General features: G+C 41.5%; 48 protein-coding genes (1 of these 48 running past the window's edge). 28 read left to right on the forward strand and 20 right to left on the reverse strand.

Annotated elements, in window-relative coordinates; translation table 11 throughout:
• Nucleotides 1–207: 207 nt before the first annotated feature.
• Nucleotides 208–2100 carry an ArnT family glycosyltransferase gene (locus ACE1B6_RS24795; RefSeq protein ID WP_413259959.1) on the reverse strand — a complete coding sequence of 631 codons (1893 nt, stop codon included), beginning with the start codon at nucleotides 2098–2100 and terminating at the stop codon, nucleotides 208–210.
• Nucleotides 2101–2386: 286 nt separating this feature from the next.
• Entirely contained in the window at nucleotides 2387–2962 is a 576-nt protein-coding gene (locus ACE1B6_RS24800) for a hypothetical protein (protein ID WP_413259960.1), read from the reverse strand.
• A gap of 202 nt (nucleotides 2963–3164) precedes the next feature.
• On the opposite strand from ACE1B6_RS24800, the gene ACE1B6_RS24805 reads away from it, so the two are divergent.
• The 8 genes from ACE1B6_RS24805 to ACE1B6_RS24840 all read left to right on the forward strand — a co-directional run bounded on the left by ACE1B6_RS24805 (nucleotide 3165) and on the right by ACE1B6_RS24840 (nucleotide 16444).
• Nucleotides 3165–3500, forward strand: coding sequence for a DUF565 domain-containing protein (locus tag ACE1B6_RS24805; protein ID WP_413259961.1), 336 nt, complete (start codon nucleotides 3165–3167; stop codon nucleotides 3498–3500).
• Nucleotides 3501–3504: 4 nt separating this feature from the next.
• On the forward strand, nucleotides 3505–4575 hold the full coding sequence (locus tag ACE1B6_RS24810; protein WP_413259962.1) for a glycerate kinase: 1071 nt from the start codon (nucleotides 3505–3507) through the stop codon (nucleotides 4573–4575).
• A gap of 271 nt (nucleotides 4576–4846) precedes the next feature.
• Nucleotides 4847–5335, forward strand: a complete 489-nt coding sequence (locus ACE1B6_RS24815; RefSeq protein ID WP_413259963.1) for a sensor histidine kinase — start codon at nucleotides 4847–4849, stop codon at nucleotides 5333–5335.
• Between the two features lie 141 nt (nucleotides 5336–5476).
• Nucleotides 5477–7915 (forward strand): ATP-binding protein, encoded by a 2439-nt coding sequence (locus ACE1B6_RS24820; protein ID WP_413259964.1) that lies wholly within the window; start codon nucleotides 5477–5479, stop codon nucleotides 7913–7915.
• Between the two features lie 147 nt (nucleotides 7916–8062).
• Entirely contained in the window at nucleotides 8063–11713 is a 3651-nt protein-coding gene (locus ACE1B6_RS24825) for a PAS domain S-box protein (protein ID WP_413259965.1), read from the forward strand.
• 105 nt (nucleotides 11714–11818) lie between these two features.
• A complete protein-coding gene (locus ACE1B6_RS24830) occupies nucleotides 11819–15109 on the forward strand; it encodes a PAS domain-containing protein (protein ID WP_413259966.1) in 3291 nt (1096 codons plus the stop codon).
• Between the two features lie 369 nt (nucleotides 15110–15478).
• The gene (locus ACE1B6_RS24835; RefSeq protein ID WP_413259967.1) at nucleotides 15479–15973 is read left to right on the forward strand and encodes a DUF1269 domain-containing protein; all 495 of its coding nucleotides are present in this window, start codon (nucleotides 15479–15481) and stop codon (nucleotides 15971–15973) included.
• 105 nt (nucleotides 15974–16078) lie between these two features.
• Nucleotides 16079–16444 (forward strand): hypothetical protein, encoded by a 366-nt coding sequence (locus tag ACE1B6_RS24840; protein WP_413259968.1) that lies wholly within the window; start codon nucleotides 16079–16081, stop codon nucleotides 16442–16444.
• 61 nt (nucleotides 16445–16505) lie between these two features.
• Here ACE1B6_RS24840 and ACE1B6_RS24845 read toward each other — a convergent pair whose 3' ends face one another.
• From ACE1B6_RS24845 to ACE1B6_RS24855, 3 genes are all read right to left on the reverse strand, one after another.
• Nucleotides 16506–17957 carry a protein adenylyltransferase SelO gene (locus tag ACE1B6_RS24845; RefSeq protein ID WP_413259969.1) on the reverse strand — a complete coding sequence of 484 codons (1452 nt, stop codon included), beginning with the start codon at nucleotides 17955–17957 and terminating at the stop codon, nucleotides 16506–16508.
• 125 nt (nucleotides 17958–18082) lie between these two features.
• On the reverse strand, nucleotides 18083–18532 hold the full coding sequence (locus ACE1B6_RS24850; protein ID WP_413259970.1) for a hypothetical protein: 450 nt from the start codon (nucleotides 18530–18532) through the stop codon (nucleotides 18083–18085).
• Nucleotides 18533–18589: 57 nt separating this feature from the next.
• Nucleotides 18590–20863 carry a RelA/SpoT family protein gene (locus ACE1B6_RS24855; protein ID WP_413259971.1) on the reverse strand — a complete coding sequence of 758 codons (2274 nt, stop codon included), beginning with the start codon at nucleotides 20861–20863 and terminating at the stop codon, nucleotides 18590–18592.
• Between the two features lie 275 nt (nucleotides 20864–21138).
• Here ACE1B6_RS24855 and patD point away from each other — a divergent pair, with 275 nt between their 5' ends.
• The 3 genes from patD to ACE1B6_RS24870 all read left to right on the forward strand — a co-directional run bounded on the left by patD (nucleotide 21139) and on the right by ACE1B6_RS24870 (nucleotide 24097).
• Entirely contained in the window at nucleotides 21139–21543 is a 405-nt protein-coding gene (gene patD, locus ACE1B6_RS24860) for a heterocyst frequency control protein PatD (RefSeq protein ID WP_413259972.1), read from the forward strand.
• Between the two features lie 230 nt (nucleotides 21544–21773).
• Nucleotides 21774–22337: a zf-TFIIB domain-containing protein gene (locus ACE1B6_RS24865; RefSeq protein ID WP_413259973.1), complete on the forward strand. Its 564-nt coding sequence runs from the start codon at nucleotides 21774–21776 to the stop codon at nucleotides 22335–22337.
• 86 nt (nucleotides 22338–22423) lie between these two features.
• Nucleotides 22424–24097, forward strand: coding sequence for a dipeptide ABC transporter ATP-binding protein (locus ACE1B6_RS24870; RefSeq protein WP_413259974.1), 1674 nt, complete (start codon nucleotides 22424–22426; stop codon nucleotides 24095–24097).
• Between the two features lie 267 nt (nucleotides 24098–24364).
• Here the strand turns inward: ACE1B6_RS24870 and ACE1B6_RS24875 are convergent, their stop codons facing one another.
• On the reverse strand, nucleotides 24365–25378 hold the full coding sequence (locus ACE1B6_RS24875; protein WP_413260042.1) for a type I glyceraldehyde-3-phosphate dehydrogenase: 1014 nt from the start codon (nucleotides 25376–25378) through the stop codon (nucleotides 24365–24367).
• 91 nt (nucleotides 25379–25469) lie between these two features.
• Complete coding sequence (nadD, locus tag ACE1B6_RS24880; protein WP_413259975.1) at nucleotides 25470–26123, reverse strand: nicotinate (nicotinamide) nucleotide adenylyltransferase; 654 nt, start codon at nucleotides 26121–26123, stop codon at nucleotides 25470–25472.
• A gap of 271 nt (nucleotides 26124–26394) precedes the next feature.
• On the opposite strand from nadD, the gene murC reads away from it, so the two are divergent.
• From murC to ACE1B6_RS24895, 3 genes are all read left to right on the forward strand, one after another.
• Nucleotides 26395–27927 (forward strand): UDP-N-acetylmuramate--L-alanine ligase, encoded by a 1533-nt coding sequence (gene murC, locus ACE1B6_RS24885; protein WP_413259976.1) that lies wholly within the window; start codon nucleotides 26395–26397, stop codon nucleotides 27925–27927.
• A gap of 57 nt (nucleotides 27928–27984) precedes the next feature.
• Nucleotides 27985–28977: a UDP-N-acetylmuramate dehydrogenase gene (gene murB / locus ACE1B6_RS24890; protein WP_459563096.1), complete on the forward strand. Its 993-nt coding sequence runs from the start codon at nucleotides 27985–27987 to the stop codon at nucleotides 28975–28977.
• 206 nt (nucleotides 28978–29183) lie between these two features.
• Nucleotides 29184–29528 carry a YbaB/EbfC family nucleoid-associated protein gene (locus ACE1B6_RS24895; RefSeq protein ID WP_413259978.1) on the forward strand — a complete coding sequence of 115 codons (345 nt, stop codon included), beginning with the start codon at nucleotides 29184–29186 and terminating at the stop codon, nucleotides 29526–29528.
• Nucleotides 29529–29711: 183 nt separating this feature from the next.
• Here ACE1B6_RS24895 and ACE1B6_RS24900 read toward each other — a convergent pair whose 3' ends face one another.
• Complete coding sequence (locus ACE1B6_RS24900) at nucleotides 29712–30242, reverse strand: orange carotenoid protein N-terminal domain-containing protein (RefSeq protein WP_413259979.1); 531 nt, start codon at nucleotides 30240–30242, stop codon at nucleotides 29712–29714.
• 220 nt (nucleotides 30243–30462) lie between these two features.
• Here ACE1B6_RS24900 and ACE1B6_RS24905 point away from each other — a divergent pair, with 220 nt between their 5' ends.
• The gene (locus tag ACE1B6_RS24905) at nucleotides 30463–30834 is read left to right on the forward strand and encodes a hypothetical protein (RefSeq protein ID WP_413259980.1); all 372 of its coding nucleotides are present in this window, start codon (nucleotides 30463–30465) and stop codon (nucleotides 30832–30834) included.
• 150 nt (nucleotides 30835–30984) lie between these two features.
• On the opposite strand, the gene crtB is transcribed toward ACE1B6_RS24905, so the two are convergent.
• The 5 genes from crtB to ACE1B6_RS24930 all read right to left on the reverse strand — a co-directional run bounded on the left by crtB (nucleotide 30985) and on the right by ACE1B6_RS24930 (nucleotide 34651).
• Entirely contained in the window at nucleotides 30985–31914 is a 930-nt protein-coding gene (gene crtB, locus ACE1B6_RS24910; RefSeq protein ID WP_413259981.1) for a 15-cis-phytoene synthase CrtB, read from the reverse strand.
• On the reverse strand, nucleotides 31898–33340 hold the full coding sequence (gene pds, locus ACE1B6_RS24915) for a 15-cis-phytoene desaturase (RefSeq protein ID WP_413259982.1): 1443 nt from the start codon (nucleotides 33338–33340) through the stop codon (nucleotides 31898–31900). The genes crtB and pds overlap by 17 nt, the downstream gene beginning before the upstream one ends.
• A 155-nt stretch (nucleotides 33341–33495) precedes the next feature.
• Nucleotides 33496–33921 carry a DUF29 family protein gene (locus ACE1B6_RS24920; protein WP_413260043.1) on the reverse strand — a complete coding sequence of 142 codons (426 nt, stop codon included), beginning with the start codon at nucleotides 33919–33921 and terminating at the stop codon, nucleotides 33496–33498.
• Nucleotides 33922–33980: 59 nt separating this feature from the next.
• Nucleotides 33981–34322 carry a DUF5615 family PIN-like protein gene (locus ACE1B6_RS24925; protein ID WP_413259983.1) on the reverse strand — a complete coding sequence of 114 codons (342 nt, stop codon included), beginning with the start codon at nucleotides 34320–34322 and terminating at the stop codon, nucleotides 33981–33983.
• Nucleotides 34323–34324: 2 nt separating this feature from the next.
• Complete coding sequence (locus ACE1B6_RS24930; RefSeq protein WP_413259984.1) at nucleotides 34325–34651, reverse strand: DUF433 domain-containing protein; 327 nt, start codon at nucleotides 34649–34651, stop codon at nucleotides 34325–34327.
• 115 nt (nucleotides 34652–34766) lie between these two features.
• Between ACE1B6_RS24930 and ACE1B6_RS24935 the strand changes: the two genes are divergently transcribed.
• From ACE1B6_RS24935 to ACE1B6_RS24945, 3 genes are read left to right on the forward strand one after another with little or no spacing between them, the layout of a single operon-like run.
• The gene (locus ACE1B6_RS24935) at nucleotides 34767–34994 is read left to right on the forward strand and encodes a type II toxin-antitoxin system HicB family antitoxin (RefSeq protein ID WP_413259985.1); all 228 of its coding nucleotides are present in this window, start codon (nucleotides 34767–34769) and stop codon (nucleotides 34992–34994) included.
• Nucleotides 34987–35214 carry a type II toxin-antitoxin system HicA family toxin gene (locus ACE1B6_RS24940; protein ID WP_413259986.1) on the forward strand — a complete coding sequence of 76 codons (228 nt, stop codon included), beginning with the start codon at nucleotides 34987–34989 and terminating at the stop codon, nucleotides 35212–35214. The genes ACE1B6_RS24935 and ACE1B6_RS24940 overlap by 8 nt, the downstream gene beginning before the upstream one ends.
• Nucleotides 35215–35220: 6 nt before the next feature.
• Nucleotides 35221–35379 carry a hypothetical protein gene (locus ACE1B6_RS24945; RefSeq protein ID WP_413259987.1) on the forward strand — a complete coding sequence of 53 codons (159 nt, stop codon included), beginning with the start codon at nucleotides 35221–35223 and terminating at the stop codon, nucleotides 35377–35379.
• 5 nt (nucleotides 35380–35384) lie between these two features.
• On the opposite strand, the gene ACE1B6_RS24950 is transcribed toward ACE1B6_RS24945, so the two are convergent.
• Together ACE1B6_RS24950 and ACE1B6_RS24955 are read right to left on the reverse strand one after the other, a co-directional pair.
• The gene (locus ACE1B6_RS24950; RefSeq protein WP_413259988.1) at nucleotides 35385–35507 is read right to left on the reverse strand and encodes a hypothetical protein; all 123 of its coding nucleotides are present in this window, start codon (nucleotides 35505–35507) and stop codon (nucleotides 35385–35387) included.
• Between the two features lie 41 nt (nucleotides 35508–35548).
• Nucleotides 35549–36478, reverse strand: a complete 930-nt coding sequence (locus ACE1B6_RS24955; protein WP_413259989.1) for an Rpn family recombination-promoting nuclease/putative transposase — start codon at nucleotides 36476–36478, stop codon at nucleotides 35549–35551.
• A gap of 232 nt (nucleotides 36479–36710) precedes the next feature.
• Between ACE1B6_RS24955 and dnaK the strand changes: the two genes are divergently transcribed.
• The 5 genes from dnaK (at nucleotide 36711) to ACE1B6_RS24980 (ending at nucleotide 43480) form a co-directional block, all read left to right on the forward strand.
• On the forward strand, nucleotides 36711–38828 hold the full coding sequence (gene dnaK / locus ACE1B6_RS24960; protein WP_413259990.1) for a molecular chaperone DnaK: 2118 nt from the start codon (nucleotides 36711–36713) through the stop codon (nucleotides 38826–38828).
• A gap of 119 nt (nucleotides 38829–38947) precedes the next feature.
• Nucleotides 38948–39943, forward strand: coding sequence for a DnaJ C-terminal domain-containing protein (locus tag ACE1B6_RS24965; RefSeq protein WP_413259991.1), 996 nt, complete (start codon nucleotides 38948–38950; stop codon nucleotides 39941–39943).
• Between the two features lie 66 nt (nucleotides 39944–40009).
• On the forward strand, nucleotides 40010–40492 hold the full coding sequence (sufU, locus tag ACE1B6_RS24970) for a Fe-S cluster assembly sulfur transfer protein SufU (RefSeq protein ID WP_413259992.1): 483 nt from the start codon (nucleotides 40010–40012) through the stop codon (nucleotides 40490–40492).
• A 66-nt stretch (nucleotides 40493–40558) separates the two neighbouring features.
• The gene (locus tag ACE1B6_RS24975) at nucleotides 40559–41074 is read left to right on the forward strand and encodes a Ycf51 family protein (protein WP_413259993.1); all 516 of its coding nucleotides are present in this window, start codon (nucleotides 40559–40561) and stop codon (nucleotides 41072–41074) included.
• A 294-nt stretch (nucleotides 41075–41368) separates the two neighbouring features.
• Nucleotides 41369–43480, forward strand: coding sequence for a mechanosensitive ion channel family protein (locus tag ACE1B6_RS24980; RefSeq protein WP_413259994.1), 2112 nt, complete (start codon nucleotides 41369–41371; stop codon nucleotides 43478–43480).
• A gap of 4 nt (nucleotides 43481–43484) precedes the next feature.
• Here the strand turns inward: ACE1B6_RS24980 and ACE1B6_RS24985 are convergent, their stop codons facing one another.
• Nucleotides 43485–43655 (reverse strand): hypothetical protein, encoded by a 171-nt coding sequence (locus tag ACE1B6_RS24985; RefSeq protein WP_413259995.1) that lies wholly within the window; start codon nucleotides 43653–43655, stop codon nucleotides 43485–43487.
• Nucleotides 43656–43666: 11 nt separating this feature from the next.
• Nucleotides 43667–45673 (reverse strand): histidine phosphatase family protein, encoded by a 2007-nt coding sequence (locus ACE1B6_RS24990; protein ID WP_413259996.1) that lies wholly within the window; start codon nucleotides 45671–45673, stop codon nucleotides 43667–43669.
• Nucleotides 45674–46231: 558 nt separating this feature from the next.
• Between ACE1B6_RS24990 and cysK the strand changes: the two genes are divergently transcribed.
• The gene (gene cysK, locus ACE1B6_RS24995) at nucleotides 46232–47191 is read left to right on the forward strand and encodes a cysteine synthase A (RefSeq protein WP_413259997.1); all 960 of its coding nucleotides are present in this window, start codon (nucleotides 46232–46234) and stop codon (nucleotides 47189–47191) included.
• A 119-nt stretch (nucleotides 47192–47310) separates the two neighbouring features.
• Here cysK and ACE1B6_RS25000 read toward each other — a convergent pair whose 3' ends face one another.
• From ACE1B6_RS25000 to ACE1B6_RS25010, 3 genes are all read right to left on the reverse strand, one after another.
• Nucleotides 47311–48540 carry an acetate kinase gene (locus ACE1B6_RS25000; protein WP_413259998.1) on the reverse strand — a complete coding sequence of 410 codons (1230 nt, stop codon included), beginning with the start codon at nucleotides 48538–48540 and terminating at the stop codon, nucleotides 47311–47313.
• Nucleotides 48541–48597: 57 nt separating this feature from the next.
• Nucleotides 48598–48969, reverse strand: coding sequence for a cyclic nucleotide-binding domain-containing protein (locus ACE1B6_RS25005; protein ID WP_413259999.1), 372 nt, complete (start codon nucleotides 48967–48969; stop codon nucleotides 48598–48600).
• 277 nt (nucleotides 48970–49246) lie between these two features.
• Nucleotides 49247–49885, reverse strand: coding sequence for a histidine phosphatase family protein (locus ACE1B6_RS25010; RefSeq protein ID WP_413260000.1), 639 nt, complete (start codon nucleotides 49883–49885; stop codon nucleotides 49247–49249).
• 549 nt (nucleotides 49886–50434) lie between these two features.
• On the opposite strand from ACE1B6_RS25010, the gene ACE1B6_RS25015 reads away from it, so the two are divergent.
• The 4 genes from ACE1B6_RS25015 to ACE1B6_RS25030 form a co-directional block, all read left to right on the forward strand.
• Complete coding sequence (locus ACE1B6_RS25015) at nucleotides 50435–52873, forward strand: phosphoketolase family protein (protein WP_413260001.1); 2439 nt, start codon at nucleotides 50435–50437, stop codon at nucleotides 52871–52873.
• 135 nt (nucleotides 52874–53008) lie between these two features.
• Nucleotides 53009–54190: a transaldolase gene (locus ACE1B6_RS25020; RefSeq protein ID WP_413260002.1), complete on the forward strand. Its 1182-nt coding sequence runs from the start codon at nucleotides 53009–53011 to the stop codon at nucleotides 54188–54190.
• Between the two features lie 230 nt (nucleotides 54191–54420).
• Nucleotides 54421–56952, forward strand: a complete 2532-nt coding sequence (locus tag ACE1B6_RS25025) for a glycogen/starch/alpha-glucan phosphorylase (RefSeq protein ID WP_413260003.1) — start codon at nucleotides 54421–54423, stop codon at nucleotides 56950–56952.
• Nucleotides 56953–57060: 108 nt separating this feature from the next.
• On the forward strand, nucleotides 57061–57671 hold the 5' portion of the coding sequence (locus ACE1B6_RS25030) for a histidine phosphatase family protein (RefSeq protein WP_413260004.1). Its footprint extends 34 nt past the window's final position; only the first 611 of its 645 coding nucleotides appear in the window; the start codon lies at nucleotides 57061–57063; its stop codon lies off the right edge, out of view.

Consider the following 57671-nt stretch of genomic DNA (forward strand, 5'->3'; position numbering starts at 1 on the left):
GGGGACTAGGGACTAGGGACTGGGGACTAGGGCCTGGGGACTGGGAGAGTTTTGAGTTTTGCGTTGTAGGGGCGGGTTTAGCAGATAACTCTATGTTCACAGCAGAACAGGTAACCACAAAACCCGCCCTAACAGACGGTCCCCACCTCCCCACCTCCCCAGTCCCCAGTCCCCAGTCCCCAGTCCCCAGTCCCCAGTCCCCAGTCCCTAACCCCCAGAAACCTTTACCCGAATTAACTTGTAAGCTTTAGTTTTAGCTAATACTTGATGAGGAGTAACTTCCAGCAATTCGCGATCGATATGAGTGGATTGACTGAGAATTAAAACTGAAGTGCGATTTGGGTTAGCAGCAGCGGTTTTTCTCATGTAATTAAAGGTTTCATTAAAACCTTCAAAATAATCAACTTTTCGTTGCGTGTAAAACACCACACTCGGCTTTTTAAAGCCAATCATAAACAACTCTTCCCCAGGTTTTTCTACTTGTCTCACCACAGCAGATAATTCTCGTAACGGCATTTGTCTTGCGCCATCTAAAAGAAAAGAAGCTGGGGTCAGCATAAAAACTAAGAAAGCGACAAAAGCGAGAAAATTGGCAACTACTAAGAAAGGTAAACGGCGACGATTTTGGAGTAAAAAAACTAAGGCGATCGCCGTAACTCCCCAAATCAAAAAACCTCTGACTGCTAACCCAGACTTTTCTAACAACTGTTGCAAATCAGGTATTGCGGGATCGTATCCCAATAAACCGGGAAGATAGAGCAGTAACCCAGCAATAGCAATACATAAAACTACATTGAAAATGCCACTCCAAAATAAACCTTTATTAGTTTTAAACTTCTCTTTATCCGTAAGTAGGAACTTTTCCGAAACTACAAAATGTATTTGTTCGCTAAACAACAGCGCCACCAAAATCGCCGCTGCTGGAATTAACGGAATTACGTAGCTGGGTAACTTAGTAACCGCGATCGTAAAAAAGCCAAAAATCCCGAAAAACCAAGCCAAAGCAAATAAACCAAGTTGACTAGAACGCGGAGAATTTCGCCATCTTTTTACTTGCCAAAACCGCAACTTTGCGATCGCCAAAGGCAAATAAATCGACCAAGGGAAAAACCCCAGCAACACCACCAAAAAGTAAAAATACCAAGGTGCAGAATGACGATTAACTACTTGAGTAAAGCGTTCAACATTGTGATAACCAAAAAACGCATCAATGAAAGCATTCCCATTGCGTAAATAACACAAGATATACCAAGGAAGAGCGATCGCACTAAAAATCAAACTACCCCAAACCGGGCGCATCTCGCGCCAAACTTCCCGCCAATTACCCAAATAAATTACAAAACCAGCAATAATTATTACTGGCAAAACAATTCCCACAGGCCCTTTAGTTAACACCGCCAAAGCACTTAAAACATAAAAAGCTATATACCAAGGCGAAATATTTAAAAAGAAACTTCTCTGACTTTCCCCAGAATTACCTTCATCTTTGCTCGCATAACCAATAAAAAAGCACAACAAAGATGTACCGATACAACCACTGAGCAACATATCAGAAACACCCGTTCTCGCCCAAGCAATTGTAATCGGATTTAACGCAATTAAAGCCGCACCAATCCAAGCACTAAGGTATCGGGTACTGGTTACTGGGTACTGGGTACTGGGAGTTAGGGAAGAACTCCCCTGCTCCCCTGCTCCCCTGCTCCCCTGCGGGCTGGGAAAACCAAACCGTTGTAGAGTGTAAAAACCGAGAGCCGTCAAAGCTAGTGCAGCTAAGGCAGAAGGGAGTCTTACCGCCCACTCATTCACGCCGATCGTTTGGTAAGCGATCGCCATCAACCAGTAAACTAAAGCTGGTTTGTCAAACCGCGTCTCACCATTGAAATAAGGCGTAATCCAATCACCCGTCACCACCATTTGTCGCGCCGCCTCCGCAAACAAAGGCTCAGTCTCATCAACTAAACCAATACTGCCCAAATGCCAAAAAAAGGCTAGCCAACCAATCAAAAACACCCACAAAATCGAGAGTAACCACACCATCTTCGGATGCGTCTCCCAATACTTCTGCAAAGGAGTAGTAAAACGATAAAAATTCAATTTCATGCAGCCTTTAACCGTCGTTAAGTAATCCTGCTCAGTTTTGTTGCCAGACTTACTTTAGCGAGAAATGACGAATTTTGGTTAAAGCAACAAGGAGGTGGGGAGATGGGGAGATGGGGAGATGGGGAAGTTTATTAACTCAAAACTCAAAACTCAAAACTGCCCCCCTGCCCCCCTGCCCCTCTGCCCCTCTGCCCCCTGCCCCTCTGCCCCTCTGCTCCCCTGCCCCTCTGCCCCCTGCCCCTCTGCCCCTCTGCCCCCCTGCCCCCCTGCCCCTCTGCCCCCCTGCCTACGGTTGCAAAATCAACTGCCATTCCGACTTTTGGCGATTCCACACAGGTAAAGGTGTTTCGCCGACAATGTACGGGCCCCAGTAGCGCCCAGAACCATCTTGAGCAAAGGCAATCAGCACATCTCCTCTTTCTAGCTGTACAATTCCTTTGGTAGGTAAAGACAAAACTAAACCACTAGTAGCACCTTCTTGGGGCGCAAAGTCCCAATGTCCAGGTTCCCCGTATAGTGATTGTTTGACAACACCAGACTGCTGTTTTCTTGCTCCTACCTGTTTTGGTAAAAAGGCAATTCTGACCGGATAATCGGTTTGATTACTCAAGCGTAAAGCTCTGGGAGGAGTTTTAACCTGAGTCGCTGGGGGATTAATTCTTGCCCTTGCTGGGTTACTGGTGACTGACGCAGAGGTAAGGGGATCAAGGGGATCGAGATTTGATAGGGAAACTGAGGAAACTGGTGGCTGTGTTTGCTCAACAGTGACGCTGATTTGCCACCGACTGACGATTAATGCCACCAGTAAGAATACAGAGGTGACGCTAAAAATAGTGTAAAGTTGCCATCTTGGTAGATTCATAGTTTTTAGATATAACTGTTTCTATGATGAAGAGGTCATAGTTTTGTAATAACAGATCCCCGTTCAGATTTAAACGGATTTGCGCTAATTAAAACAACCTTTAACATCATGGGACGGATGGTAAATTTATCCTCCCGTTAGTCACCAGGAACTATAAAATGTTACTGGAGTTTCCCTTTCCTCTCTTAGATCTTCTCTGGCAATGCAAAATACTCGTCTTAACACTTTAGTTGTTTCTACTAGCAATCAGCTTGGCGCTTGGTTTAGCAATCCTTGGCGACGGTTATCATTACAAGTAATCTGTTTGTTGTTTGGCTTTTTTCTGGGAACGGCAGTTTCTACGGAAACGGGACAATCTGCTCGCTGGGATGTCCCCGCGGCAGCAATTTTGGTATTATTTACTGAGGTATATAGTAGATTTTTTTACAGTACTAGAAAGTCGGGAGTCTCACGTTCTTTATTAGCTGAATCGGTGAATTTGCTCAAAGTTGGCTTGACTTTTAGTTTGTTTATTGAAGCGTTTAAACTCGGTTCTTGATGCTATGCCAGAACTAAATAGGGAATCGTTAAGAGAAATCCTCGAAGATTGGATTTCTGGGAATAGTTTATCGGCATCTTCTAGGGAAAAACTACAAGTTTGGGCTTTGGCAGATTCATTAAGAGCAAAGGCTTTTGGGATTACTTCGGAAAATGTGGCAGAGGTGCTTGATTTTCGATCGCACCTCTTCACCCATCTCCACCCCCAAGTTATCGCTTATTGTCAAAACAAAAATTTCACCAGTCGCCCTTTAATTCTCGAAACTCTCTGGGAATTATGGCTACCTTTGGCAATCCAATTAGCAAGTTGGCGGCGCAATTTATCACGTCCTTTAATTCAAGGAATTTTGGGCGGGCAAGGTACGGGAAAAACCACTTTAGCAGCTATTCTCACCTTGATTTTAAAACATTTGGGTTACGAAACTATTAGTATTTCCATTGATGACCTTTACAAAACCTATTCGGAAAGACAAGAACTACAAAAACAAGACCCTAGATTAGTTTGGCGAGGGCCTCCGGGAACTCATGATGTAAACTTGGGAATTGAAGTTTTAACTCAATTACGCCAACAAAAAACGCCTGTAGAAATTCCTCGTTTTGATAAATCGCTTTGGCAAGGTGCAGGCGATCGCACTACACCAGAAATAATAGAAAAAGCTGATATTGTATTATTTGAAGGTTGGTTTGTGGGTGTGCGTCCGATCGATCCCAAAACCTTCGACTCCGCACCCGATCCCATTGTCACTTTCAGCGATAAAAATTTCGCCCGTGATATCAATTTTAAACTTCAAGAATACCTTCATTTGTGGCAACTTCTAGACCGTTTAATCATACTTTATCCCGTCGATTATCGGCTTTCTTTGCAATGGCGTAAACAAGCAGAACAAGAAATGATTGCATCTGGAAAAACCGGAATGACAGATGAAGCGATCGAGCAATTTGTACAATACTTTTGGCGCAGTCTTCACCCAGAATTATTCATCAAACCATTAGTTAAAAACCTAGATTTAGTAGATTTAGTTATTGAAATTAATTCCGATCGCTCTCCTGGTAAACTTTATCAACCAGGCGATTAATTTTAGACTTAATTACAATAATTCTCAATTAATTAGCAAAATTAAGATGAAGTTTTAAAACAAATATAAAAACTGACCGATAATTTAATGGTAAGAAAAAAGCCTGTGCTTTATACTACAAAAAGCTTGCGTACCGATCGCCTTCAGTCACCATCAGGATTCTACTTCCATCTATGCCCTTGCCCCATTATTTACAATCCTTATCCTCGATTTACAACGACTAGAATCGGGCAAAGTACCGCTAGTTAAAGAAATTTGCCAAGTTAATGATTTGATTGAACAAGCAATAGAATCAGTAAGGGCGATCGCCAACCAAGCAAATCTCACCTTAGAATGGGTTCCCCTAAATGCTTCCGTTTGGGCATCTAGCGACGAAATTATTCAAACTTTAATCAACCTTTTGGGCAATGCGATTAAGTTTTCTCCAGCAAACAGCACTATTTGGGTGAAAGCTGAAGTTATCAACAATTTAGATTTGCGAATCACCGAAAAATTCCCAGAATTAACCGAAATTAACCCCGAAAAATATATTCTTTTCTCAATTACAGACCAAGGAAGAGGCATTCCAAAAGACAAATTAGAATCAATCTTTGGACGTTTTCAACAAGTAAATTCTGCCGATGCTCGTGAAAAAGGAGGCACAGGTTTAGGGTTAGCAATTTGTAAAAATATTGTCCAACGTCATCAAGGATTAATTTGGGTAGAAAGTGTTTTAGGACAAGGAAGTACTTTTTATTTCACTTTGCCATTTGAAGATTAGCGATCGCCTCAATCTAAACATTAATTTATATCTTACGGCAGATGGCTTAATTGCATTCGTACTGTATTTGTTTTATGCTCTAAGTCAGATAGAGTTGCAATACAGACTATCTGTACTATTCTCAGGCTTCTACTGCTATTTATGCTGTTGCCCAATTATGTGCAAATTCGGGTTGAGCCAGTAAAAATCCCCCTACGTTGGTTGTTGGTGATTCCCTTTGTGTTGCAAACCGTAGGAGCAACAGCACTAGTTGGTTATCTTTCATACCGTAGCGGACAGCAAGCAGTAGAGAATCTAGCGAATCAATTGTTGCGGCAAACTTCAGAGCGAGTGAGCGATCGCCTAAACAGCTACTTACAGCCATCTCAAAAAGTTGTAGCTGCCAATAATTTAGCAATACAACAGAAAATCGTAAACTTGAATAATTTTGCCCAAATACGGCAACAACTATGGCAGCAAATAGTTTTAGACTCATCGCTACCTGGTAGTTTGTTTTGGAGCGATCAAGGTAATGCTCTGGGATATGAAAGAATAGCTTCCAAAGAGAGACAACAATCTGCCCAAAAAGTTGCGGGTAAACTATTACCGATCGGAACCATTTATTTTACCGAAATGAATGCCAATCAGCGTCGATTCTATCTGGTTGATTCTCAAGGCAAAACCCAAAATTTGGTTCTGACAATTAAGTATAATTTTCGCACTGTTGGCTGGTATCGTCAGGCGAAAACCGTTGGTAAACAACATTGGACACCTATCTATGTCGGTGAAGTTGTCCCAACTTTACAAGTGATGGCAGTCGCTCCCATATACGATCGAGCCGGAAATTTTCAGGGAATGTTTACCTCAATCTATTTCCTCTCCGAAATTAGTACATTTCTCAATCAATTAAACTTCTCTCCCACAGGACAAGTTTTTATTATTGAACGATCGGGAAATCTGATTGCCACCTCAAATTTATCAGACGCAATTGGAACTAGATTAGTTAACGGAAAACCTGAACGTTTACCAGCCATACATAGCCAAGATAAACTAACACAAAAAGTTGCTCAACAGCTACAGCAAAAATTCGGTAGCTTTCACCAGATAAAAAATGCTCAACAACTAAGTTTAACTATTAATAATCAACGGGTTTTTGTACAGGTTAAAACTTATAAAGATCCATACAGCTTAGATTGGTTAGTAATCACAGTGGTTCCCGAGTCAGATTTTATGGCTCAAATTCAGAGAAATAAACGCATAACTGTGTTACTTTGCTTGCTGACTTTGGGCTTGGCAATTACATCAGGACTGACAATTGCTAATAGATTCACTACCCGTATTACTCGGCTAAATCAAGTCAGTCAGCAACTCGCAGCGGGAGATTTAACCCAGAGATTACCAGATGATAGCTCGATCGTGGAAGTGTTAGGATTGGCGCAATCTTTCAACTTGATGGCAGATCAGTTAGAAGAATCATTCGATCGAATCAAAATTGCTCTAGAAGAATCTAAGGAAAAATTTACTACTATTTTTCGTACTAGCCCCGATCCGATCGCCATTGCCACCACCAGAGAAGGACGCTTTTTAGAAGTTAATCCGCGAATGTGTGAGTTCTTCGGTTATTCCCGTGAAGAACTGATCGGTTACACAGCGACAGAATTAGGTTTGTGGGTAAATTTAGACCAACGTGAGCAGTTTCGACAACTTTTAGAACAAGGTGCAGTTTACAACTTTGAGATTACAACTAAAATTAATTCTGGTGAAACCAAGGTAATATTGCTCTCAGCAGAAAAGTGCAATTTGGAACAACAGAATGTGGCGATTTTTGTAATTAAGGATATTACCGATCGCCACCAGTTAGAAACTATGAAAAACGAATTTGTTTCAATGGTTAGTCATGAATTACGAACACCTTTAACTTCAATTCGTGGTTCTCTAAGTATTTTAGAATCAGGTGTTTTGAAAAATAAACCGGATAAAGCTGAACAAATGTTAGGAATTGCCGTCAAAAGCACCGATCGTCTAGTCCGTTTAGTTAATGATATTCTCAATTTACAGCGATTAGACTCCGGCAAAGTTCCACTAGTTAAAGAAATCTGCCAAGTTAATGATTTGATTGAGCAAGCAATAGAATCAGTAAGAGCGATCGCCGACCAAGCAAATCTTACCCTAGAATCTGTTCCTCTAAATGCTTCCGTTTCCGCATCTAGCGACGAAATTATTCAAACTTTAATCAACCTTTTAGGCAATGCGATTAAGTTTTCTCCAGCAAACAGCACTATTTGGCTGAAAGCTGAAATTACCAACAATTTAGATTTGCGAATCACCGAAAAATTCCCAGAATTAACCGAAATTAACCCCGAAAAATATATTCTTTTCTCAATTACAGACCAAGGAAGAGGCATTCCAAAAGACAAATTAGAATCAATCTTTGAATCTTTTCAACAAGTAAATTCTGGCGATTCTCGTGAGAAAGGAGGCACAGGTTTAGGGTTAGCAATTTGTAAAAATATTGTCCAACGTCATCAAGGATTAATTTGGGTGGAAAGTGTCATGGGACAAGGAAGTACTTTTTATTTCACTTTGCCATTTGAAGATTAGCGATCGCTCAAATCGAAAAATTAATTCTTAAACTAACGATAGATAACTTAATTGCACCGATCGGCTAAGTGTTTTATCCTGACAAATAGAGAAAATTGGCAGAACTGATTATTATCTCCACTTGCTCAGAAGCTTTAAATACTGTTTATGCCGTTGCCCTATTCTCTTTTTTTGCCACGCTTTCCGGTTAATTCAGCAAAAATCTCGCTGCGATGGTTGCTAGTAGTTCCCTTTGTGTTGCAAACAGTGGGAGCAGTGGCCCTAGTGGGTTATTTCTCTTACCGCAGCGGACAACAAGCAGTCGAGAAATTAGCTCATCAATTGATGAAAAATGTCGGGCTGCAAGTTACTCAGGAACTCGATCGCTATTTGCAAAATGCCCATCAGTTTAATCAACAACAGATTACAGCGATCGAATCAGATGCAATCAATCTGGAAAACCTCGATCGACTACATCGATATTTGATTCTACAACATCGACAAGCTGAAGACTTGACAACACTTTTGTTTGGCACTCCCCAAGGAGATCTGCGAGTCAGTCATCGCGTCAGCAACAGAGATTATGGAGTCACAACACAGTTAAAACCTGGAGAGTTGCCCTTTGAAGCCGCTATTTCCAAACCCTCCAACCCTGCCATTAATCGTACTTATAGCGTGAATCAAGCAGGGGATTTAGGACGCTATTTGGAAACAATTAAAAACATTGATGTGCGCGATCGTCCTTGGTATCGTCAAGCCGTAAAAACCGGAAAAGCAGGTTGGACTAACCCTTTTCAAATTAGTAGCACTAATATTTTGACTCTCAATGCTTACACTCCTTTTTATCATAAATCAGGTCAATTATTAGGAGTATTTGCTGTTAATATTAGCCTCAATCAACTGAGTGATTTTCTCCATCGTTTAGAGGTGGGAAAATCGGGAAAAGTGTTTATTATTGAGCGCAACGGTTTGTTAATTGCTGACTCAACCACAGAACCTTCTTACTCAGTATCGGGGAAACCTGACTTAAGCGGAATAGCTGAACCAGGAACTTTGAAATTTCAGCGTCGCTTACCTTCGGAAATTCCTCATCCGGCAATTCAAGATTCCTATCAGTATTTGAAAACAAGATTTAGTAATTTAGCCACAATAAAATCGCCGCAATCCTTAAATTTTCAAATGCGCGATCGTCGTTATTTTTTAACTGTTTCCCCCTATCAAGATAAATATGGGTTGGATTGGTTAGTAGTAACGGTAATTCCAGAATCGGATTTTATGGCAGAAATTCAGAATAATCGGCGCACTACTTTTTTACTCTGCTTTTTGACTTTAGCGATGGCGATCGCATCAGGATTAATTATCGCCAATCGATTTACTACTCGCATTGCTCGCCTAAATCAAATCAGTCAACAACTCGCATCGGGAAATTTAACCCAGCGTTTACCAGCCAATAGTTTAATTATTGAAGTGCGAGAATTCGCGCAATCTTTCAACCAAATGGCAGACGAGTTAGAAAAATCTTTCGATCGCCTTCACAACAGTTTAGAACAATCAGAAGAAAAGTTTACTACTGTTTTTCGTAATAGCCCTCAGCCAGCTTGGACTGCTACTTTAGCCGAAGGACGCTGTATTGATGTCAACGAAAGTTTCAGTAAGGTTTTGGGCTATTCTCGCACTGAGGCGATCGGAAAAACTTGTGTTGAGATGCAATTATGGACTGATTTAGCAGATTTACAACACTTTCGCGCCTCTCTACTTCAGGAGGGCAAAATTGATAATTTTGAAGTCGAGTTTCGCACCAAATCAGGTGAAATTAAAACAGTATTACTATTTGCCAAAGTCACTCGCTTGGATGAACAAGATTGTGTGATTGGGGTTTTGAATGATATTAGCGATCGCAAACAACTAGAATTAGCCAGGGAACGCTCGGAAGCTCAAACTCAGACTATCCTCAATACTACAATGGCAGCGATCGCTAGTATGCGAGTCTTTGAAAATGGAACTTGGGAAGTCGATCGAGTATCTGCGGGTTGCGAACTCATCTCCGGTTATACTTCAGAAGAATTAGTTCAAGATAAAAATCTTTGGCTGAATCTGATTGAACCAGAAGATTGGCAACTAGTCTGCTCGGAAGTATTTACTAAGATTTTTGCCGAACAAACCCATACTTACGAATATAGATTGCGTCACAAAGATGGTAGTCAACGTTGGATCTCGGAAACCAATAATTCCTGGTGGGATCAAACACAAAAATGTTGGGTTCTTACCGCAATTTCCATTGATATTACTGCTCGCAAACAAGCGGAAATCGCCCTGCAAGCTAGTGAAACCCGTTTTCGGACAGTTGTCGAATATGCGCCAGATGTGTTGGTAATTTACGATCGCACCCTACGCTTCCAGTACGTCAACGAACACGCCCTAAAACGAACAGGATGGACATTAGAAACCTTTATCGGGAAACGAGATGAAGATCTATTTCCCCCAGAAGTCACCTCTACCTATTTGCCAATCCTACGAAAAACTGTCGAAACTCGTACCTTTCAGTCGGGAGAAGCTACCATTCAACTACCAGGACAAGAACCCTACACCATGTTAGTGAAGTATGTCCCAATTTTGGATCGACAAGGTGAAATTCAGCAGATTTTTGGCATTACTACTGATATCACGGAACGCAAACAGGCAGAAGAAGCATTGCGACTCAGTGAAGAACGTTGGCAATTAGCCATTGCAGGAGCAAATGATGGCATCTGGGATCATAATTTAATTACTAATGAAATCTTCTTTTCTCCTCGTTGCTTAGAAATGTTAGGGTGCAGTTGTAAGGAGATAAAAACTTTTGACAAATGGACAGAACGAATACATCCAGACGATCGCTTAATCGTACAAAATACCTTTGAAAAATATCTAAATCAGCAAAATCTTCAATATGTCGCTGAGTACCGAATTTGCTGTCACGATGGTAGTTATAAATGGATTTTATCTAGAGGTAAGGCAGTTTGGAACGAACAAGGCATCCCTTTTAGAATGGTGGGTTCGATTACAGATATTACCGATCGCCGTCATCTAGAAGCAATCAAAGATGAATTTGTCTCAGTAGTTAGTCACGAACTGCGGACACCTTTAACTTCCCTTCGCGGTTCTCTGGGGATTTTGGAAACAGGTATCCTGAAAAATAAACCGGACAAAGTTCAACAAATGTTAGAGATTGCGGTGAACAATACCGATCGCCTAGTCCGTTTAGTTAATGATATCCTTGATTTCCAGCGACTACAATCCCCCAAACTGCCCCTAGTTAAGGAAATTTTTCAGGTTAATGATTTAATTGAGCAAGCAGTAGAATCAGTGCAAGCGATCGCCAACCAAGCAAATCTCACCCTAAAATCCACTCCCCTAAATGCTTCAGTTTTAGTATCTGGCGACGAAATCATTCAAACTTTAATTAACCTCTTAGGTAATGCCATCAAATTTTCTTTTCCAGGCGGTACAATTTGGGTAAAAGCTGAGGTTACCAATAATTTAGATCGGCGAATTTTGGCAAAATTCCCAGACTTAGAACATTCCTTTTCTACCAACTATATTTTGTTCTCAATTACAGACCAAGGACGAGGCATTCCACCAGAAAAACTGGAATCGATTTTTGGTTGTTTTCAACAAGTAGATTCTTCTGATTCGCGCCAAAAAGGAGGAACAGGTTTAGGATTAGCTATCTGTAAAAATATTGTCCAACGTCATCAAGGATTAATTTGGGCGGAAAGTGCGATCGGACAAGGAAGCACTTTCTATTTCACTCTGCCAATAGCAGACGAACTTCTAGCTTAAGATAGATAACTTAATTGCAGCGATCGGCTAGGTGTTTTATGCTGCAAATAGAGAAAGGTTGCATACTGATTACCTGTACTCTTTGAGAGGGTTTTACTGCCGTTTATGCCGTCGTTCCGCTCCCCCTTTCTGCAACTTTTTCCAGTTAACTCCGCAAAAATTCCGCTGCGGTGGTTGCTGGTAGTTCCCTTTGTGTTGCAAACTGTGGGAGCAGTGGCGTTAGTGGGTTATCTTTCTGACCGCAGTGGGCAACAAGCAGTAGAGAAATTGGCTCATCAATTAATGAAAAATGTCGGGCTGCAAGTTACTCAGGAACTCGATCGCTATTTGCAAAACGCCCATCAATTTAATAAACATCAAATAGCAGCAGTTGAATCAGGCGCGATCGACCTGGAAAACCTCGATCGACTACATCGATATCTGATCCTACAACATCGCCAAACCGAAGACTTGACAACCCTGTTGTTGGGAACTGCCCAAGGAGATTTCCGAGTCAGTCATCATGTCAATCCGAAAGAGTTTGGCGTAGTAACAAACTTAAAACCGGGAGAGTTGCCTTTTGAAGCTTCTTTCTCAAACCCGTCGAACCCTGCGAATCTCCACCTCTACAGCATAGATGAAACAGGGAAATTGCGGCGCTATTTGGAAACAATTAAAAATATTGATGTGCGCGATCGCCCTTGGTATCGTCAAGCTGTAAAAACCGGAAAAGCAGGTTGGACTAGCCCTTTTCAAATTGGTAGTACTAATATTTTGGCTATCAATGCTTACACTCCCTTTTACAACAAATCCCGCCAATTATTAGGGGTTTTCGCTGTCAATATTAGCCTCAATCAACTGAGTGATTTTCTCCAGCGTTTAGAGGTAGGAAAATCGGGAGAAGTATTTATTATTGAGCGCAACGGTTTGTCGATCGCTGATTCAACCTCAGAAACTTCTTACTCTGTAGTGGGAAATCTAAAGGAAGGAATTCCTCAACCGGGAACTGTAACATTTAAGCGTCGCTTCCCGTCGGAAATTCCTAATTCGGCTATTCAAGATTCCTATCAGTATTTGCAGGCAAAATTTAGTAATTTAGCCACAATCAAATCGCCGCAAGCTCTGAATTTTCAAATACGTGGGAAAAGCTACTTTTTAAACGTTTCCCCCTATCAAGATAAATATGGGTTGGATTGGTTGGTAGTAACGGTAATTCCAGAGTCAGATTTTATGGCTCAAGTTCACAGCAATAAACGCACCACTGTTTTACTCTGTTTGCTGACTTTGGGATTAGCGATCGCATCAGGATTAATTATCGCCAATAGACTCACTAAACCAATTACTCGACTTAATCAAGTAAGTAAAAACCTAGCAGCTGGAGACTTAAGCCAACGATTGCCAAATGATAGCAAAATTATTGAGTTGCAAGGATTGGCGCAATCTTTCAACAAAATGGCAGAACAACTACAAAAACTGTTTCAAAGTCAAGTAGAAGCAGAAGCAACTCGTTTGAGTGAAGCTCATTTTCGCCAACTGGCAACCTCGATACCTGGGATGATTTACACCTATTCTCAGCATCCTGATGGTTCTCACAGTTTGGATTATGTTTGTGACTACAGTCGATATATTCTAGAACTGGAACCAGAGCAAGCGATCGCTGATGTCAATCTTGTCCTAGATCAAATTCATCCTGACGATCGTCCGGCTCATGATGCTGCCGTGCAAAGAAGTCGTGCTACCTTAGAACCGTTTAGCTTTGCCTTTCGTAGTATTACTCCTTCCGGTAAACTCAAGTGGTTAGAAGCAAATTCCCGTCCCTTGCGGCAAAACAATGGCACCATCACCTGGTACGGTATTTTGCTAGATGTTAGCGATCGCAAACAAGCCGAAGCACAACTGAAAAAAAGCGAAGCAAACCTCAAAAAAGCTCAAGAAATTGCTCATCTGGGCAATTGGGAATACAATTTTGCCACTAAAGAAGTTTACTGGTCAGAAGAAGTCTATCAGATTCATGGACTAGATCCCGATCAATCCATTCCCACAGGAGTAAAAGCTAAAGTATATATTCATCCAGATGAGCATGAGAAATATCAACAGGAAATTCTGGAAAAATTTGCACAGGGAGAAAGCTTTATCACCGATCTGAAAATTTTTCATACTGATGGTTCAACTCGGTATATTGAAACTAGAGGCGAACCGCAGTTTAATGCCCAAAATCAATTGATTGGTTTTTGGGGAACAGTTCAGGATATCACCGATCGCAAACTAGCTGACATCGCCAGACAAGAAAGCGAAACTCGTCTCCGGTTAGCATTAGAAGTCTCTGGCGCTGTCGTCTGGGAGCATAACCTAGAAACTGATGAGTTCTTTCTCAGCAAAACTGTCTCATTAACTAACTATGTCTTACCGATTTCCGCTGAAAAAATTCCCTATTTCCAAGCCAGAGCATTAGTGCATCCTGACGATGGCGAAGCATACGATCGCGCTTATCAAGAAGCCATTGCTCAATGCGGTCAATTCCAGAGCGAACATCGTGTGTGGGTAATAAATCCCCAAAAAACTGGGGAATGGCGATGGACTCAAGCTATTGCCAGAGTCATCACTGACAGCACAGGTAAACCAACGCGCATGATAGGAATAGCAGTCGATATTACCGATCGGCGCAAACTTGATACCATAAAAGACGAATTCCTTTCCGTAGTCAGTCACGAACTACGAACGCCCTTAACTTCACTTCGCGGATCTTTGGGTATTTTAGAATCCGGTGTTCTGAAAAATAAACCGGACAAAGCCCAAAGAATGTTAGAAGTTGCAGTGAATAATACCGATCGCTTAGTCCGCTTAGTTAATGATATCCTGACTTTACAGCGATTAGAATCGGGCAAAGTTTCTCTAGTTAAGGAAGTCTGTCAAGTTAGTGATTTACTTGAGCAAGCGGTAGAATCAATGCAAGCGATCGCCAACCAAGCTAACATCACTTTAGAATGGGTTCCCCTAAACGCTTCAGTTTTAGCTTCTTCCGACGAAATCATCCAAGCTTTGATCAACCTCTTAGGTAATGCAATTAAGTTTTCCCCACCAGAGAGTAAAATTTGGCTAAAAGCCGAAGTTACCAACAATTCAGATCTACGAATCAGAGAAAAATTCCCAGATCAAAACGCCATCCCCACCAACTACATTCTCTTCTCAATTACAGACCAAGGAAGAGGTATTCCCCCAGATAAATTAGAATCAATTTTCGGACGTTTCCAACAAGTAGATTCTTCCGATTCGCGCCAAAAAGGAGGAACAGGTTTAGGATTAGCTATTTGTAAAAATATTATTCAACGTCATCAAGGAGAAATTTGGGTAGAGAGTGCGATCGATCGAGGAAGCACATTCTACTTTACTCTCCCATTGACACACGCTCCTGTTTGAAACTCCTAGCAATTATTTTTAATGCTAAAGCATTAACAAGCGATCGATAGCAATTTAGTAATATGAGTTTTTGGATATTATCGGTGCGATCGTCAAACCCTTCGAGACCATAAATATGGGGCGGCAGGTTGCAGAAATACCCGATTTCCATATTAGTTTCATATTTTATTGTTTTAGTATAGAATAGTCTAGAAAACAATTAATCCCAGCAATTTGTAATTTGTTTTAGCTGATTAAACAATACTAAAACAGCCGATCCATCACAAATTTCTGAATTGTTGGGGTTGAGGAATGAAGAGCCGTAGTTACCCTACTACAGATCTGAGTAGTCGAAAAAATTAGTTAGGCAAGTTAATTGCAGAGGAAGATATGTCAACTTTAACTGTTTGGAAATTCAATACTCCTGATGGCGCAGATGGTGCTTTAACTAAACTTCAAGAATTACAAAAACAGCAGTTAATTCAAGTTTTGGATGCCGCAGTTGTTACTTGGCCCCAAGGACGGAAACGCCCTAAAACCTACCAAGCAATGAATACTGTAGGAGTAGGTGCGCTCGGAGGTGCTTTCTGGGGAATGCTGTTTGGTCTGCTCTTTTTTGTTCCTTTGTTAGGAATGGTCGTCGGTGCTACAGCAGGTGCAATTTCGGGCAAATTTACCGACTATGGCATAAATGATGATTTTATTAAGGAGCTACAAAACAAAGTTACAGAAGGAACATCGGCTCTATTCTTGTTAACAGGTCAGGTAACAATAGATAAAGTCGAAGCAGCTTTTACACCGGAAGAAAAAGGTGAATTGATTAAATCAAATTTATCGCTTGAGCAAGAAGCAAAATTGCGGGAAGACTTCGGCGCAGAAATCTAGAATTTAAGTTTAAGGGTTCTCTCGTAACTTTATAAAGTTACGAGAGAACTTTTCACACTTTTAGCAACTCAAAATTTAAAATTTTCCTCGTTTTTTAGTCAAACAATGAGTAAGAAAGATCAATTTGATGAGTTTTTGCCAGAATCGAAACAAGAAAATCTTTATATCGAAATTCCGGCTGAACAAAGACCTTTAGAACACAATAGAATTCCTTCAGGATATGAACCAATGGGGGAAATAGAACTTCGAGGTCGAGTTTTTAGAGGATTGGCTAGTGGACAAGTACATTGGTGGGTTCTGATTACAGGCTGGATTATTTTGGGAAGTTACACTTTATTAGTGTGCTATCTTGCAGTTACTTCATTTTTTTGGGCAGGTTTGATTTTTTTGGCGATCGCAGTAATCCCATTGCTAGTTTTGTGGAAAGGCACAACAGCTAAACTTTCTCGCCGGAAACGGAGAAAGCGGTAAAGAAAGTTTTGCAATCAATAATTTTAGAACTTATATCATGTCCGATCGATCGGACATGATATTAATCAATAAATCCTGCTTGAATTTTCCCCAATAACTCATAAAAAGGTTCCCAATTATCCTCTTGAGTAATCGGTTCCCAAACCGCTTCAATTTGCGGTCTAAGTAACACCGTTTTCGGATTCCAACGCTTCATTCTAACTTCAACTTCTTGGATTTCTGATTCAGGCAACTTCTGCAAAATTCGATGATACAAATTTCTCCAATTCGCCAAACTTTCCCGATTTTCCAAACCTGATAAAAAGTCCGGTTCGCTCAAAATCGAATTAACATCTTCGCGCCAACGACGAGAAAACAAATCAGTTATTTCCCAGAAAAAAGCATGATAACCAACCTGAGTATCTCCCAAAACCTGAATGGTTGATTTCAGCAACTCTTCCCCTTCAGGCATTTGTAGATTTTCTAAACCCAACTTTCGCCACATTAACTGTTGATAGTAATCCGTATAATATTCAGAAAACTTAGCTAATTCCGCTGCTAAATCTGCCTGGGAAATTACCGATCGCAAAGGCACTTGCAACATTTCCAAATTCAACTGACAAATTGCAGGTTGATAACCGTAACAATAACGCCCATAATAATCAAAATAAGCTGCTGTAAAAGTGGGATTATAAGTAGGAATAAAGGCATAAGGACCATAATCAAAACTTTCCCCAGTAATGGACATATTATCAGTATTTAAAACTGCATGGCAAAAACCAGCCGCCATCCATTGCGCCACTAATTCCGCAACTCTTCCTACTAATTCCCCATAAAACAAAACATAACGTTTCGATTCATCTTTGACAGATAACAAATGAGAATAATAAATTTCAATCACATGATCTAACAACTTTTTAATTAAGTCACTGCGCCCGATATAATGTAACCTTTCAAAAGTACCAAAACGGATATGAGAACGGTTAAATCTTACCATTACGGACGATCGAGTAGGTGAAGGTTCATCTCCACGCCACAAAGATTCCCCAGTTTCAATCATGCTTAAACAGCGGGAAGTTCTCACACCCATTTGATGCAAAGCTTCCGCAGCTAAAACCTCTCTCACTCCCCCTTTAAGTGTTAATCTCCCATCCCCACCACGCGAGTAAGGAGTTTTTCCCGATCCCTTAGTACCAAAATCATAAAGTTCCCCATCTATTCCCCGAACTTGTCCGTAAAGAAAACCTCTCCCATCTCCTAAAGCTGGGTTATATTCCCCGAATTGATAGCCATGATAACGCAAAGCTAAAAAAGGTCTAACCGCTTGAAATTGACCAAAAGCTTCAATAAAATCTTCGTCAAATACTTTTTCTGGATCTAATCCAATTAGGGGTAATAATTGATCGTTGCGAAATCGCAAAATATGTTGGGGAAATTCCGCTGCTGGAACGCGATCGTAGTAATCTTCTCCCAAGTTTTCTAATGCTGGTTCATATTTCAAATTTAAGAAAGGATTAGCACCATTCAATTCCATTTCATCTACCCCAATAAATTCTCAGACTCAAGTCCCTACACAAACTTAATAAAAAAGAGGCTACTGTGAAAATTAGCCTCCTCAGATTACCATCATAAGTTTACTATTACCGCTGCTCGTACTTATTAACGACGGTTTTGGTTTTGGTTTTGGTTTTGCTGAATTTGTGTTTCTAGCTTTTTCAGTTGTTCTGGAGTTAGAACGGATCTGATTTGTTGGTTAGAAGCTTGTACGATCGTCCCAATTTGAGTTTTTTGATCTTGAGAAAGATTCAATTTTTGCAGAACTGGGGCAGCATTTTGACCAGAACGCATTGCTTCAGCCAGCATATTGCGTTGATCTTGGGTTAACACCTGCTCAATTTTTTGTTGTCTATCAATCAGAATACTGCGAATTTTTTGGATTTGATCTTGACTCAAACCTAACAATTCTTCGACAGTTTGAGATTGATTGTTTGCTGGAGGAGTAGTATTTTGTCTCGGAGACTGTTGTGCCAGCGCAACTTGAGAACCCATAGTAGCGAGGGCTACAACGCTAGCAAATAAGGAAACCAGCTTGGCAGAAGAAAAAGCCATTCAAAAAATCCTAAAAAAAAAAGAACAACAATGTGGTTTGATGAAAGAAAGAAGTATCTATTCATCAACTTGGCTCACACGACGCAGATTTAGAATATCACTCATTTTTTTAATTTGAGTGAAGATGCGTTCTAATTGCTCATGATCGCGAATATCAATACCAAGGTCGATTACAGCTGGTCGGCCTTCGTAAGTCCTAACCTGAGCATTTCGGACATTGATATTATTATCTGTCAAGCGGGAAAGAATATCTTTAAGTACTCCTACCCGATCGAGCACTTCAATCTGAATGTTAACTGGATAAGTCTGAGGACGACCAGATTCCGTATCAACGGGATTCCAGCTAACGGGGACGAGACGATCGCCTGGTACACTATCCACATTCGGACAACCCTGCCTGTGAATAGAAATACCCCGACTACCTTTAGTCACCACACCAAGAATTGGTTCATCGGGAATGGGATTGCAACATTTAGCTAAATAATAAAGCAATCCCTCGATGCCCAAAATTGGGGAACAGGAACTATTATGACTCGACTTAGTACTATTGCTACTCGATACAGAACGTGACGTTGTGGTTACTGGAGAAGTTTCCTCTGGAGTTGATTCAACTGGTTGCAAGGCTTTCACAGACTCTCGCATCCGATTTACTACCAAGTTGAGGGTGATTTCACCGTAACCCAAAGCTGCCAGAAGATCGTCAACGCTGTGATAGTTACATCGTTCCGCAACTGACTGCATTTGATCGGATTTGATCACTGCTAAAAAACCATTTTTACCAAATTCCTTTTCTAACAGTTCTCTGCCTCTAGCCACATTTTCATCCCGATGCGATCGCTTGTACCATTGCCGAATTCGGTTCTTGGCACTAGTAGTTACTACAAAGTTTAACCAATCTAAACTCGGATGACTATTTTTCTGAGTAATAATATCCACGATATCGCCATTTTTCAATGCCGTATCTAACTGCACCATCCGACCGTTTACCTTCGCACCATAACAGTGATTTCCCACTTCTGTATGTATCCGATAAGCAAAATCTACAGTCGTCGCACCTTGCGGCAAAGAAATCACGTCCCCTTTAGGAGTAAATACGAAAACATCATCAAAACCTAAGTTATCTTTGACGTTTTCCAGGTATTCTTCCGCGTCTTTCAGTTCATTTTGCCATTCCAAAAGTTGGCGCAACCAAGTAAACTTTTCTTCATCAGCACTAACACGGCTACGGCTAGATTTACCAGTTTCCTTATATTTCCAGTGTGCTGCAATCCCGTACTCGGCAATGTGGTGCATTTCCAAAGTCCGAATCTGCACTTCTACAGGTCTGCCAATTGGCCCAACCACTACTGTATGTAACGATTGATAGCGGTTAGGTTTTGGCAAACCAATATAATCTTTAAATCGACCGGGAATCGGGGTAAAAGAATCATGAACCACAGCCAAAGAACGATAACATTCCTCGTTTGTCTCTACAATTAAGCGAATTGCCGCTAAATCATAAATTTCGTGGAATTCCTTTTGCTGTCGCTGCATTTTTTGGTAAATGCTGTAAAGATGTTTCGGACGACCACTAACATCTAATAACGTAATTCCGGCTTCGTCTAGTCCTTCTTTGAGAATATCTTGGACTTTACCCAGTCTAGCTTCTCGATCGGTTCTTTTTTCCGAGACTAATTCCTGAACTTCCCGATAAGATTCTGGTTCTAAATATTTAAAACATAAATCTTCTAATTCCCATTTAAATCTACCGATCCCCAGACGATTTGCCAAGGGAGCGAAGATTTCTCTGGTTTCAGTGGCAATGCGACGGCGTTTTTCATCTGGCAGGTGTTCCAAGGTTCGCATATTATGGAGGCGATCGGCTAACTTTACCACAATCACCCGAATATCCTTCGCCATCGCTACGAACATTCGCCGGATATTCTCCGCCTGTCGTTCTGTCTTACTAGAGAAGTTATGCGAAAACTTAGAAAGTTTCGTCACACCTTCTACTAGTCTGGCGACTTCTGCGCCAAAACGCTGTTCAATTTCTTCAACCGTAACCTCTGTATCTTCGACCACATCATGCAGAAAACCAGCTGCAATCATCGCACTACCGCCACCCAAGTCGCGCAACAAACCTGCGACAGCGACAGGATGACAAATATAGGGTTCTCCTGACTTGCGATACTGACCTTCATGAAGTTGGTAAGCGAATTCAAAAGCACGACAAATTAAGCCTGTATCAGTGGTAGTACAAGCTTCGGGGTTAGCACAATTAGCGGATAAACATTCCTGTAGCCAGTCAGGAATGACACAATTGATCGCGGGAGTTGGTGCGGCTGCGTTCATAATGTCGAACTTAAAACCTTAAGGATAAAAGTTTGCCACGAATCTGGTCGAATTAGCTAAATTAGCAATGTTGTCCGATCGAGTTTGACTGCCTTTCCCTTGGCGAAAATGACTTTCATCCAAGGTTCTACTTTAAGAATATTGTTAACTAAAGGAATCAGAACCACCCAAATCCTAAAGCTTGGCTTAAGCTATGACTCTATTCCTAAGAGATAACTGTCTGCATTTAGTAAAAACTTTCGTGATTATCTGATTGTATCCCAACGATTTACATAATGTTGCCAAATTCCTTGCGCGATCGCTATCAGAAATTTTTCCTAATCATAGAGCAATACCAAAATTTGCTCAATGATTACTCATCTATCTCACAATCACCAGAAAAACCACTTTCAAGAGCTACCAGCGCCGACAAACTCAAGCTCAAACAAGATTTCGCTCAATTACAAGCAGTTTTTACCCAAGAAATTGCTAATTTAACTTTGGATGAACTAGAGCCAGCTATCGCCTCTCGCCTCCAATCTTACCTCACCGAAATCAACAAGCAACTTCAACTAATGGCAATCGATCTCTCTTTTCTTCAAGCCTCTCGCCAATCAGCAACAGCACAAACCAAAATTACCCAAATCCACAAACGTCTGCAAACCTTAACAAATTACTGCCACTCAATTCTAGACTTGTAGGATATTTGAGTACGCAGTTGCGCTTCAGCGCCAAAGAAAGGCGCTGAAGCGCAACTACCTACCTTTTTAAAGCTACCTTTTTGAATGTGCCAGTTGCGAAAGTGTGCCATCCTCAAAACTGCTACAATTACTCGATTCCGGGAAAAACTTTTTTCCTCTCCCCAATCAACGTAGTAATATCAAAACTGGTTAAACATTATAGAAGAGTATCCCAGAGGATCGAAAAAATCGTGCAGTGCCCCAAAGATCAGCGTGTGACTTTAGTTAATGCTACTTTATCTAATAAGTTAGCCGTCAAACTTTGCCCAGATTGCCAAGGAAACTGGATTTCTGCCACTGACTACGAAGCATGGATAGCATCTCAATCGGAAAAAACCGCAGAACCAAAATTAATGGCTAAGTCTACTACTGAGATTAATTTTGTTCCTTCTCCCAATGATAACCGCGCCGCACTTTGTCCTGAATGCCAGCATTACTTAACTAGAGCAAAAGTTTTCTACAAAAGAGCTTTTTATGTCGAACGTTGTACTCACTGTGGCGGAATTTGGTGCGATAAAGGTGAATGGGAAGTTTTGGAAAAGCTAGGGTTACATACTAACATTGAACAACTATTTTCTCTAGAATGGCAATCACGAGTTCGCGAATTGGAATATTCCGAAAAAGAACGTCAAGCGACTACTGAAAAACTCGGTTCTGAAGTGGCAGCAATGGTTTTTGAATTAGCAGAAGTCTTAGAAAAACATCCGAATGGGGATTTTGGTGTAGCTTATTTAATGCGGCGATTTCATAAGTAATGTTATTGGTCATTAGATGATGGTGGGAACGACTAAAGTCATTACTACGAACTTATTATGATGATATCACAAAGGACGAATGACAAATGACAAATGACAAACCGATCTTTGCTGTAGAAAATTTGCGGGTAGCTTATCCTCAGTCTCTAGCAAATGCGGAAAATATTCAATGGGCTGTTGATGATGTTTCATTTACTTTAAAGCCTGGTGAACGTTTGGGATTAGTGGGAGAATCTGGTTGTGGTAAGTCTACTTTAGGACGCGCTGCAATGCGTTTGTTACCTGCATCAACGCGCATTGAAGGTAGAGTAATTTTTCGGGATCAATTAGTTTTCGATCTGTCACTTTCTGATTTGCGCCGCTTTCGAGGAGAAGCGGTAGCTTTAATTTTTCAAGATCCGATGACTCGTCTCGATCCCCTAATGACTATTGGCGAACATTGCATGGAAACTTTAAAGGCACATCAACCAGAATTATCTTCTCGTGAGGCGAAGTCAAGGGCAATTGCTACTTTGGAAGCGGTGAAGATTCCTGCTAGTAGATGGGCGCAATATCCTCATGAATTTAGTGGGGGAATGCGGCAAAGAGTGGCGATCGCACTCGCCCTATTACTCAACCCCAAATTAATTGTAGCAGATGAACCGACCACCAGTTTAGATGTTACTGTTTCGGCGCAAATTTTAGAGGAATTAACTCGGCTTTGTCGGGAAAGAGAAATGGCTTTATTGTTAATTTCTCATGACTTGGCGATGGTGGGGGAATATTGCGATCGCATGGCAGTAATGTACAATGGAAAAATAGTTGAAATTGGCAAAACTGAATCAATTATCGCTCGTCCTCAACATCAATATACACGGTCGCTCCTGCAAGCAGCATTACATTTACAAGCAGTCGATGAAAAGGAAGCCCAGGAACAAGAAAGCAGGAAAGCAGAGGAACAAACCAGAAAAACCCCCATTTTACAAGTTCAAGATTTAAAACAACATTATACTTTAGAAGCTGGTTTTATTGCCAAATTATTAGCACAAAAAAGTCAAACTATTAAAGCAGTTGATGGGATCGATTTAGAGCTTTATCCAGGGGAAATATTAGGATTAGTTGGCGAATCTGGTTGTGGAAAAAGTACCCTATCCCGGACAATCTTACAATTAATTAATCCTACATCAGGAAAAGTCGAATTTTTAGGCAAAGATTTAACCACTCTTGCTCGCGAATCAATGCGACTAACAAGAAGAGAAATTCAAATGATTTTTCAAGATCCCCATGCTTGTTTAAATCCCCGAATGACAGTGGGACAAAGTATTAGCGATCCCCTATTTATTCATAAATTAGCAAATCCCACAGAAGCAAAAACTCAAGTATTAGAAATGCTCAAAAGAGTGGGATTAACACCAGAAACAGAATACTATGAAAGATATCCTTCGGATTTATCAGGAGGACAACAACAACGGGTAGCGATCGCCAGGGCTTTAATTACTAGACCAAAATTGGTAATCTGTGATGAGCCAGTAAGTATGTTAGATGCTAGTGTGCAAACTCAAGTTTTAGAATTAATGTTAGAGTTAAAACGAGATTTTGATTTAACCTATTTATTTATTACTCATGACCTTTGGGTAGCGAGGTTTTTTTGCGATCGGATCGCCGTAATGAATAGCGGTAAAATAGTAGAAATAAACTCCACCCACCAACTCTTCACCCATCCCCAACACCCCTACACGCAAACATTACTCAACGCTGCCCCTTTGTTAGCTAAAAAATAAGGCAGAGGGGCAGAGGGGCAGAGGGGCAGGGGGGCAGAGGGGCAGAGGGGCAGAGGGGCAGGGGGGCAGAGGGGCAGGGGGGCAGAAGAGAATAAAGAAACTAATTTTGTTGGTTGTTTCCGCTTTGTGGTTTAGCTTTAACGACAGGATCATCAATTTCCGGGTTAATAACTTAATTGCATTAAACATCGATTAAAAGCGTAAACTTTCAAAACAAATAGGGTAGGCTATTTGCCCACCCTACTGTAAAATAATGGTAATAAAAGGTTATTTAACCCACTTCTTAGCGACTAATTCCGCCAAATCAACAACCCGTTGAGAATAACCCCACTCGTTGTCGTACCATGCAACTACTTTCACCATATCGCCATCCATAACCATAGTTAGGCTAGCATCAACGATCGAAGAAGCATCATGACCGCGGTAATCGCAAGAAACTAACTGTAAGTCGCTATATTCGAGAATACCCTTCAATGGCCCTTCCGCAGCTTCTTTGAGAGTTTGGTTAACTTCTTCGACAAAAGTCTTCTTCTCCACCATTACCACCAAGTCCACAACGGAAACATTGGGGGTGGGGACGCGCAAAGCGATACCATTAAGCTTACCCTTCAAATCTGGCAATACTAAAGCCACAGCCTTAGCAGCACCAGTAGAAGTAGGTACAATATTCATTGCTGCTGCTCTTGCCCGACGCACATCCCGGTGAGAAGCATCCAAAAGACGTTGATCCCCAGTGTAACTGTGGGTAGTAGTCATTGTACCCTTGATAATGCCAAAGTTCTCGTGAATTACCTTAGCCACTGGAGACAAGCAGTTAGTGGTACAGCTAGCATTGCTGATCACTACGTGCTTATCATGGTCATAATCATGATCGTTTACCCCAACCACAAAAGTGCCATCGTCACCTTTTCCTGGGGCAGTAATCAGAACCTTTTTCGCACCAGCATTTATATGTTTGGATGCTCCCTCTTTGCTGGTGAATACTCCAGTAGATTCAATTACTAGATCGATGTCCCAGTCTTTCCAGGGCAAGTTTTCTGGATTACGATCGGATGTACATTTAATCGTCTTGCCATTGACAATAATCGAATTATCATCGGCGCTGACATCCGCACCAAACGTTCCTAGCATCGTGTCATATTTCAGCAAGTGCGCGTTTGTTTTCGGATCGGAGGTGTCATTAATTGCGACTACCTCAAAATTACTAGTTTCTCTTTCTGCCCAGCAACGCAAGAAATTACGTCCGATGCGTCCAAAACCGTTGATCGCTACTCTTATCACTGCGTCTTGCCCTCTGTCTACTGTAATGATAAAACCCAAGTGCTGAACCACATCATATCGCAAAGGGTGTACCAATAAGAAGGCTATTAAGTCAATTGGGATCGGAGGAAATTTCTGTTAAATTGTTTTCTTTGTAAAGTTGCTGATTGAGAATGTAAGTTCTGACTGTTTCGGGAACTAGGTAACGGATAGATCGCTGCTGTTGACAGTATTGGCGAATTAAACTAGATGAGATGGCTATGGGTGGGACTGACAAAACTTGCCAACGAATAGCGATCGCTTCAGCAGTCAATTGCTCTACTACGGATAACCCAAGTAACTCTAGCTCAATGTTACTAGCTTCGGGACGAGGTGCAACTAACCAATCACACTTCGGAATCAATTCTTGGCGACCAAACCAACGTGGTAAAGTGGCGAAAGCATCTTGACCAACGATCCAATACCAGTGAGTTTCGGGATAAACTACTTGCAAGTTAATAAAAGTTTCTATGGCGTAAGAATATCCAGGGGAATTGTTTGTAATTGGAGAGAGGATAAAAGCTGGGTGATTAGCGATCGCCAGTTGCACCATTTGCCAACGGTAGGGAAAATCTAGTTGAGTAGAGAATTGTTTGTGGGGGGGACAGCGATCGATCGCCCAGATTACCCCATCCAGTTTTAACCGATCGACAGCAGTCTCAGCAATCAACAGATGTCCCCAGTGAATTGGATCGAACGTACCCCCGAAAATCGCCAATTTTTGCATCGCCAAACATCACTTTTTCACCTTTGTGCAGAGCCAACTTAACTCCACTGACCTCAATTATCTGAATACTCTAAAGAAAAATAACCAGCTACTAGACAACAGATTACAAAGAATCTCACAATCTAAGTATCTAAAAAGCTCAGTTTATGAAAAACTGTGCAATCTTAGCCTATAAATCATTCTTTAATCTGTATCCTGAAAAAATATTTCCTGCTATGATAACGCCTGTTATCTGTGGTGTGTGGTTTTATGTGGTGTGTAAGGAGCTACGATGCTGACTTCAGTAGATTTTAGTGGCAGACCATTTCACTTTATTGGAATTGGTGGAATTGGGATGTCTGCTCTTGCTTATGTGATCGCCCAGCGCAAATTACCCGTGTCTGGCTCAGATATTCGCTCTAGTCATATTACTAAGCGTTTACAAGCGATCGGCGCTCATATATTTGCCGAACAACAAGCAAGTAATTTAGAATTTTTTAATGCCAACCCTAACTCAGGTAGCAACGGCTCAAAAACTGTTAAATTGGGCGGATCGGCGAACAATGGCGCAGCTTCCAGAGCAGTAGCATTACCAGAGTCATTTTTACCCCAAGTAGTTTGTTCGACTGCAATTAATCCCGCCAATACCGAATATCGAGCCGCCTTAGATTTGGGTTGTCCAATTCTACATCGCTCCGATTTATTGGCAGCCTTAATTCAAGATTATTACAGCATTGCTGTGGCTGGTACTCATGGGAAAACCACTACCAGCAGTATGGTGGGATATTTACTGCTGGAAGCAGGTTTAGATCCGACAATTGTCGTTGGGGGAGAAGTAACAGCTTGGGACGGTAATGCACGTTTAGGGAAAGGCAAGTATTTAGTTGCCGAAGCTGATGAATCAGATGGTTCCTTGGTAAAACTGTCTTCGGAAATTGGCATTATCACCAATATTGAATTGGATCATCCAGATCATTATGAAAACTTAGCCGAGGTGATCGATACATTTCAAGTATTTGCGACTAGTTGTAAAACTACGATCGGCTGCATAGATTGCCCAACGGTCAAAGAACATCTAAAACCAGCAATTAGCTACAGCCTACAACCAGAAATAGGTGCAGATTACACCGTTGATTGTGTAGTTTACCGAGCCGAGGGAACCACTGCCCGGGTTTGGGAACGAGGCGAAATTCTGGGACAATTGAACTTGCAGTTGTTGGGAGAACATAATCTCAGCAATGCTTTAGCAGTAGTGGCATTAGGTCGTTACTTAGGTTTGGAATTTGCAGTGATTGCTGGTGCGCTAGCTACTTTTACAGGAGCCAGTCGGCGCTTTGAAAAACGTGGCGAAGTTAACGGCATTCGCTTCATCGATGACTACGCTCATCACCCCAGCGAAATTAACGTCACCCTAGCAGCAGCAAAAATTCAAGCTAATGGATTATTAAACTTTCCCCAAACAAGAGTCGTTGCAGTTTTCCAACCACACCGTTACAGTCGCACCCAAACCTTCTTAACTGAATTTGGTCAATGTTTCTCTAGTGCTGACTTGGTGGTAGTCACCGATATTTACAGTGCTGGTGAACCAAAACAAACTGACATTAGCGGTGAAAGAGTAGCCCAAGAAATTGCGGCTCACCATCCCCAGGTAGTTTACCAACCTTCCTTAAAGGCAGTACATCGCTTTCTGACGGAAAATCTCCAACCAGGCGATCTAGCAATCTTTTTAGGCGCAGGAAACCTGAATCAAATTATTCCCGAAGTAGTGGCCTTTTACGAACAAACTGCTCAAGGAATGCCTCAAGAATATCGCCTGAGAGCCTAAGCTTGAGCCACAAAATTTTTTCTTTGCCTTCCGGTATACAAGCATGGGTTAGGAGTTATGACTGTCTCAAAAGAACTCGTTAACGGCCTGAATGTCGCTAAATTCCAGGTTCAGCGGCACAAAACAGATAATATGAAAACTGAAAAAATTTGTTTGCCTGGTACGGAGTGTTTAGTAAAGTCCCACGTTTCTCTAGCTGGCTTTACTTCGTTTCGCGTCGGTGGGCCAGCAGAATGGTTAGTCGCCCCTAAGCATTTTTATGAATTAGAAGCTAGTTTTGAATGGGGATTAAATCACGATTTACCAATTACTATGTTAGGCGCTGGCTCGAATTTACTGGTTAGCGATCGCGGTTTGTCCGGTCTAGTCATCTGCACTCGCCACCTGCGCCACACTCATTTTGACCACGAAACCGGACAAGTCACCGCAGCAGCCGGAGAACCCTTAGTCCGTCTAGCTTGGAAAGCCGCCGAATTAGGCTGGTCAGGACTAGAATGGGCAGTGGGCATTCCCGGTACAGTGGGTGGTGCTGTAGTCATGAACGCTGGCGCTCACAACGGTTGTATGGCAGATATTTTGGTCGATGCTCATGTCCTCTCCGGCAACGGCTCTCTGGAAATTCTCCCCCCAGAAAAACTAGGATACAACTACCGCACCTCCATACTCCAAGGGGACAAACGCTTAGTAACTCAAGCTACCTTTCAATTGAAACCTGGTAACAACCCAGCTACAGTAATTGCTGCCACTGCTCAACACCTGAAACAGCGTCATAGTACCCAACCATATAATAAACCTAGCTGCGGTAGCGTATTCCGCAATCCCACTCCCCACAAAGCTGGTTGGTTGATCGAACAAACTGGCTTGAAAGGTTATCGCATTGGCGGTGCAACAGTTGCCGAACGTCATGCTAACTTTATTCTTAACTGTGGTGGAGCTACAGCCAACGATATCTTCCAATTGATTCACTATGTACAACAGCAAGTTGAGCGTCATTGGTCTTTATCGTTACAACCAGAAGTGAAAATTTTAGGTGAGTTTCAGCCTATATAGACTTCAGGCTTTGCTAACAGGTTCAATTTTAAGGCAGGAGATTTTAGTGAGGAAAGGGAATCAAGGAGAGATTTTTGCGCGAAAAGGGTGAAGGCGAAGGGGTAAAGCGATCGTTTTCCCTTTCCGGTTTTCCCGATAAACTTTCCTCGTCCTAATACTCCTAGCCTGTGCCAGAATGGGTTACGTATAAACGGATAAATTAGGTTATGTCACAGAAACAGGGATTCGGCTTTGGCTTGGGCAAAATGAAGGAATTGGCCGAAGCTTTTAAGAAAGCTCAACAGGTTCAAGAAGGCGCTAAAAGGCTGCAAGAAGAATTAGAGGTAATGGAAATTGAGGGAGAATCTGAGGATGGTTTAGTTAAGGTGGTTCTCAATGGTAATCAGGAACCACAGCGAGTGGAAATTGCCCCAGAAGCTCTGACTCAAGGTGCAGAGGCTCTGTCTGCGATCGTCACTGCGGCAATGAAAGATGCCTACAGCAAATCAACCGCTACCATGCGCGAACGCATGGAAGAGTTGACTAGCGGGCTCGATCTTCCCGGACTTTAAGAAGCAGGGGAGCAGGGGAGCAGGGGGGCAGGGGGGCAGGGGGGCAGAGGGGCAGAGGGGCAGGGGAGAATGCAAAACTCAGAACTTCCCCACTTTCTTGCTCACTCAAAACCAAAAACTCAACTCCCCCAGTCCCCAGTCCCCAGTCCCCAGTCCCCAGTCCCCAGTCCCCAGTCCCTATTTTTAGAGGCTGGGAGTTTTGCCTGTTTCCGCTTGGCTGGGTATTGTTTGAACGTCAGTGTAGCCCATATTTTCGGCGACTGTACGTAAAACGGAAATTTGTCCTTCAAAGTCGAGTTTTTCGACTTGTGCTAAAGCGTCATTAATCGCTTGCGTTGCTTGGTAATTCTCTGGTAAATCTACCACTGTGTCGCCCATTGCTTGCGCCCAAGCAAACCAAACCATTAGCTGATTGTTTTGTTTTAAAGCACCGTAAGCATGGGAATATTCTGTGTTTTCCCGATTCACAATTTCGCGCATAATTGCTAATTGGCGATCGTCCGATAATTCATAAAAATCCCCTAAAAGTTTCGGTGCTAATTCTGGATCGGTTGCAGTGGGGGCTGCTGGGGTAATTGATTCGCCCATTTTCTCATAAACAAAATAGAGTAGGGCTAACTTTTCGTCTGTGTTTAGCGCATTAAAAGCATCAACAACTTTTAGAGTTTCTTTTGATAACGCTTGAGACTTGATGGTGTTTTGATTTAAAACCATAGTTTTCCTTCCCATAAATTCGAGTAGTTCAAATTCAAGGAATAACAAGCTTTTTGGGAGAAAATCCCCTGGCTATAGGTAGAGTTTTAGACATATTTAGAGAGCGAATAATTTTCTCTCAAAAGGTGGATTTGGAATCTATCGCAAGAGAGTCAGAATAACAAGGATAGCTCTTTTATGCTTGGTGAGTAAGTCTAAAAAACAGGAAAAGCAAAATATTATGTCTGAAAAAGTGAATCCTCAATCTAACCAAGCACCTACTCATGATGCTCAATTAGCTGCGGAAAATATGGCGAAAGGTAATGAGCAAACACCTGCTGTAGATACCGAAGCTGACTATGAAGCATCGAAGGCTTTTAGTGTTAGTGAAATCGATCGCACTGGCGAAGGTGCTCAAGCAGCAGCAAAGGCGACAGCACCCAATTTGGAAGTACCAAAACCCCAAGAAAGTGCGCCTAAAGCAGAAGCGACAGGCAACCCAGATGATTATTTAGATATGGCTAGAGACGTTCATCCTGCCGATCGAGAAGCGAAAAATGTTGATGATGAAATAGTGCAGAAAGCTATGAAAAAAGGCGAAGCTGCTAAGTAATATTCTAGAGTTTGTAGTAGCGACTTTAGTCGTACATTTTCGGGATAACGCACTAAAGTGCTGACAACGAACTTTTAGTTATTGGTGTATTTGTAGCGGTGGAAATAGTAAATATAAGCTCAACCAAATTAACTGGTTGAGCATTAACTTTTAAAGGACTTTTGAGCGTATCCCGGCGATCGGCAAACATAGCAGCTTTGTGGAATTAGAAACATAAGCTCTTTGCCGGAAAACATCGTAGTTATTCCGTTCGATCGCATTTAGGATTCTTTGATACAGCATCAAAGCTGCCCAAATAGGCCAACGGGAGTCAGAACTGAGGGCGCGAATGCCCTTTTCTGCTAATACGAAATACTTGCGTGCCCGTTGAATTTGGAAACGCATTAATTCGCGCCACCGATCGTCAACTACGCCGTTAAATAGATCGGCTTCGGTGTAATTAAACAAAGCCAATTCTTCTAAAGGTAGGTAGATGCGTCCCCGACGGGCATCTTCTCCGACATCGCGGAGAATGTTAGTTAATTGGTTGGCTATTCCTAATGCGATCGCTTCTTCTGTAGGAATATAAACTTCTCGATCTTTGTTCCAAGGGGCAGTGTAAATAGTCTTATCAACACCGATGACAGCAGTAGACATTAACCCAACTGTACCAGCGACCCGATAACAGTAGAGGTTGAGTTCTTCAAAAGTCTCGTATCGACTGCGGTATAAGTCCATTCGTTGACCTGCAATCATATCCCGGAATGGTTCAATGTCCATCGGGTAACGTTGCAGGGTATCAACTAAAGCGACATCTTGATCGTCTTGGGGAATGCCAGCAAAGACAGATTCTAGCTGTTGTTCCCAGCGATCGAGAGTTTCGTCGGTGGTGTTGACTGATTGGGGGCCATCTACGAGTTCATCTGTCCGACGGCACCAAGCGTAAATAGCCCAAATTGCCCGACGCTTGGCCTCCGGCATTAGTAATGCGCCTAAATAAAACGTCTTGGCGTATTTAGCTGTAATTTGACGACAGAGTTCGTAGGATTGCTCCAAAGAGGCCAGCGTTCTCATGCGAGGGTAATTAGACAGTTGCAGCATTGGTCGCAGGCTGGGAGGTGATTGGGGTTGTGTTTACCTTTTTTGCTGTTTGCGGGTGTGCTTCAGCGATCGCCTGCGCTGTCAGCTTACCAGAAAGTACGGCACCTTCCATACTGCCTAAATAACGTTGCATGGTGTAACTACCTGCAAGATAAAAATTACTAATAGGAGTAGTTTGGGTAGGACGGTGTTGTTGACGACCTGGAATTGCCTTGTAGACTGAGCGAGGCGTTTTTACAATGTGATATTTCAGCAATTTGGCTGGCTTATCACTATCAAAGTGGTGCGGGAAGAGTTTTTTCAACTCTGCCATTGTCGCTGCCACAATGTCTGCTTCGGAGCGATCGATCCAATCTTTCGCGGGTGCTAAAACTAGTTCTAGCATCGAGCGATCGGGATTGGCGTATTCCCGGCAGGTGTTACTCATGTCGGCGTAGACGCTGAGTAAGTCGGAACGGGAGAATAGCAGTTGATCGATGTCTGTGAGTTTGCGATCGAACCACAAATGTAAATTAATTACAGGCACACCTTCCAAACCTTCCAGCTTTTGGAAAAATTCCATTTGCTGCCAAGGTTTAGGCAACATCACTTTTACCACATCCACCGACATCGCGGAAACATAAACATCTGCCGTCAAAATCTCATCGGGTGCGCCGTTGAGTCCGCGAATCACAAAATGTTTAACTGTGCCATCTTCGTTGAGGACAATTTCCTTAAGCGGCGAGTTAATCCGAACTTCGCCCCCACGTTGGGTAATATAGTCCGCTAAAGGCTGACACATCCGTTCGGTAGGAGATCCATCCAAAAAGGCGATTTTCGAGCCGTAACGCTCTTGCAGGAAGCGATTAAGCGCCGTTAATGGAATAGTTGCGGATACTTCATCAGGATTAATGAAGGTGAGAGCTTTGGAAGCCGCGATAAAGATATCAGTGTTTACTTTTTCGTCAACACCTTGTCTTCTCAGCCATTCCAAAAGCGAGTATTTGTCCATTTCCTCGACGTACTTTTGTCCCCGAACTACAGCCGGAAGTAGTCCAATGGCAAAGCGAATTTTCTGCTCCCAAGTCAGCATATCCTTGTTCCGCAAAATCGACAAAATTACGTTGATTGGTGCGGGGATATCGGGAACATCAAAACGGGAATATGTTCCAGGTTTTTCTGGTTGGTTGAAAATTAGTGTATGTTCTTTCCACTGGAGCCGATCTTCGATGTCCAATTCCTTGAACAGTTGAAGCATATTGGGATAGGCTCCAAAGAAAGCGTGTAATCCAGTTTCGTACCAGTCGCCGTCTTTGTCTTTCCATGCAGCCACTAATCCTCCTAGTACGTCTCGGCTTTCTAGGACGATCGGGGTGTGACCGACATCTGTGAGATATTTAGCGCAGGAAAGTCCTGCTAGACCTGCTCCAGCGATCGCAACTCGCATTGATATGGTTTTACCCTTAATTTTGCTTGCGTCTTTATCGCTCTCATTATACTTTACAGTCCGTTACATTTTGCAAAAAATGTCAGAATTGGGGATTGGGGACTGGGGATTAGGGACTGGGAATTGTTTATTTTTTTCTCTCTGGGACAGAGTAACTATTTTTCAATTATTAAATCTATTGCTTGTTGAATTATTTCTTCTTGATTAACTAATTTGCCTAATTCTTCTGTTTGATATTGTCCTTCAAAAGCTTCTAATGCTGCTTTTTCCAAAGCCAAATCGTAAGCTTCTTGTAAAGTTTCTCTTAATTCATCTTCAGTCATGTAAGTTCCTTTAGCTTTGTGGCGGCGATTGGTGCGTTGAATTTGCGTAACTGAATTACGAATTGACAGATTCCAAGACCTAGTAGTGCGATTTTCGGCTGCTTGTTTAATCAGGTGCAATAATAAAATGATGCCATAACTAAATATTTTGTTTAATTTATCAGATTTACTCATTTCTTCGAGTTCTTCTACGATTAACAAAGCTTCTGCGATATTGCCTTGATGTAGTAATTCTTTTAGAGTGATTAGTTCTTCCATTAGCTTGATTACTCCAGTGGTAATGGGAATTAGAAAAACATTTTGATATTGCATAATTTTCACCTAGACGGACGAACAACTCGAATTAATTTACCTCTCAAGTCTTCTTCATTAGAAATAGCTTCGTTAATGCGAGTTGCCAGCCGATTTCTATCTAGATCATCTGTACAAACAATGATACCATCGTGGTCGGTTTGTAAACGGTGTAGTCGGATAAAATCATAACGATTGATTGTCAAAACTGCCCGATTATTATTTACAGCAAATGCCAAAACTTCTGGATCGGGAATGCCAAGATTTGCATTTCCAGCTTCTTGAACTGTGAGGACATCATGACCCATAGTGCGTAATAATTCGCTAACTATGCGTGGAAAATGTTCATCTGCATAGAGACGCGCCATAGTTAAGCTTCCTCATTCTTTTTGATTGCTGCTTCAATTTCATCTGGATTTGCTTCAGCATAAGCCCAAGCATTTACCAAGTCTGCGGCAGTAAGATGTGGATAGTCATCTAAAAGCTGTGCCTCAGTAATGCCTAAACGACGAGATTCTATCAACGACCAAATGGGAATGCGAGTTCCAGCAATTCTGGCATCACCTCCACACACGCCTGGAGTTTTTTCAATACCTTGCCAAGTGTCACTTAGACTTTGGGCTAATAGTTGAATTACTTGGGTTTTTTCGGCAGGTGTTAATGCCAGGAGTTTTGGTTCTAATTCTTTGAGTGTCATAGAATATTTGGGTTATCAGAAATATTTTAGTTAAGATTTTAGCGGATATCTGCTTGTTAGTACCAAATATGATAGGTAAATTAGGATAATATTAAAATTACTCAAACTAAGAGCCATGAATCCAACGCAACAATTTACAGCCATTATTGAACGTGAGGGAAATGGATATGTATCCTTTTGCCCAGAATTGGATATTGCTAGTCAGGGTGATAGTATTGAAGAAGCACGAAATAATCTGATTGAAGCATTAGAATTATTTTTTGAAACGGCTGATTATTCAGAAATTCAACATCGCTTGCATACGGAAGTATTTGTAACTCGCGTAGAGGTAAAAATTGGGTAGATTGCGGGTATTGTCAGCGGCGGAGGTTTGTCATATTTTGGCAGAAAATGGTTTTGTCCAAGTTCGACAGCGTGGTAGTCATATTATTATGCAGAAAAAATTGCCTGACACAACTGTGACTGTTCCCGTGCCAAATTACTCAGAGATAAAAATTGGTACTTTGCAATCTATTATTCGTCAGTCTGGGTTGCCCAGGTATCTTTTTGAAGTAAATGAGTAGTAAATAGTGGATGCGATCGCATTTCTCAAAGGCGATCGAAACTTGGGCGATCGCATTTCCCAAACCTCCAAAAATGCAATTAATAAAGAAAAGAATCCGGGTGGATATTGCCCACCCTTAAATAAATTTTCGATTACAGCGTTACCTCTCTATCCAACCAATTAACCAAATCAGCAACCTCCGAAAAATCTAACTTGGAAGAGTTTTTCCTCTTCTTCATTTAGGGGTAAAAAGAAATCCACAAAGCCAGATAACAACTCAAGTTCTTCTTGAGAAAGCTGTTGCTGATTCATTAATTTGCCTCAGTTTTAATGATTTTTCCCAAGTGATTCTGCTACGGAGTTGTATGATTTTCCAGCCAATCAACTAAATCGGCAACATTAGAAAAATCTAATAAAGCCTCACCCAACTCCTCCAATTTCTCAACAGATAAACTGCGAATTTTCTCCTCTAAATCAGGAGCGACACTGCCAAGACGACGGTTAAGCAGGCGCAGAACAAAGGACAAAGCTTCTAGCTGTCGTCCTTGCTCTAGTCCTTGCTCTATTCCTTGTAGTTCCCAACTGGTAACAATCTCCATAACTACCTCCCTTGCAGATGGTTCAATTGTACTAATTTCAGCTTGGAGAAGTCGTTCTTCTTCAGCTGTCAGACGTAAATAAGTGTCAATAAACCCGGAAATCAGTTTCATTCGTGCTTTATCTAACCGTAAGGTAGCCATCAAGCACAAACATTCAAATTTCACGCGCCGACGATCTTTTGGTGCTATTTTCATTTTTGCCATTAATGCACTAGCTACCGGATTTTGGTAACGCAGAAAATCTCGCCAGTTAAGGCGATTTAGCTGAATTACTCGATAATTAAATTCCAGTACCCGGAAATCGGGGAAATCAACTCGATGAAAGGTTGGTTCTGGACGTTGGGGCACGTCGTAGGAAAATAAAGCAATGGGATAAACTGGCAAAGCGTGTTTTTCGTACAATCGGGCAAAGTAGCGAAACATTCTTTTACTGAAGTCGCCTCTTGCTTCTGATTGGTGTTCGGTGTGAATCAAGAAAAATGATTCTTCACCTCGAAACCTTACTTTTGCCACTAAGTCGGCTTCGTATTGTTCGCCTGCGGTAACATCGGTGAAAATCTCTTTATCCAGAAAAGTCAGCGAGTCACGTTCTAGATATGTTGCTACTTCGGGGAAAAATAACTCGATGAACTCGAAAAAGAAGGTTGTTAGTAGTTCTTTGAATAAACGATCGTGGTCAATCATCGCTAGATGCTACACCTAGATGATGTGAAAATTTTATAGCGATCGCCAAGACGGGCGGGTTTTGTTGTTAACTTTCTGCTGAGAGTACTAAATTATCTACTAAACCCGCCCCTACAAATCAAAACTTTTGTTCGCCTCAGCCTTTCCCCGATGTATCTGCCCTTGGCAAGATAGAATAATTTCAGCAATAGTTCTCAACATTATTTAATAGAGGCGAGGAGAACAGTAACGCATGGGAAAGGTAGTCGGCATTGACTTGGGTACAACAAACTCAGTGGTAGCTGTGATGGAGGGTGGCAAACCCTTGGTAATTGCCAATGCCGAAGGAATGCGGACTACTCCCTCTGTAGTTGGCTTTAACAAGGATGGGGAACGTCTGGTAGGGCAAATGGCGCGGCGACAAGCGGTGCTTAATCCGCAAAACACTTTTTATGGGGTGAAGCGGTTTATCGGGCGTAAGTATACGGAAATTAGCCCAGAGTCGAAGCGAGTGCCTTACACGATTCGCAAGGATGAATTGGGAAATATTAAAATTAAGTGTCCCCGTCTGACTAAGGATTTTGCACCAGAGGAAGTTTCGGCAATGGTGCTCAAAAAGTTGGCGGATGAAGCCAGTCGTTACTTAGGACAGCCAGTTACAGGGGCGGTAATTACGGTTCCGGCATATTTTAACGATTCGCAACGGCAAGCGACAAGAGATGCGGGAAGAATTGCAGGTTTAGAAGTTAAGCGGATTCTTAATGAGCCAACAGCGGCGGCTTTGGCTTATGGTTTGGATAAGCGGGAAAATCAAACTATTTTGGTGTTTGATTTGGGTGGTGGCACTTTTGATGTGTCGATTTTAGAAGTTGGTGATGGGGTTTTTGAGGTTAAGGCGACTAGCGGCGATACTCAGTTGGGGGGGAATGATTTTGATAGTAAGATTGTTGATTGGTTGGCGGAACAATTCTTGGAACAGGAAGGGATTGATTTAAGACGCGATCGCCAATCTTTACAACGCTTAATGGAAGCAGCAGAAAAGGCAAAAATTGAGCTTTCTGGTGTGAACGTTACGGAAATCAATTTACCATTTATTGCGGCAACTCAAGATGGCCCAGTACATTTGGAAACTCGGTTAACTCGATCGCAATTTGAAAGCTTATGCACCGATTTAGTTAGCCGTCTCCGCAGACCTGTAAAACGCGCTTTGGCTGATGCCAATATGTTGCCAGAAGATATCGATGAAGTGGTACTTGTTGGCGGCGGAACGCGAATGCCAATGGTGCAAGACTTGGTAGAAAGTATTATCGATCGCGAACCTAATCAAAACATCAATCCTGATGAAGTTGTCGCTGTTGGTGCAGCAGTTCAAGCGGGAATTTTAGCAGGAGATTTTAAAGATATCCTGTTATTAGATGTGACTCCGCTATCTTTGGGATTGGAAACAATTGGCGGAGTAATGAAAAAGTTAATTCCTCGCAATACGACAATTCCTGTGAGAAGATCTGACACTTTCTCGACCGGAGAAAACAACCAAACAATGGTGGAAATTCACGTTCTCCAAGGGGAACGGGAAATGGCAAGAGATAATAAATCTTTGGGTCGATTTAAGTTGTTAGGAATCCCACCTGCGCCGAGAGGAATTCCCCAAATTCAAGTTGCTTTCGATATCGATGCTAACGGGATTTTGCAAGTCACAGCTTTAGATAGAAGCACGGGTCGAGAACAAACAGTTACGATTCAAGAAGCTTCGACTTTGAGTGAAAGTGAAGTGCAAAGAATGATTCGGGAAGCTGAGGAATATGCGGAAGTCGATCGCTTACAAAGAGAGAGAATTGAAAAGCGAAATCGTGCTGAATCTTTAGCGACTCAAGCAGAAAGACAACTACGAGAAGTAAGTATAGATTTCGGAATGCAATTTGCTAATGAATTTCGTTACCGCATCGAAAGTTTAGTCCGAGAATTGCGCGATTATTTAGCCAGAAATGATGATGCGGGAATCGATCGAACTCAAGCAGATTTGCAAGATATTCTATACGAAATGAATCGGGAAGTGCGTCTGCGTTATACCGAAGAAGAAGACGATTTATTTGGATCGATTCGTCGCGCATTCTCTGGCGATGATGATGATGAAGACTTCGATTTTAGAGACAGAGATAGACCTTACTACGGTAATAATAATCGCGATTATGACGATCGCCGTTATGACGATCGGTACAGCGATCGGCGTTATAGCGATCGTAGCGATCGCTCCTACAATGGTACAGGTTCTAGTCGTTCTCGCAATACTTCTGATGGCATTGGAACAGGTCGAAGAAGCCAACAACCGCAAAGACAAGATTGGGATGATGATGATGATGATTGGTTCTAATTTGTCATAGTAAATAGTCACTTGTCATTGGTCAATAGTATTTCCAATCATACAGAAATGACCAATGACAAATAACCAATAGCTAATGACAAAAAACCAATGTGAAATGACAAATAACTATGGAAAACTTTAGAAACTATTACGAAATTCTGGGTGTTCCCAGAGAAGCATCAGCAGAAGAAATCAAAAAAGTCTATCGGAGACTAGCAAGACAATATCATCCTGATTTAAATCCGGGAAACAAAGAAGCCGAAGAAAAATTTAAAGATATTGGTGAAGCTTACGAAGTCCTTTCCGATACCGATAAACGTGCCGAATACGATCAGTTTAGTCGCTATTGGAAACAAAGAGGATTTGCGGGAAATCGATCGGCAAAAGGCGGCAAAAGTTGGTTTAATAAAGATCGAGATGACAAAGATGATGACTATTACAGCCAATTTACTGAATTTGGTCAATTCATCGATGAACTACTAGGACGCAGTGGCAATAAAAAAGTCCGGGTAGCAACGGAAAACGAGATGAATTCCCGCGCTAAAGTCGCAGAAGATGAATTTCGTCCCGGCAATACTAAAGTTAGTTATACCGTCACTTCTCGTCCAACTCGCAAAGATATTGAAGCGCGATTAACTTTACCTTTAGAAAGAGCTTACACTGGGGGAGTAGAAAGAATTCGCTTAGAAGATGGACGTAGTTTAGAAGTAAATATGCCCCCAGCAATGGTAACAGATCAACGGATTCGTTTGAAAGGTCAAGGCATTGGCGGTGGCGATCTTTATCTGAAAATTACTGTTACTCCTCACTCATTTTATAAGTTGGAAGGTGCAGACATTATTTGCCAATTGCCGATTACTCCCAGTGAAGCAGTTTTAGGCGCACCAGTGCAAGTACCAACTTTAGATGGAAGAGTGAAAATGAACATTCCTCCGGGTGTAAAATCAGGTCAAAGATTGCGCCTTGCTAATAAAGGTTATCCGCTGGAAGATGGAAGTCGGGGCGATCAATTGTTGGAAATTCAAATTGTGATTCCCAAAGAGATTAGTTCTAGGGAAAGAGAACTTTATGAAAAAATCCGCCAAATTGAAACCTTTAATCCGCGTGCGGATTTACCAATTTAACAATTGAGAGGTTTAATTACCGTTACAATCAAGTATAAAGTTAAATAAGATAATACCAGTCGAATTATGACTTTGGGCAATTTGCGCGACCTGTATCAACAGGTAATTCTAGAACGATATAAATCACCCAAGCACAAGGGTAAAACTAATCCGGTGCATCGGTATCAGAAAGGGCATAATCCTTCCTGTGGCGATACTATTGAATTGTCGTTGCAGCTAAGTGATGCTGGCGACAAGATTTTAGATGTCAAATTTGAGGGGGAAGGCTGTGCAATTTCGATGGCTTCTGCTGATTTAATGGCGGAAGCTTTGAAGGGAAAAACTGTTACCGAAGCTTTGGAAATGGTGGAACGTTTCCAACAAATGATGAAAGGCGAGGCGGAGTTTCCCAAGGAGTTGCGAAAGTTAAATGTTATGCAAGGGGTTGCCCAATTCCCCGTGCGAATTAAATGTGCTAATCTGACTTGGCACGCTTTAAAAGCGGCGTTGCAATCAACTGGTGATGCTGAGTCAAATGGCTTTATCAGCAATGAGAAAGAGGAAGCTTAATTAAAGTTTTTTTGAGCTTTTAAGCTGAGATTTACTGACTGAAATCAATCCAAAATTGCAGGGTTTATGCTAACAACAACTGATTTTTTAATTGCTGGTAAGTGGGCGGGAATTCTAACTTTAGGTTGCGCCGCTTTAACTCTAATCGCTTTTGTTTTTAAGTGGGGATTTCGCTTTAGATTTGTTGGTGCTACTGGGTTTATGGGGGTACTGACTGGTGGTTTATTTGCTTTAGGTTTAGGGTTGTTTACTCATACTACTATTCCTGGTGCAATTCGCTATTCAGTAATTTTTGATAATGGGGCAAATTTAGTTTCGATCGCACTTCCCCCCACAATAACTCAATCTGAATTAGATGCAACTTTGCGTCAAGCCGCAGCAGATTTGTTTTCTTATGGCAGATTAGGTGGTAGCGATGGTTTAGTAATTCGTGCTAGAACAATGATTCACCCAGAAGCGGGAGTTTCGCAACCGCTGGTTTTGGGCGAGGTTAGACGATCGCTAACCAACCGCGCAGATGATAATTTGGCAGTAAATATCTACGCCGAAAATCTCGCTAAACTACCCAAACCAACTGCTTAATAAAAGTTTGTTTTCAAAACTTTTATTCCGATAAATTTAGAATTTCCAAAAACGGGGTTTTTTGACCTATTTGTGTCAAAAAACCCCTTCTATTTGCCGAATTAGCTATTTTGTTAAGTATTTATAGGAAATTCTCAAACTTTCATAATAAATCTAGCTTCATACTCATAACCTCTATCCAAAGTTACAAAAATATATTAGTTACAAAGAAAGGATATAAATTTCTAAGCGACCTAAAGGGTATTTTAAGAGTAACAGAATAGCAAACATACTGACTTAGGAGGATGTAAAATAATGGGGCGTTACCGAGTTCGAGCGATTATCCTAGCAGGAGCCATTAGTGTTTTTGCTGTTTGGGTGGCTCCTGTGCGATCGCAAGAGCAAGAACCAGCAGCAGAGGCTAATGCTGAACAGGTAGAAGCAGTTACACCAGCAAAACCAGCAGATCCTAAAGCAGCAAAAACAACCAAAGAGCTTGATATTCCAGTAGATGAACTGAAATTACTGGTTAAGCCTCTCACCTTAGAACAATTGCAAGTCGAAGCAGCTGGTTGGATGTTAGCACTGCAAAACAAAGCCCAAGAAATCAGCGAAGCTGAAGTTACGATCAAGCGACAAAATCTAGCTATTGCTAAACAGAAAGAAGGTGCTGATGCCCTAGAAAAAGCTAAACAAGCTTTAGAAGAAGCGCAGACAGTTCAAAAAGGTGCTACCCCTGGTTCACCACAATATCAAGAAGCAGCCAAAAAGGTAGAAGAAGCTCAAGAAAACTTGAAAAAAGCGCAAGAAGCTGTTGAAGAAGCCAAAAAAACTAAAGCTGATTTAAACAAAGACGCAACAGCACGTGAAGCATTAGAAAAAGCTCAGAAAACAGGCAATTTAGATACAGCTAAACAAACTCTTGAGCAAACCAAAGCCGATCAAGATAAAATGAGGGCTGGCTCTCTAGCTTATCAAGACGCAAGCAAAAAGATCGAAAAACTAGAAGCTGCGATCAAAGAATTTGAAGATGCTCAAGAAGCACAAAAGGGTGCTAAGGAAGATTCACCAGAATATAAGAAAGCTACCGAACAGCTAGAAAAAGCAGATGCAGCCATAGAAAAATTACTCAAAGAGTTTGGAGTTAATCAAACTGATAAAACTAAGCAGTCATCTCAAGATCTGAACAAAGCTACAGCGGCGCTGGAAAACACCGAAATAGAAAACAATTCAGCGGAGAAAGTTGCTGGTTTACCTGGAGTGGTAAATAACGAACAGCAGCTGCAACAAAAAGAACAACAGCTGGAAAAAACACAGGAAAAGTTGGAAAAGAGTGCGGAAATAGAAGCGGAAGCGAAGAATCAACTCGTTACTACTGTTACCGAACTGCAAGGACAACAAACGGCGCTGATCGATCGCTTGAACGTAGTCCTAGACGAACTAGAAAAAAAAGGCGGCGATCCCAAACCTTACCGCCAATACATACAAGCAATTAGCACCGTCGAAGTGGATACCAAAGACACCGAAGGGCTAGGCTTACGGCTGGTCAGCTGGGCACAATCTAGCGAAGGCGGTTTGCGCTGGGCAGGTAATATCGGTAAATTCTTTGGGATTATGATTGCCTCAGTCATTATCTCTCAAATCCTGGGTATGATGCTCAACCAGATACTTTTCAGATTTGGCAATACATCAGCCATTATGCGTCAATTTCTGGTCATGCTCGTCAAGCGTGGCGGAGTTGTCGTCGGTTTCTTGTTAGCTTTAACAGCACTAGAAGTCAGCCTTGGCCCAGTTTTAGCCTTACTTGGGGGTGTGAGTTTCGTCCTCGCCTTCGCACTGCAAAGCAATCTGGGTAACTTAGCCAGCGGTTTGATGATCATGGTTAACAAACCCTTTGATGTGGGCGACGAAGTGAAAATCGGATCGCTTTGGGGATGGGTGGATGCTATTACCATAGCCAACACCAGAATCAAAGGTTTTGGCGGTCAAATCTTCACTCTTCCTAACAACAGTGTTTGGAATGATACGATCGAAAACCTCAGCCACGATAAAAACCGCAAAATCATGCTCTCGTTCCGAGTTGGCTTTGACGAAAATCTACAAGAGGTAGAAGCACTAATTGTAGAAACTCTCAAATCTCACCCCAAAGTTCTCGCAGATCCCGCTCCTAGTACTTTCGTGTGGCAGATTGAAGATTACTATATTAGTATATTTGCTGGTGGATGGACGAAGAAAGATGATTTTTGGGAAACCTACGCAGATATTATTCGCCTAATTCAAAAACGGTTTAACGAAGAAGGCATTAACCTTGCTGCTATTCCTAAAGCGATCGAAATTCAACAAGAATATCACGAAACTAATGGCAAGACTCACCATCTACCTGCGGCTGCGGAAATTCCTCCACAGCCAGCTAACGTAGAAAGCTAATTACCTACGAAGTAGATTCTTTTTTCTTCTCGCTTTCTAACCGACTAATTTCTGCTAATAATCCTCGCAAAATCAAATTAACACTACCACTACTCATTCTCACCATATCCCAATTTTGGATATGGTTTTTTAATGTCCCATTTTGGTCAGTGCTAACCTCCCTTTGTTCAATCAAAAAAAACCGGATTAACTAGCAGCGTTCAGGTTAGCAACCAAACCATACACTGATACGTAATCTTCAAATTCTTGTAAGTCAACAGTGCCATTTTTATCGCTGTCGAGAATGTTGAACAGATAATCAGTGATGTGTCTTCTGACTTCTTCAGGGCTACGTTCGCCTACTGTTAAATCTTCAATCATGCCTAACAGTTCCAAAATCTCGTCTTTATCCAGTGATTTACTGCCATCTTTATCTAATTCTAGGAACAGTTTTTTGATATCTTCTGTTGCCATTCTTGAGGATTGCAATGTTTCTCGCAATATGTCATTGCTGAAAAGATTCATGAACAAAACTTGCTCAATTATGGGGATGCAGAAGAAACCTAGTGCTGCCCAAAAAGCGGCATATTTCAAAGTGTCTGGATTAGGAACTACGCTAACTGCGCTCATGAATAGGGCAGCCCAGAGGAAAAAGTTGGGATTCACTAATAGAATGTAAGCGTCTTGTGCTTCTGCTTTAATGATTTTCCCGTTGGAAAATACGTAAGTTAAGGTAGCAGCTAAACGCATGAAGAAAAAGACTAATACTGCTAGTGCTAGTTGTTGTAAACAGGCGATCGATCGCTCAGGCGCAGCTGAAGTAAATAAGTCGGAAATAATAGTATGTGGGGTAAACTGAAAACCTGTAAATAAAGCCATAATTGCCACAGCTAAAACGCCGATAAATTTCCAGTTTTTACTGTGGTGATTTGATTCTACAGGAGATTTCCTTCGCCAATATTGGGCGATCGCACCCGGAATTGCTAAACCGACAATTAAAATGACAAAGAAAAAGTTCAAACTGTCAACTTTAATTGGCAAAGGTGCGATCGCAAATGTCACCAGAAGCGCAAAAGGTGCAATTATCGACAACAACCGAGACAGCACCGCAGAGGGATAAAGATTACCGCCCCAAAGTACTGATAAAACTGGCGAAGTCAAAGCTGGGGGCACCATCCAAAATAACACCCACAAAATTTTGTATAAGTCTGCTGGACTTTGATACAAAACTCCCGAAAATATTAAAAATAGTCCGATCGCCCATCGGACAAACATCCAACCATAGACAATAGATTTTACAGTCGGAGTTACTTTCCCCCTAGTCCCAGCGAAGTCAATATCCAGATAAGTGTAAAAAGTTGAAACTGCCAAACAAGCAACAATTAACCAAGTAAAAACTGGCGGAAGCAGTTGATAATCCGAAGCACTAAAAGCTCTTGCCAAACTACCCACTAAAAATGACACAGCATAGAGCAAAATCGCCCACATAATCGAAAGATCGTTGAACTTTTTCCGTAACTCCGCACTACCGCTAGATTCTTTATCACGGAATTTAGTCAATTCTTCCTTACTCAGAGCCTTACCATTTGGCAATTTTAAATGTTTATAAGCCGTTGGTGGTAAGCCACTTAAATAAAGTGCTAAAGGCTCCAAAACATATTGATGGCACACTACGAGAACATCTTCACCTTGTTCCAAATGGGGAACAACTTTTTCCCGGTAAAAAATAGCAGCCCTGGCATAAACTTGGTCTATTTTTTCCCCAGCTGGAGGTGCTTCGTTATGGGAATGTAACATTTCCTCGAAGCCTTCATAGCCCAGAGCAAGACGCAACAAATTTAGATTTCTCCCCGCAAAAATTCCAAAAGATTTCTCACCAATTCGGTGATCGATATTAATCGGAATATCGGCTGATTTGAGAGATTGACTCACATCAACTGCAATTTGACAAGTTTGCCGCGCCCTTCTCATGTGCGAAACATATACAGCATCAAATTTGATGCCTCTTTTCTTAATATCCAATCCAGCGCGACGTGCTTGCAACTTACCAAATGCTGTTAATCCAACATCCAGCACCCCCGCAAAAATATTGCGTTCGTTGCTAGTACTTTCACCATGCCTAATAAAATAGACTTGCCCTGTTTTGTTCTGTTTTTCTATTGTCCCATCAGGATTTTCTGTGGGTACTTTTAGAGAATTATCAAGTTGTGCCATGATTTATTTATTCCGCGATTGAGACTTGGAATTCAACTCAAAATTTTACTTTTTGACTAGAAGTAACTTAATGAACAACTTTTAGGATTAGAATAAATTTTATCCTAATATATAATAAAAAGTTTAATAAATCTTTGCATTACTAAATTTTCAACTTACTGTAACACTTCATCATCTGAGTTGTGTTTACCGATAACTATTTAATCTAGCACTTTTTGTAAATAAGTAAAAGCCGTAAGTAGGTAAGGGAGAAGATGTTGAAAAAAGACTGTTACGTAAGAGATTTTAGAGATCGAATTACTTAAAAAAAGAGAGAATTTACACAAAAGCAAGTTTTTGTTACTTAAAGTACAATAAGACAATCGGCTAACCGTAGTATAATCAAATTATTCCATACTGAGAAAAAATAAAACTGTCTCGTAAGGTGCGAAACGCTTTGCTAGCTCTGGCGACAACCAGGTAGTGATTACGAGCAAGAAGTGCCATATTTTACAGTAAGTTTCTCATCACTGGGATAATAGCTAACAGTTAAATTCAATAGCTCGTAAGGAGTACAAAATGCGAATTGCTCGTAATATTACAGAACTAATTGGACGCACCCCCTTAGTACAATTAAATCGAATTCCGCAATCAGAAGGATGTTTAGCGCAAATTATTGTTAAGTTGGAAGGGATGAATCCAGCTGCTTCTGTGAAAGACAGGATTGGTGCAAGCATGATTCAAGCAGCAGAAGAAGCGGGATTAATTGAGCCCGGAAAAACTGTTTTAGTCGAGCCAACTTCTGGTAACACAGGCATCGCTTTGGCAATGGTAGCAGCTGCCAAAGGCTACGAATTAATTCTCACTATGCCAGAGACAATGAGCACCGAAAGACGGAATATGCTCAAAGCTTATGGTGCCACATTAGAATTAACTCCAGGCATGGAAGGAATGCGGGGAGCAATTAAGCGTGCGGAAGAAATTGCTGCTACCATTCCTAATGGTTATATGTTGCAACAATTTCGCAACCCAGCTAATCCAAAAATTCACCGGGAAACTACTGCCGAAGAAATTTGGACTGACACCGATGGAGAAGTAGATTTTTTAATTGCTGGTGTTGGTACTGGTGGGACTTTAACCGGAGTAGCGGAAGTAATTAAACAGCGTAAACCGAGTTTTCAAGCAATAGCAGTTGAACCTGTTAATAGCCCAGTACTTTCTGGGGGAAAACCTGGGCCGCATAAAATTCAAGGTATTGGTGCTGGGTTTGTTCCCGAAGTTTTGCAAGTGGAATTAATTGACGAAGTAATTCAAATTACAGATGATGAAGCGATGTATTTTAGTCGTCGTTTAGCTAGGGAAGAAGGTTTGCTTTCTGGTATTTCTTCCGGTGCCGCTTTAGCCGCAGCAATTAAAGTTGGCAAACGGGAAGAAAATGCAGGTCGTTTAATTGTGATGATTCAACCCAGTTTTGGCGAACGTTATCTCAGTACACCTTTGTTCCAAGAACCTCTTTTGGAAACTGCTACTCTCAAATAAATAGGTTCGTTGTAGGGACTTTAGTCCTTTTACTGAGATCTTGCACCTGCATTTTACCCCGCCCGGAAATTGATTTCCGGGCGGATTTTGGGTTCGACTGAAGTCGTTAGTACGAACTTTTAGTGACTGGTGACTAGTTGAGTTAGGCGGATACATTCTTGGGCAATTGCCCAATCTTCTTGAGTATGAATTACTAAAATTTTTACTGAGGAATCAGGTGTGGAAATATCTCGATCGACAGGTTTGTGATTATTTTTTTCTACGTCAATTTTCAATCCAAAAAACTCAAAAGATTCACAGACATCGGCACGCAAATCAGCGGCATTTTCGCCAACTCCGGCGGTAAATACTAAGGCATCTATACCGCTTAAAGTGGCAATCATTGCGCCAATAAATGAGCGTAAAATGTGAACGTAAACATCGTAGGCGAGTTTAGCACGGGCGTTACCTTGGGCGATCGCTTGCTCAATTAATCGCATATCCGCAGATACTCCCGAAAGTCCTAAAAATCCCGATCGACGATTAAAAATATCATCGATTTGTTCACCTGTATGACCTCTTCGCAACAAATCAATAATAATTCCTGGGTCAATATCTCCTGAACGAGTTCCCATCATTAATCCAGCAGTGGGAGTAAATCCCATTGTGGTATCAATGCTATGTCCATTTTTCACTGCTGCTAAAGAACAACCATTGCCTAAATGACAAGTTACTAACTTTAATGATGTTAAATCTTTGCCTAAAAGTTGGGCTGCACGTTGGGAAACATATTGGTGACTAATACCATGAAATCCGTAGCGACGAATTCCATGCTGATAAAATTCATAAGGTAGGGGATAGACAATAGCTTCTTCGGGCATTTTGGCATGAAAAGCTGTGTCAAAAACCGCAATTTGGGGCACTTTTTCGCCTAAAATATTTTCTATTGCTTCAATTCCCTGTAGATTAGCTGGGTTGTGTACGGGGGCAAATTTGGCGAAATTGGCGATCGCGTCTTTAACTTCTTGACTAATTAAAGTACTTTCGTGATACTTATCTCCTCCATGTACCACCCGATGACCAACACAATCAATTTCTGCTAAATTATCAATTACTTTAGTCTCACCTTGCCACAAAGTTTGCAGCATATACTCAACAGTTTCTTGCCGAGATTCCGCCTTTAATTCTTCTTTTAAAATAGCCCCATGAATTGTTTTTACCTTTAGTTCTGCTACACCTTCATGGTGAGTCCAATCAATTTGTGCTTCCCAAAGCGGTGATGGTGGTTGCACTGGTAATGCCTCTTCTTTTAGAGCATAAAGGCAGCTTTTTTGGCTGCTAGATCCAGCATTGAGAACTAGTATTTTCATGGGGTTAAATTCCCTTTTAACTCACTACTTGAAACTTCTGCATCTCTAGCAGCAATCTTAAAATGACTCTTTGAATCGTCGCAGACGACATGAATAACTTCGCATTACTTCTAGGGCAAAAACTGGCGTTTCATGTACGGCAAAAAGAAATCTTTCTTTATCTAAATAAGCCAGTTTGCAATTAGTTTTTGCTATTGCTGTGGTAGCCCTTTTATGTGATTCATGCACTAATGCCCCTTCTCCAAAAACATCTCCCGTGTTGATCGTTTCCACAGCTTTATCACCAACAAATAAGTCTACTACTCCTTCAAGTACACCATACATTACAGTGCCAATTTCTCCAGCTGTAAAAATCACTTCACCTTTGGAAAATTCCTTGATCCCCGGTTCTTTTTGATAGATGAGGACAGTTTTTGCTGGTTCTAACATTGTTGCTTAACTCCTGTAACAACATCGCTTTACTTTGTCTAGCTACAGCAAAGCAAAATAATTGCTCGCAGCAACTACCATTAGGAGTATACCTTAGCTAAAACCAGATTATCTGAAAACTGGAGAACAACTGACTATCTGAAGAATCTAATAATTTTTCCTCCTTTTGATAGTTGTGATTATAGTTTTACCAGATTGAGATGCAAATTATTGTAAGTTAGATTGCCAAATCTCGAAAAAAATGTTTTCTGGATGACAATAACCGGAAAGTGAGAGATTAAGTACCGGGTAAGTTTCGTAATTCTATGCTTAAATGGGATCGATCGCCCAAAACATGAAGCAAAGGGCCATGTACGCCAAATTCGATGACACTGACAGAAGCGACGGGGGCGGAAATGCGATCGCGAAATCTCCCCACATCAATTCCTAACAACCAACAAAGCATAATTCTAATTGTCGCCTTGTGAGAAACAATTAAGATATTACCCGTTTTATACTTTTGTTCAATTTCTTCAAGTACGCTAGAACTACGTTGAGCAATATCAACCGCCCTTTCTCCACCCGTCGGTGCATTCCAACCCGGATCTGCTAAATATCGAATATAATCATCATGAAATTGTAAACTTACCTCTTCTGGAGATAAACCTTCCCACTTTCCATAAGTGATTTCTTTGAGCCCATCTCGCAATTGCATTTCCATGCCAATAGCATCACATAATGGCTTTGCTGTAGCGATAGTACGGCGCAAAGGACTACAAAAAACCGCAGTCCAAGGAAAAGATTTATAAGCTTGAGTAAAAGCTTTTGCCATTTCCATTCCTTCCGCAGTTAATTCTGGATCGAGCGAACCACAATAACTATTAGAACGGCTATAAGTTGTTTGTCCGTGTCGTAAAAAATACAGCAGTAAGCTCATGAATCTACCTTTAGAGAGTTTCCCTCACGACATTCAAAGTTTATCTTAATTCAATAGATATTTGAACAAGTGGGAAAACTTCACAACTTGCTTACTGGGAAAAGATCGGCCTAATATTAAATTTTCAATCAGCATTACACTATGCTACTTAAGATAAGGTAGTTATCACATTAATAAAAGATTAAATTATTGACCGATAAGCGAATTTAACTTTATTTAGTTAAGCTTAATGATAAAGTTTATACAAAAATATAAAATTTAAGATTTTATATTTGCGATCGTGGATTGATTGCATCTTAGATGTTAAACTACCTGCAAAAGTTACCAAACTCAACAAGGTAGAGAGAAAAAATGCTAATACAAAGCTAATGGTAATTAAAAAAAACGTTCAGCGGGAAAGTAATCAGCAATTATCTATCCCTTGTGAGAGATTACTTTCTAGGAACTCTCCCTAACCTTAGATAAAAGCTGACAAAAAACTCACTAGTTCTAGAACTAGGTCTGTGTGCCAATTGTAGAGATGCAAGTCAACATTGAGAATGAGGAAATATGGTAGCAACTCCTCCCAAACCAACAACTGATATATCATCCATTAGCGCATTTGGAACAGCGCGAGCCACTGTACAAGGATCTCCCTTAAGCGGCGAAGAACTGCGGAAAATGCACGCTTTTTGGCGGGCTTGCAACTACTTAGCAGTGGGAATGATTTACTTGCGAGACAACCCCCTGCTCAGAGAACCCTTAAAAATAGAACAGATCAAAAAACGCTTGTTAGGACACTGGGGTTCTAGTCCAGGGATTAGTTTTGTCTACACTCACCTGAACCGAGTGATTAAAAACCAAGACCTAGACATGATTTACCTCGTCGGCCCAGGTCACGGCGCACCCGGTTATCTTGGGCCCTGCTACTTAGAAGGCACTTACTCAGAAATTTACCCGGAAAAAAGCGAAGACGAAGAAGGAATGAAAATCTTCTTCAAAGAATTCTCCTTTCCGGGCGGTGTTGGGAGTCACTGCACCCCGGAAACTCCCGGTTCAATTCACGAAGGCGGCGAACTCGGTTACAGTATTTCCCATGCTTACGGCGCAGCCTTTGACAACCCCGACTTGATTGTTACCGTGTTAGTGGGCGACGGGGAATCGGAAACCGGGCCCTTAGCAACTTCCTGGCACTCCAATAAATTTATCAACCCAGTGCGGGATGGGGCAGTGTTGCCGATTCTGCACTTGAACGGCTATAAAATCAACAATCCGACTATTCCGGCAAGGATTAGCCACGAAGAACTAGAAAACTTGTTCCGCGGCTATGGCTACACTCCTTACTTTGTCGAAGGTTCTGACCCGGAGACAATGCACCAAGCAATGGCAGCAACCTTGGATCATTGCATTGGCGAAATCAAAAAAATTCAGCAGGAAGCCCGGAGTACAGGCAACGCTTTCCGTCCGCGGTGGCCGATGATTGTGCTGCGGAGTCCTAAAGGTTGGACTGGCCCAGAAGAAGTTAACGGACACAAGGTAGAGGGTTTCTGGAGAGCACACCAAGTCCCAATGGCTGATGTGGCGAAGAATCCTGAAAGCTTCCAGCTGTTAGAAAATTGGTTACGCGGCTACAAACCAGAAGAATTGTTTGACCACAACGGCAAATTAATTCCCGAACTTAAAGATCTTACTCCGAAGGGAACTCGCCGGATTGGTGCTAATCCTCATGCTAACGGGGGATTGTTGCGGAAAGATTTGCGGATGCCTGATTTCCGCCAATATGGGGTGAAATTTGATAAACCCGCCCAAATCGAAGCGGAAAATACTAAACCTTTGGGTGTTTTCTTGCGGGATGTGATGAAATGGAATCCGAATAATTTCCGGGTATTTGGGCCGGATGAAAATACCTCGAATAAACTGCAAGCTATTTACGAAGTTAGCAAGAAGTTTTGGATTGCCGAGTTTTTCCCGGAAGATTTGGATGGTAGCGAACTTTCTCCCGATGGTCGGGTGATGGAAATGCTCAGCGAGCATACTTTGGAAGGTTGGTTAGAAGGTTATTTGTTAACTGGAAGACATGGATTTTTCTCGACTTACGAGGCTTTTGTCCATGTGATTGATTCGATGTTTAACCAACACGCTAAGTGGTTGGATATTTGCCGTCAACTTTCTTGGCGGGCGGATATTTCTTCGTTGAATTTGTTGATTACTTCGACGGTTTGGCGACAAGATCATAATGGTTTTACGCACCAAGATCCGGGTTTTTTGGATTTGGTGGTGAATAAGAGTGCGGAAGTTACTCGGATTTATTTGCCGCCTGATGTGAATAGTTTGCTGTCTGTGGCAGATCACTGTTTACGGAGTAAGAATTATGTGAATGTGATTGTGTCTGATAAACAGTCGCATTTGCAATATATGGATATGGATGCGGCGATTACTCACTGCACTAAGGGGATTGGAATTTGGGATTGGGCGAGTAACGATCGAGGTTGTGAGCCTGATTTGGTGATGGCTTCTGCGGGTGATATTCCAACGTTGGAAGCACTAGCAGCAACGGTGATGTTACGTGAGGAATTTCCTGATTTGAAGATTAGGTTTATTAATGTGGTCGATCTGTTTAAGATGCAGCCGGATACGGAACATCCTCACGGTTTGAGCGATCGCGATTTCGATAGTTTGTTTACGATCGATAAGCCGATTATCTTCAATTTTCACGGTTATCCTTGGTTAATTCACCGTCTTGCTTATCGTCGGACAAATCATAAGAATTTGCACGTTCGCGGTTATAAGGAGAAGGGGAATATTAACACTCCTTTGGAATTGGCGATCCAAAACCAGATCGATCGCTATAGTATTGCGATGGATGCGATCGATCGCATTCCCAGCTTAAAAGTTGCAGGTGCTCATGCTAAAGAAAAATTCAAGAATATGCAGATTGATTGCCGCAACTATGCTCACGAATACGGCGTTGACAAAGCAGATGTTCTGCATTGGAAATGGCCCTATTAATTAGGTGACTGGGGACTGGGTACTGGGTATTGGGGAACAGGGGAAACAATTCAAAACTCAAAACTCAAAACTTTCCCAGTCCCCAGTCCCTAGTCCCTAGTCCCCAATTACTAAACAAAAAAGGATAGACAAGAAATGGCTAAAAGTTTGTTGGAACAACTGCGGGAAATGACTGTTGTTGTTGCTGATACAGGGGATATTCAAGCAATTGAAAAATTTACACCTAGAGATGCTACAACTAATCCTTCTTTGATTACAGCAGCGGCGCAAATGCCGCAGTATCAAGAAATTGTTGATGAGACTCTCAAACAAGCAAAGAAAGATTCTGGTGCGGGTGCTTCTGATGGTCAAATTCTTTCTTTGGCGTTCGATCGCTTAGCGGTTGCTTTTGGAAAAAAGATTTTGGAAATTATTCCCGGTCGAGTTTCTACAGAAGTAGATGCTAGACTTTCTTACGATACAGAAGGTACAATTGCTAAGGCTCGTTATTTAATTTCGGAATATGAATCAGCGGGAATTCCTAAAGAGAGAATTTTAATTAAAATTGCTTCGACTTGGGAAGGAATTCGTGCGGCTGAAGTGTTAGAAAAAGAGGGAATTCATTGTAATTTGACCTTGTTGTTTGGAGTGCATCAGGCGATCGCTTGTGCGGAAGCAGGAGTTACTTTAATTTCGCCTTTTGTGGGGAGAATTCTTGATTGGTACAAGAAAGAAACGGGGAAAACAAGTTACGCACCAGCTGAAGATCCGGGAGTACTTTCTGTTACCCAAATCTATAACTATTACAAAAAATTTGGCTACAAAACAGAAGTAATGGGAGCTAGCTTCCGTAATATTGACGAAATTACTGAGTTAGCAGGTTGCGATCTCCTGACAATTTCTCCGGCATTGTTGGCAGAATTGCAAGCAAGTATAAAAGATTTACCGCGGAAACTCGATCCGAAATTAGCGGTAAAATCAGAGATGGAAAAAATCTCGATCGACAAACTGACCTTTGATAAAATGCACGAAGCCGATCGCATGGCATCGGAAAAACTCGATGAAGGGATCAAAGGTTTCACCAAAGCCCTAGAAACACTGGAAAAACTGTTAGCCGATCGACTGGCACGTTTAGAAGGTGTAGACACATTAAACCACGCAGCGGAAGATATTTTCCATGTTTACGATCTAGACGGCGATGGATTTATTACCCGTGAAGAATGGCTGGGAAGTGATGCTGTATTTGATGCCTTGGATGTTAACAAAGATGGCAAAATTACCCCAGAAGAAATCAGTGCTGGAATTGGAGCAGTGTTACAATTAGCAACCAGTAAATAATTCAAGAGGTAGACGATTTTGGATTTTTGATTTGAGTCATTGGTCATTGGTTATATGTCATTGGTAGTTAACAAATCAGGACTGACGCAGAAAAAAAGGTGAAAAACTTAGTTTAGAATGTTAACCTTGGTCATCTAAACCCACCTATACTACAAATGACAAATAACCAATGACTAATGACCATTTTCTCATCTAAACTTGTGAACTCCTGAACAGTAGGAATTTGATTTATGCAAATATTGCCGAATTCATCAGAACCATTAAAAGAAGTTAGAGTAGAAGACGATCGCACTGGGTTAAGTATAGAAACCCTAAAAAGAGCCTTTGCGGATAACTTGTTTTATATTCAAGGGAAATTCCCCGAAATAGCCAGTAGAAATGATTTTTACATGGCTTTGGCTTATACGGTGCGCGATCGCTTATTACGCCGTTGGTTAAACACCGCCGAAACCTACACCAGAAACGCCTCTCGTACCGTTGCTTATATGTCAGCCGAATTCCTCATGGGGCCACAATTAGGCAACAATTTAATTAACCTGGGAATTTATGACCAAGTTAATCAAGCAATGAAAGAACTCGGACTCGACTTGGAAGAACTGCTAGAAGAAGAAGAAGAACCCGGACTAGGTAACGGCGGTTTAGGCAGATTAGCAGCTTGCTACCTCGACTCCCTCGCCACCTTAGAAATTCCCTCTTTAGGTTACGGTATTCGCTACGAATTTGGTATTTTCGAGCAGGATATTAAAGACGGTTGGCAAGTCGAAATAACCGACAAATGGTTAAGTGCTGGTAATCCTTGGGAACTTCCCCGTCCAGAATGGTCTGTGGAAGTTAAACTAGGCGGACATACAGAAATGCGTGCTGATGAACATGGGCACTTTAAAGTTTATTGGCTTCCTGACAAAATAGTGAAAGGAATCCCTTACGATACACCAATTCTCGGTTACAAAACTAATACCGCCAATACCTTACGTTTGTGGAAAGCAGAAGCAGTAGAATCCTTTGATTTTTATGCTTTTGATTCAGGAGATTACTTAGGCGCAGTTCACCAAAAAACGGTTTCGGAAAACATCTCGAAAGTACTTTATCCTAACGATAACTCGGCTCAAGGTAAAGAACTGCGTTTAGCACAGCAAATTTTCTTTGTTTCCTGTTCGCTAAAAGATATGACGCGAATTATGGCAGGACAAAACGTTCCTTTAGAACAATTTGCTGATAAATTCGTGATTCAGTTAAATGATACGCACCCATCAGTTGCTATCCCAGAATTGATGCGGTTACTGATTGACGAACATAATATGACTTGGGATCAAGCTTGGGGAATTACGAAGAAAACCTTTGCTTACACTAATCATACTTTACTGCCAGAAGCTTTAGAACGTTGGCCGATTAGTTTATTTGGCAGAATGTTACCCCGACATTTGGAAATTATCTACGAAATTAACAACCGTTTCCTAGATGAAGTCCGCATGAAATTTCCTGATGATGTGGATAGATTGCGGCGGATGTCATTGATTGATGAATCAGGGGAACGTTATGTGCGAATGGCGTTTTTAGCTTGTGTCGGTAGTTACTCGATTAATGGTGTTGCAGCATTACACACTGAGTTGTTGCAAAAAGATGTGTTGCATGATTTCTATGAAATGTACCCGGAGAAGTTTAACAACAAAACTAATGGGATTACTCCCCGACGTTTTATGGTGTTAAGTAATCCGAGACTTTGTAAATTGCTGCACAGTAAAATTGGCGATGAATGGGTAAAAAATCTCTATGAACTGAGAAAATTAGAAGGCTTTGTTGACGATCCCGAATTCCGTCACCAGTGGCGGCAAATGAAGCAAGAAATTAAACAAGATGTGGTGGATTACATCAAATCAACTACAGGGATTAATGTCAATGTTAATTCGATGTTTGATATTCAGGCGAAACGTTTCCATGAATACAAACGTCAACATTTGAATGTGCTGCACATTATTACTTTGTACAACCGGATTAAAGCTAATCCTAATATTGAGATTACACCGCGAACTTTCTTGTTTGGCGGGAAGGCTGCACCCGGTTATTACATGGCAAAATTAATCATTAAGTTGATTAATTCGGTGGGAGATATTGTGAATCGCGATCCTGATGTGCGCGATCGCTTGAAGGTGGTTTTCCTCAAAGACTTCAGCGTGAAATTTGCTCAAAAAATTTACCCAGCAGCAGAACTTTCCGAACAAATTTCTACCGCAGGTAAAGAAGCTTCCGGTACAGGTAATATGAAATTCGCTTTAAATGGCGCAATTACGATCGGAACTTTAGATGGCGCGAATGTGGAAATTCTCGAAGAAGTTGGGGCAGAAAACTTCTTTTTGTGTGGATTAACCACAGAAGAAGTTTATGCTTTGAAAGCAAAAGGTTACAAACCTTGGGAATATTACAAAAAAGATCCTGAGTTGAAATTGGCGATCGATCGCATCGCTTCCGGTTTCTTTTCTCATGGCGATCCTAACCTGTTTAAACCTTTAGTCGATCACCTGTTGGGTAACGATCAATATATGCTGATGGCTGACTATCGTTCCTACATAGATACTCAGGATGAAGTAAGTCAAGCATATCGCGATATCGATCGCTGGACTCGGATGTCTATTCTTAATGTAGCTAGAATGGGTAAGTTTTCGTCCGATCGTTCTATCCGCGATTATTGCGAAGATTTCTGGAAAATTCAGCCAGTAAAAATCGACTTGAAACAATACGTCGAAGCCACTGCAATTCTACATTAAAGAAAAGCAGAAGGTAGTTAAGTCAAGATCCCCGACTTCTTGGAGAAGTCGGGGATCTGGGGATCTGTTTATACTAAAATTTAATGAATGACAAATCACCAATGACTAATGACTTTGAAAATCTATTTCTTGCGTCACGGTCAAACTGCTTATAGTATTACGGGTGGTTATTGTGGCACGATCGAAAACGATCCGGGACTTACCCCGGAGGGAATTTTAATGGCAGAAGCTTTTGCCAAAGCTTACTGCGATCTACCTTGGAAAGCTGCTTTTGTTAGTCCTCTACATCGCACAATTCAAACTGCAACGCCTTTTTGTGAAACTGTGGGTTTAGAAATGCAATTGCGGGATGGATTGCGAGAAGTTTCTTATGGTTGTTGGGAAGGTTTGCACCCAACAATAGTTAACCAGGAATTTCATGATGAATATGTATACTGGTTAACTAATCCTGCTTGGACTGCGCCGCCAAATGGAGAAAGGGCGATCGATATTGCGCGTCGTTCTTCTTCAGTAATTCAAGAAATCCAAGAAAGATATTCTGATGGAAATGTTTTAATTGTGTCACATAAGGCAACAATTAGAATTATGATTTGTTGTTTATTAGGAATAGATGTGGGGCGATATCGCGATCGCTTGGCGATGCCTGTAGCGGCGGTTAGTATTGTGGAAATGGCAGCTAAAGGGCCGAGGTTTCATGTAATTGGCGATCGGTCCCATCT

Origin of the sequence: Floridaenema fluviatile BLCC-F154, from assembly GCF_041929135.1 — a bacterium.
Lineage (GTDB): Bacteria > Cyanobacteriota > Cyanobacteriia > Cyanobacteriales > Aerosakkonemataceae > Floridanema > Floridanema fluviatile.

Excerpts from the sequence above, each read along its gene's own strand:
- ACE1B6_RS24795 (WP_413259959.1), bottom strand. The coding sequence starts at position 2,100 with ATGAAATTGAATTTTTATCGTTTTACTACTCCTTTGCAGAAGTATTGG.
- ACE1B6_RS24800 (WP_413259960.1), bottom strand. The coding sequence starts at position 2,962 with ATGAATCTACCAAGATGGCAACTTTACACTATTTTTAGCGTCACCTCT.
- ACE1B6_RS24805 (WP_413259961.1), top strand. The coding sequence starts at position 3,165 with ATGCAAAATACTCGTCTTAACACTTTAGTTGTTTCTACTAGCAATCAG.
- ACE1B6_RS24810 (WP_413259962.1), top strand. The coding sequence starts at position 3,505 with ATGCCAGAACTAAATAGGGAATCGTTAAGAGAAATCCTCGAAGATTGG.
- ACE1B6_RS24820 (WP_413259964.1), top strand. The coding sequence starts at position 5,477 with ATGCTGTTGCCCAATTATGTGCAAATTCGGGTTGAGCCAGTAAAAATC.
- ACE1B6_RS24825 (WP_413259965.1), top strand. The coding sequence starts at position 8,063 with ATGCCGTTGCCCTATTCTCTTTTTTTGCCACGCTTTCCGGTTAATTCA.
- ACE1B6_RS24830 (WP_413259966.1), top strand. The coding sequence starts at position 11,819 with ATGCCGTCGTTCCGCTCCCCCTTTCTGCAACTTTTTCCAGTTAACTCC.
- ACE1B6_RS24835 (WP_413259967.1), top strand. The coding sequence starts at position 15,479 with ATGTCAACTTTAACTGTTTGGAAATTCAATACTCCTGATGGCGCAGAT.
- ACE1B6_RS24840 (WP_413259968.1), top strand. The coding sequence starts at position 16,079 with ATGAGTAAGAAAGATCAATTTGATGAGTTTTTGCCAGAATCGAAACAA.
- ACE1B6_RS24845 (WP_413259969.1), bottom strand. The coding sequence starts at position 17,957 with ATGGAATTGAATGGTGCTAATCCTTTCTTAAATTTGAAATATGAACCA.
- ACE1B6_RS24850 (WP_413259970.1), bottom strand. The coding sequence starts at position 18,532 with ATGGCTTTTTCTTCTGCCAAGCTGGTTTCCTTATTTGCTAGCGTTGTA.
- ACE1B6_RS24855 (WP_413259971.1), bottom strand. The coding sequence starts at position 20,863 with ATGAACGCAGCCGCACCAACTCCCGCGATCAATTGTGTCATTCCTGAC.
- patD (WP_413259972.1), top strand. The coding sequence starts at position 21,139 with ATGTTGCCAAATTCCTTGCGCGATCGCTATCAGAAATTTTTCCTAATC.
- ACE1B6_RS24870 (WP_413259974.1), top strand. The coding sequence starts at position 22,424 with ATGACAAATGACAAACCGATCTTTGCTGTAGAAAATTTGCGGGTAGCT.
- nadD (WP_413259975.1), bottom strand. The coding sequence starts at position 26,123 with ATGCAAAAATTGGCGATTTTCGGGGGTACGTTCGATCCAATTCACTGG.
- murC (WP_413259976.1), top strand. The coding sequence starts at position 26,395 with ATGCTGACTTCAGTAGATTTTAGTGGCAGACCATTTCACTTTATTGGA.
- murB (WP_459563096.1), top strand. The coding sequence starts at position 27,985 with ATGACTGTCTCAAAAGAACTCGTTAACGGCCTGAATGTCGCTAAATTC.
- ACE1B6_RS24895 (WP_413259978.1), top strand. The coding sequence starts at position 29,184 with ATGTCACAGAAACAGGGATTCGGCTTTGGCTTGGGCAAAATGAAGGAA.
- ACE1B6_RS24900 (WP_413259979.1), bottom strand. The coding sequence starts at position 30,242 with ATGGTTTTAAATCAAAACACCATCAAGTCTCAAGCGTTATCAAAAGAA.
- ACE1B6_RS24905 (WP_413259980.1), top strand. The coding sequence starts at position 30,463 with ATGTCTGAAAAAGTGAATCCTCAATCTAACCAAGCACCTACTCATGAT.
- crtB (WP_413259981.1), bottom strand. The coding sequence starts at position 31,914 with ATGCTGCAACTGTCTAATTACCCTCGCATGAGAACGCTGGCCTCTTTG.
- pds (WP_413259982.1), bottom strand. The coding sequence starts at position 33,340 with ATGCGAGTTGCGATCGCTGGAGCAGGTCTAGCAGGACTTTCCTGCGCT.
- ACE1B6_RS24920 (WP_413260043.1), bottom strand. The coding sequence starts at position 33,921 with ATGGAAGAACTAATCACTCTAAAAGAATTACTACATCAAGGCAATATC.
- ACE1B6_RS24925 (WP_413259983.1), bottom strand. The coding sequence starts at position 34,322 with ATGGCGCGTCTCTATGCAGATGAACATTTTCCACGCATAGTTAGCGAA.
- ACE1B6_RS24930 (WP_413259984.1), bottom strand. The coding sequence starts at position 34,651 with ATGACACTCAAAGAATTAGAACCAAAACTCCTGGCATTAACACCTGCC.
- ACE1B6_RS24935 (WP_413259985.1), top strand. The coding sequence starts at position 34,767 with ATGAATCCAACGCAACAATTTACAGCCATTATTGAACGTGAGGGAAAT.
- ACE1B6_RS24950 (WP_413259988.1), bottom strand. The coding sequence starts at position 35,507 with ATGAATCAGCAACAGCTTTCTCAAGAAGAACTTGAGTTGTTATCTGGC.
- ACE1B6_RS24955 (WP_413259989.1), bottom strand. The coding sequence starts at position 36,478 with ATGATTGACCACGATCGTTTATTCAAAGAACTACTAACAACCTTCTTT.
- dnaK (WP_413259990.1), top strand. The coding sequence starts at position 36,711 with ATGGGAAAGGTAGTCGGCATTGACTTGGGTACAACAAACTCAGTGGTA.
- ACE1B6_RS24965 (WP_413259991.1), top strand. The coding sequence starts at position 38,948 with ATGGAAAACTTTAGAAACTATTACGAAATTCTGGGTGTTCCCAGAGAA.
- sufU (WP_413259992.1), top strand. The coding sequence starts at position 40,010 with ATGACTTTGGGCAATTTGCGCGACCTGTATCAACAGGTAATTCTAGAA.
- ACE1B6_RS24975 (WP_413259993.1), top strand. The coding sequence starts at position 40,559 with ATGCTAACAACAACTGATTTTTTAATTGCTGGTAAGTGGGCGGGAATT.
- ACE1B6_RS24980 (WP_413259994.1), top strand. The coding sequence starts at position 41,369 with ATGGGGCGTTACCGAGTTCGAGCGATTATCCTAGCAGGAGCCATTAGT.
- ACE1B6_RS24990 (WP_413259996.1), bottom strand. The coding sequence starts at position 45,673 with ATGGCACAACTTGATAATTCTCTAAAAGTACCCACAGAAAATCCTGAT.
- cysK (WP_413259997.1), top strand. The coding sequence starts at position 46,232 with ATGCGAATTGCTCGTAATATTACAGAACTAATTGGACGCACCCCCTTA.
- ACE1B6_RS25000 (WP_413259998.1), bottom strand. The coding sequence starts at position 48,540 with ATGAAAATACTAGTTCTCAATGCTGGATCTAGCAGCCAAAAAAGCTGC.
- ACE1B6_RS25005 (WP_413259999.1), bottom strand. The coding sequence starts at position 48,969 with ATGTTAGAACCAGCAAAAACTGTCCTCATCTATCAAAAAGAACCGGGG.
- ACE1B6_RS25010 (WP_413260000.1), bottom strand. The coding sequence starts at position 49,885 with ATGAGCTTACTGCTGTATTTTTTACGACACGGACAAACAACTTATAGC.
- ACE1B6_RS25015 (WP_413260001.1), top strand. The coding sequence starts at position 50,435 with ATGGTAGCAACTCCTCCCAAACCAACAACTGATATATCATCCATTAGC.
- ACE1B6_RS25020 (WP_413260002.1), top strand. The coding sequence starts at position 53,009 with ATGGCTAAAAGTTTGTTGGAACAACTGCGGGAAATGACTGTTGTTGTT.
- ACE1B6_RS25025 (WP_413260003.1), top strand. The coding sequence starts at position 54,421 with ATGCAAATATTGCCGAATTCATCAGAACCATTAAAAGAAGTTAGAGTA.